This window comes from Sphingomonas rosea, assembly GCF_039538065.1.
GTDB classification, from domain to species: domain Bacteria; phylum Pseudomonadota; class Alphaproteobacteria; order Sphingomonadales; family Sphingomonadaceae; genus Sphingomicrobium; species Sphingomicrobium rosea.
In genome coordinates this window covers 56444-110136 of sequence record NZ_BAABBR010000001.1, presented here as the reverse complement: position 1 = coordinate 110136, position 53693 = coordinate 56444, and the positions used below count along the sequence as shown (strand labels likewise).

59 protein-coding genes, 3 tRNA genes and 1 pseudogene (2 of these 63 running past the window's edge) are annotated in these 53693 nt (G+C 68.5%); 29 read left to right on the top strand and 34 right to left on the bottom strand.

Features of this window, described 5'->3' with window-relative positions; all coding sequences use genetic code 11:
- Window positions 1–864 carry the 3' portion of a glutamate synthase subunit beta gene (locus tag ABD693_RS00590; RefSeq protein ID WP_344695010.1) on the top strand. Its footprint begins 531 nt before the window's first position, so only the last 864 of its 1395 coding nucleotides appear in the window; its start codon lies off the left edge, out of view; it ends in the stop codon at window positions 862–864.
- 8 nt (window positions 865–872) lie between these two features.
- On the opposite strand, the gene ABD693_RS00585 is transcribed toward ABD693_RS00590, so the two are convergent.
- The 5 genes from ABD693_RS00585 to ABD693_RS00565 all read right to left on the bottom strand — a co-directional run bounded on the left by ABD693_RS00585 (window position 873) and on the right by ABD693_RS00565 (window position 4782).
- Window positions 873–948: transfer RNA gene (locus tag ABD693_RS00585), tRNA-Thr, on the bottom strand.
- Window positions 949–966: 18 nt separating this feature from the next.
- Entirely contained in the window at window positions 967–1812 is an 846-nt protein-coding gene (locus ABD693_RS00580) for a hypothetical protein (RefSeq protein ID WP_344695008.1), read from the bottom strand.
- Window positions 1809–2147 carry a hypothetical protein gene (locus ABD693_RS00575; protein ID WP_344695007.1) on the bottom strand — a complete coding sequence of 113 codons (339 nt, stop codon included), beginning with the start codon at window positions 2145–2147 and terminating at the stop codon, window positions 1809–1811. The genes ABD693_RS00580 and ABD693_RS00575 overlap by 4 nt, the downstream gene beginning before the upstream one ends.
- Window positions 2144–3463 (bottom strand): mechanosensitive ion channel, encoded by a 1320-nt coding sequence (locus ABD693_RS00570; protein WP_344695006.1) that lies wholly within the window; start codon window positions 3461–3463, stop codon window positions 2144–2146. Before ABD693_RS00570 ends, ABD693_RS00575 begins: the two co-directional genes overlap by 4 nt.
- On the bottom strand, window positions 3463–4782 hold the full coding sequence (locus ABD693_RS00565) for a replication-associated recombination protein A (RefSeq protein WP_344695005.1): 1320 nt from the start codon (window positions 4780–4782) through the stop codon (window positions 3463–3465). The genes ABD693_RS00570 and ABD693_RS00565 overlap by 1 nt, the downstream gene beginning before the upstream one ends.
- A gap of 100 nt (window positions 4783–4882) precedes the next feature.
- Here ABD693_RS00565 and ABD693_RS00560 point away from each other — a divergent pair, with 100 nt between their 5' ends.
- Complete coding sequence (locus ABD693_RS00560) at window positions 4883–5539, top strand: PadR family transcriptional regulator (protein WP_344695004.1); 657 nt, start codon at window positions 4883–4885, stop codon at window positions 5537–5539.
- Window positions 5540–5542: 3 nt separating this feature from the next.
- Here ABD693_RS00560 and ABD693_RS00555 read toward each other — a convergent pair whose 3' ends face one another.
- Window positions 5543–6709 (bottom strand): glycosyltransferase family 4 protein, encoded by a 1167-nt coding sequence (locus ABD693_RS00555; protein WP_344695003.1) that lies wholly within the window; start codon window positions 6707–6709, stop codon window positions 5543–5545.
- A 124-nt stretch (window positions 6710–6833) separates the two neighbouring features.
- Here ABD693_RS00555 and ABD693_RS00550 point away from each other — a divergent pair, with 124 nt between their 5' ends.
- Genes ABD693_RS00550 through ABD693_RS00540 form a run of 3 tightly spaced genes read left to right on the top strand, consistent with a single transcriptional unit; the run spans window position 6834 to window position 8242 of the window.
- On the top strand, window positions 6834–7328 hold the full coding sequence (locus tag ABD693_RS00550; RefSeq protein WP_344695002.1) for a DNA-deoxyinosine glycosylase: 495 nt from the start codon (window positions 6834–6836) through the stop codon (window positions 7326–7328).
- A 32-nt stretch (window positions 7329–7360) separates the two neighbouring features.
- The gene (locus ABD693_RS00545; protein ID WP_344695001.1) at window positions 7361–7663 is read left to right on the top strand and encodes a hypothetical protein; all 303 of its coding nucleotides are present in this window, start codon (window positions 7361–7363) and stop codon (window positions 7661–7663) included.
- Between the two features lie 48 nt (window positions 7664–7711).
- Entirely contained in the window at window positions 7712–8242 is a 531-nt protein-coding gene (locus tag ABD693_RS00540; RefSeq protein ID WP_344695000.1) for a sterol desaturase family protein, read from the top strand.
- Here the strand turns inward: ABD693_RS00540 and ABD693_RS00535 are convergent.
- The 3 genes from ABD693_RS00535 to crtY are packed head-to-tail and all read right to left on the bottom strand — an operon-like array spanning window position 8193 to window position 11727.
- Complete coding sequence (locus ABD693_RS00535) at window positions 8193–9131, bottom strand: phytoene/squalene synthase family protein (protein WP_344694999.1); 939 nt, start codon at window positions 9129–9131, stop codon at window positions 8193–8195. The two genes, ABD693_RS00540 and ABD693_RS00535, sit on opposite strands and share 50 nt — an antisense overlap.
- Window positions 9128–10591 carry a phytoene desaturase gene (locus ABD693_RS00530; protein ID WP_344694998.1) on the bottom strand — a complete coding sequence of 488 codons (1464 nt, stop codon included), beginning with the start codon at window positions 10589–10591 and terminating at the stop codon, window positions 9128–9130. Before ABD693_RS00530 ends, ABD693_RS00535 begins: the two co-directional genes overlap by 4 nt.
- Window positions 10588–11727 (bottom strand): lycopene beta-cyclase CrtY, encoded by a 1140-nt coding sequence (gene crtY, locus ABD693_RS00525; RefSeq protein ID WP_344694996.1) that lies wholly within the window; start codon window positions 11725–11727, stop codon window positions 10588–10590. The genes ABD693_RS00530 and crtY overlap by 4 nt, the downstream gene beginning before the upstream one ends.
- Before the next feature lie 92 nt (window positions 11728–11819).
- On the opposite strand from crtY, the gene ABD693_RS00520 reads away from it, so the two are divergent.
- The gene (locus tag ABD693_RS00520; RefSeq protein WP_344694995.1) at window positions 11820–12263 is read left to right on the top strand and encodes a DUF2141 domain-containing protein; all 444 of its coding nucleotides are present in this window, start codon (window positions 11820–11822) and stop codon (window positions 12261–12263) included.
- Here the strand turns inward: ABD693_RS00520 and ABD693_RS00515 are convergent.
- The 4 genes from ABD693_RS00515 to ABD693_RS00500 form a co-directional block, all read right to left on the bottom strand.
- The gene (locus ABD693_RS00515; RefSeq protein WP_344694994.1) at window positions 12260–14320 is read right to left on the bottom strand and encodes a TonB-dependent receptor plug domain-containing protein; all 2061 of its coding nucleotides are present in this window, start codon (window positions 14318–14320) and stop codon (window positions 12260–12262) included. The genes ABD693_RS00520 and ABD693_RS00515 overlap by 4 nt on opposite strands.
- Before the next feature lie 38 nt (window positions 14321–14358).
- Entirely contained in the window at window positions 14359–15303 is a 945-nt protein-coding gene (locus ABD693_RS00510; RefSeq protein ID WP_344694993.1) for a hypothetical protein, read from the bottom strand.
- Window positions 15304–15398: 95 nt separating this feature from the next.
- Complete coding sequence (locus ABD693_RS00505) at window positions 15399–17186, bottom strand: M56 family metallopeptidase (RefSeq protein ID WP_344694992.1); 1788 nt, start codon at window positions 17184–17186, stop codon at window positions 15399–15401.
- Window position 17187: 1 nt separating this feature from the next.
- Complete coding sequence (locus ABD693_RS00500) at window positions 17188–17565, bottom strand: BlaI/MecI/CopY family transcriptional regulator (protein WP_344694991.1); 378 nt, start codon at window positions 17563–17565, stop codon at window positions 17188–17190.
- A 208-nt stretch (window positions 17566–17773) separates the two neighbouring features.
- Between ABD693_RS00500 and ABD693_RS00495 the strand changes: the two genes are divergently transcribed.
- Window positions 17774–19060: a lipopolysaccharide biosynthesis protein gene (locus ABD693_RS00495; RefSeq protein WP_344694990.1), complete on the top strand. Its 1287-nt coding sequence runs from the start codon at window positions 17774–17776 to the stop codon at window positions 19058–19060.
- 61 nt (window positions 19061–19121) lie between these two features.
- Here ABD693_RS00495 and ABD693_RS00490 read toward each other — a convergent pair whose 3' ends face one another.
- The 4 genes from ABD693_RS00490 to secB all read right to left on the bottom strand — a co-directional run bounded on the left by ABD693_RS00490 (window position 19122) and on the right by secB (window position 23086).
- Window positions 19122–19829: a DUF4136 domain-containing protein gene (locus ABD693_RS00490; RefSeq protein ID WP_344694989.1), complete on the bottom strand. Its 708-nt coding sequence runs from the start codon at window positions 19827–19829 to the stop codon at window positions 19122–19124.
- An 84-nt stretch (window positions 19830–19913) separates the two neighbouring features.
- Complete coding sequence (gene trpS / locus ABD693_RS00485) at window positions 19914–20930, bottom strand: tryptophan--tRNA ligase (protein ID WP_344694988.1); 1017 nt, start codon at window positions 20928–20930, stop codon at window positions 19914–19916.
- The gene (murJ, locus tag ABD693_RS00480) at window positions 20930–22489 is read right to left on the bottom strand and encodes a murein biosynthesis integral membrane protein MurJ (protein ID WP_344694987.1); all 1560 of its coding nucleotides are present in this window, start codon (window positions 22487–22489) and stop codon (window positions 20930–20932) included. The genes trpS and murJ overlap by 1 nt, the downstream gene beginning before the upstream one ends.
- 81 nt (window positions 22490–22570) lie before the next feature.
- Window positions 22571–23086 (bottom strand): protein-export chaperone SecB, encoded by a 516-nt coding sequence (gene secB, locus ABD693_RS00475; protein ID WP_344694986.1) that lies wholly within the window; start codon window positions 23084–23086, stop codon window positions 22571–22573.
- A 201-nt stretch (window positions 23087–23287) separates the two neighbouring features.
- On the opposite strand from secB, the gene ABD693_RS00470 reads away from it, so the two are divergent.
- The 4 genes from ABD693_RS00470 to ABD693_RS00455 are packed head-to-tail and all read left to right on the top strand — an operon-like array spanning window position 23288 to window position 27420.
- Entirely contained in the window at window positions 23288–23938 is a 651-nt protein-coding gene (locus ABD693_RS00470) for a Tim44/TimA family putative adaptor protein (RefSeq protein WP_344694985.1), read from the top strand.
- A complete protein-coding gene (mltA, locus tag ABD693_RS00465; protein WP_425567286.1) occupies window positions 23935–25161 on the top strand; it encodes a murein transglycosylase A in 1227 nt (408 codons plus the stop codon). The genes ABD693_RS00470 and mltA overlap by 4 nt, the downstream gene beginning before the upstream one ends.
- A complete protein-coding gene (locus ABD693_RS00460) occupies window positions 25142–25684 on the top strand; it encodes a Smr/MutS family protein (RefSeq protein WP_344694983.1) in 543 nt (180 codons plus the stop codon). Before mltA ends, ABD693_RS00460 begins: the two co-directional genes overlap by 20 nt.
- A gap of 53 nt (window positions 25685–25737) precedes the next feature.
- Window positions 25738–27420 (top strand): putative bifunctional diguanylate cyclase/phosphodiesterase, encoded by a 1683-nt coding sequence (locus ABD693_RS00455; RefSeq protein ID WP_344694982.1) that lies wholly within the window; start codon window positions 25738–25740, stop codon window positions 27418–27420.
- On the opposite strand, the gene dapE is transcribed toward ABD693_RS00455, so the two are convergent.
- Window positions 27417–28547 carry a succinyl-diaminopimelate desuccinylase gene (gene dapE / locus ABD693_RS00450; protein ID WP_344694981.1) on the bottom strand — a complete coding sequence of 377 codons (1131 nt, stop codon included), beginning with the start codon at window positions 28545–28547 and terminating at the stop codon, window positions 27417–27419. The two genes, ABD693_RS00455 and dapE, sit on opposite strands and share 4 nt — an antisense overlap.
- A 28-nt stretch (window positions 28548–28575) precedes the next feature.
- Here dapE and ABD693_RS00445 point away from each other — a divergent pair, with 28 nt between their 5' ends.
- Window positions 28576–29016, top strand: coding sequence for a cupin domain-containing protein (locus tag ABD693_RS00445; RefSeq protein ID WP_344694980.1), 441 nt, complete (start codon window positions 28576–28578; stop codon window positions 29014–29016).
- Here ABD693_RS00445 and ABD693_RS00440 read toward each other — a convergent pair.
- The 8 genes and pseudogenes from ABD693_RS00440 to ABD693_RS00405 form a co-directional block, all read right to left on the bottom strand.
- Window positions 29013–29372, bottom strand: coding sequence for a hypothetical protein (locus ABD693_RS00440; RefSeq protein ID WP_344694979.1), 360 nt, complete (start codon window positions 29370–29372; stop codon window positions 29013–29015). The genes ABD693_RS00445 and ABD693_RS00440 overlap by 4 nt on opposite strands.
- A gap of 21 nt (window positions 29373–29393) precedes the next feature.
- A complete protein-coding gene (locus ABD693_RS00435) occupies window positions 29394–30065 on the bottom strand; it encodes a glutathione S-transferase family protein (protein WP_344694978.1) in 672 nt (223 codons plus the stop codon).
- A gap of 43 nt (window positions 30066–30108) precedes the next feature.
- Window positions 30109–30759, bottom strand: a complete 651-nt coding sequence (gene yihA / locus ABD693_RS00430) for a ribosome biogenesis GTP-binding protein YihA/YsxC (protein ID WP_344694976.1) — start codon at window positions 30757–30759, stop codon at window positions 30109–30111.
- The gene (gene yidC / locus ABD693_RS00425) at window positions 30756–32492 is read right to left on the bottom strand and encodes a membrane protein insertase YidC (RefSeq protein ID WP_344694975.1); all 1737 of its coding nucleotides are present in this window, start codon (window positions 32490–32492) and stop codon (window positions 30756–30758) included. The genes yihA and yidC overlap by 4 nt, the downstream gene beginning before the upstream one ends.
- 16 nt (window positions 32493–32508) lie before the next feature.
- Window positions 32509–32721 (bottom strand): membrane protein insertion efficiency factor YidD, encoded by a 213-nt coding sequence (yidD, locus tag ABD693_RS00420; protein ID WP_344694974.1) that lies wholly within the window; start codon window positions 32719–32721, stop codon window positions 32509–32511.
- Window positions 32718–33029: pseudogene (gene rnpA, locus ABD693_RS00415) on the bottom strand (ribonuclease P protein component); the annotation flags it as partial. The pseudogene rnpA and the gene yidD, both read right to left, overlap by 4 nt.
- An 11-nt stretch (window positions 33030–33040) precedes the next feature.
- On the bottom strand, window positions 33041–33175 hold the full coding sequence (gene rpmH, locus ABD693_RS00410; protein WP_029942004.1) for a 50S ribosomal protein L34: 135 nt from the start codon (window positions 33173–33175) through the stop codon (window positions 33041–33043).
- A gap of 93 nt (window positions 33176–33268) precedes the next feature.
- Window positions 33269–33694 (bottom strand): hypothetical protein, encoded by a 426-nt coding sequence (locus ABD693_RS00405; protein ID WP_344694973.1) that lies wholly within the window; start codon window positions 33692–33694, stop codon window positions 33269–33271.
- 135 nt (window positions 33695–33829) lie between these two features.
- On the opposite strand from ABD693_RS00405, the gene ABD693_RS00400 reads away from it, so the two are divergent.
- From ABD693_RS00400 to ABD693_RS00390, 3 genes are all read left to right on the top strand, one after another.
- Entirely contained in the window at window positions 33830–35338 is a 1509-nt protein-coding gene (locus ABD693_RS00400) for a YifB family Mg chelatase-like AAA ATPase (protein ID WP_344694972.1), read from the top strand.
- 84 nt (window positions 35339–35422) lie between these two features.
- Window positions 35423–35851: a DUF805 domain-containing protein gene (locus tag ABD693_RS00395; protein WP_344694971.1), complete on the top strand. Its 429-nt coding sequence runs from the start codon at window positions 35423–35425 to the stop codon at window positions 35849–35851.
- Window positions 35852–35907: 56 nt separating this feature from the next.
- A tRNA-Leu gene (locus ABD693_RS00390) sits at window positions 35908–35991 on the top strand.
- A 7-nt stretch (window positions 35992–35998) separates the two neighbouring features.
- On the opposite strand, the gene ABD693_RS00385 is transcribed toward ABD693_RS00390, so the two are convergent.
- Window positions 35999–36895 carry an MBL fold metallo-hydrolase gene (locus ABD693_RS00385; RefSeq protein ID WP_344694970.1) on the bottom strand — a complete coding sequence of 299 codons (897 nt, stop codon included), beginning with the start codon at window positions 36893–36895 and terminating at the stop codon, window positions 35999–36001.
- Between the two features lie 72 nt (window positions 36896–36967).
- Between ABD693_RS00385 and ABD693_RS00380 the strand changes: the two genes are divergently transcribed.
- The 3 genes from ABD693_RS00380 to ABD693_RS00370 all read left to right on the top strand — a co-directional run bounded on the left by ABD693_RS00380 (window position 36968) and on the right by ABD693_RS00370 (window position 38693).
- Window positions 36968–37303, top strand: a complete 336-nt coding sequence (locus ABD693_RS00380; protein WP_344694969.1) for an Mpo1-like protein — start codon at window positions 36968–36970, stop codon at window positions 37301–37303.
- Window positions 37304–37330: 27 nt separating this feature from the next.
- Entirely contained in the window at window positions 37331–38557 is a 1227-nt protein-coding gene (locus ABD693_RS00375) for an AI-2E family transporter (RefSeq protein WP_344694968.1), read from the top strand.
- Window positions 38558–38616: 59 nt separating this feature from the next.
- Window positions 38617–38693: transfer RNA gene (locus ABD693_RS00370), tRNA-Asp, on the top strand.
- A 67-nt stretch (window positions 38694–38760) separates the two neighbouring features.
- Here the strand turns inward: ABD693_RS00370 and ABD693_RS00365 are convergent.
- The 5 genes from ABD693_RS00365 to ABD693_RS00345 form a co-directional block, all read right to left on the bottom strand.
- Window positions 38761–39903, bottom strand: coding sequence for a cell wall hydrolase (locus ABD693_RS00365; RefSeq protein ID WP_344694967.1), 1143 nt, complete (start codon window positions 39901–39903; stop codon window positions 38761–38763).
- A 46-nt stretch (window positions 39904–39949) separates the two neighbouring features.
- Window positions 39950–40189, bottom strand: coding sequence for a DUF2842 domain-containing protein (locus ABD693_RS00360; RefSeq protein WP_344694966.1), 240 nt, complete (start codon window positions 40187–40189; stop codon window positions 39950–39952).
- A complete protein-coding gene (locus tag ABD693_RS00355; protein ID WP_344694965.1) occupies window positions 40186–40773 on the bottom strand; it encodes a 5-formyltetrahydrofolate cyclo-ligase in 588 nt (195 codons plus the stop codon). Before ABD693_RS00355 ends, ABD693_RS00360 begins: the two co-directional genes overlap by 4 nt.
- A gap of 154 nt (window positions 40774–40927) precedes the next feature.
- Window positions 40928–41251, bottom strand: a complete 324-nt coding sequence (locus ABD693_RS00350; RefSeq protein ID WP_344694964.1) for a cell division protein ZapA — start codon at window positions 41249–41251, stop codon at window positions 40928–40930.
- Between the two features lie 5 nt (window positions 41252–41256).
- On the bottom strand, window positions 41257–41430 hold the full coding sequence (locus ABD693_RS00345) for a hypothetical protein (protein ID WP_344694963.1): 174 nt from the start codon (window positions 41428–41430) through the stop codon (window positions 41257–41259).
- 136 nt (window positions 41431–41566) lie between these two features.
- Between ABD693_RS00345 and tkt the strand changes: the two genes are divergently transcribed.
- The 4 genes from tkt to ABD693_RS00325 all read left to right on the top strand — a co-directional run bounded on the left by tkt (window position 41567) and on the right by ABD693_RS00325 (window position 46811).
- Window positions 41567–43531, top strand: a complete 1965-nt coding sequence (gene tkt / locus ABD693_RS00340; protein ID WP_344694962.1) for a transketolase — start codon at window positions 41567–41569, stop codon at window positions 43529–43531.
- Window positions 43528–44535 (top strand): type I glyceraldehyde-3-phosphate dehydrogenase, encoded by a 1008-nt coding sequence (gene gap / locus ABD693_RS00335; RefSeq protein WP_344694961.1) that lies wholly within the window; start codon window positions 43528–43530, stop codon window positions 44533–44535. Before tkt ends, gap begins: the two co-directional genes overlap by 4 nt.
- A gap of 113 nt (window positions 44536–44648) precedes the next feature.
- The gene (locus ABD693_RS00330) at window positions 44649–45851 is read left to right on the top strand and encodes a phosphoglycerate kinase (protein WP_344694960.1); all 1203 of its coding nucleotides are present in this window, start codon (window positions 44649–44651) and stop codon (window positions 45849–45851) included.
- Window positions 45852–45923: 72 nt separating this feature from the next.
- Entirely contained in the window at window positions 45924–46811 is an 888-nt protein-coding gene (locus ABD693_RS00325; protein WP_344694958.1) for a fructose bisphosphate aldolase, read from the top strand.
- On the opposite strand, the gene ABD693_RS00320 is transcribed toward ABD693_RS00325, so the two are convergent.
- The gene (locus ABD693_RS00320) at window positions 46808–47851 is read right to left on the bottom strand and encodes a winged helix-turn-helix domain-containing protein (RefSeq protein ID WP_344694956.1); all 1044 of its coding nucleotides are present in this window, start codon (window positions 47849–47851) and stop codon (window positions 46808–46810) included. The two genes, ABD693_RS00325 and ABD693_RS00320, sit on opposite strands and share 4 nt — an antisense overlap.
- 85 nt (window positions 47852–47936) lie before the next feature.
- Here ABD693_RS00320 and ABD693_RS00315 point away from each other — a divergent pair, with 85 nt between their 5' ends.
- Together ABD693_RS00315 and thiE are read left to right on the top strand one after the other, a co-directional pair.
- On the top strand, window positions 47937–48461 hold the full coding sequence (locus ABD693_RS00315; protein WP_344694955.1) for a hypothetical protein: 525 nt from the start codon (window positions 47937–47939) through the stop codon (window positions 48459–48461).
- An 8-nt stretch (window positions 48462–48469) separates the two neighbouring features.
- Window positions 48470–49150 (top strand): thiamine phosphate synthase, encoded by a 681-nt coding sequence (gene thiE, locus ABD693_RS00310; RefSeq protein ID WP_344694954.1) that lies wholly within the window; start codon window positions 48470–48472, stop codon window positions 49148–49150.
- On the opposite strand, the gene ABD693_RS00305 is transcribed toward thiE, so the two are convergent.
- On the bottom strand, window positions 49116–49793 hold the full coding sequence (locus ABD693_RS00305) for an HAD family hydrolase (RefSeq protein ID WP_344694953.1): 678 nt from the start codon (window positions 49791–49793) through the stop codon (window positions 49116–49118). The two genes, thiE and ABD693_RS00305, sit on opposite strands and share 35 nt — an antisense overlap.
- Window positions 49794–49887: 94 nt before the next feature.
- Between ABD693_RS00305 and ABD693_RS00300 the strand changes: the two genes are divergently transcribed.
- The 5 genes from ABD693_RS00300 to ndhC form a co-directional block, all read left to right on the top strand.
- A complete protein-coding gene (locus ABD693_RS00300) occupies window positions 49888–51015 on the top strand; it encodes a L,D-transpeptidase family protein (RefSeq protein WP_344694952.1) in 1128 nt (375 codons plus the stop codon).
- A gap of 10 nt (window positions 51016–51025) precedes the next feature.
- Complete coding sequence (locus ABD693_RS00295; RefSeq protein WP_344694951.1) at window positions 51026–51688, top strand: M23 family metallopeptidase; 663 nt, start codon at window positions 51026–51028, stop codon at window positions 51686–51688.
- 112 nt (window positions 51689–51800) lie between these two features.
- A complete protein-coding gene (efp, locus tag ABD693_RS00290; RefSeq protein ID WP_344694950.1) occupies window positions 51801–52364 on the top strand; it encodes an elongation factor P in 564 nt (187 codons plus the stop codon).
- Window positions 52365–52476: 112 nt separating this feature from the next.
- Window positions 52477–53292 (top strand): inositol monophosphatase family protein, encoded by an 816-nt coding sequence (locus ABD693_RS00285; RefSeq protein ID WP_344694949.1) that lies wholly within the window; start codon window positions 52477–52479, stop codon window positions 53290–53292.
- 89 nt (window positions 53293–53381) lie between these two features.
- On the top strand, window positions 53382–53693 hold the 5' portion of the coding sequence (gene ndhC, locus ABD693_RS00280) for an NADH-quinone oxidoreductase subunit A (protein ID WP_344694948.1). The gene runs 66 nt beyond the window's last position; only the first 312 of its 378 coding nucleotides appear in the window; its start codon is at window positions 53382–53384; the stop codon falls past the right edge of the window.

Sequence of the window (53693 nt, the reverse complement as noted above, 5' to 3'; positions counted from 1 at the left end):
ATCGGCGGACTGCTGCGCTACGGCATTCCCGACTTCAAGCTGGCGAAGTCGATCATCGACCGCCGGGTCGCGCAGATAGAGCGCGAGGGCGTCCTCTTCCGGACCAATTTCGAGGTCGGGGTGGACGTCTCGCTCGACCGGATGCTCGACGATTACGAGATGGTGGTGATCGCCGCCGGCGCCGAGCAGCCGCGCGACCTCGCCATTCCCGGCCGCGAGCTGGGCGGCGTGCATTTCGCGATGGACTATCTGGCACAGGCCAACCGGCGGGTGGCGGGCGATGCCGAGGCGGCCGCGCCGATCAGCGCGACGGGCAAGCATGTCGTCGTCATCGGTGGCGGCGACACGGGCTCGGACTGCATCGGGACCGCCAACCGGCAGGGCGCGGCCTCGGTCACCCAGCTCGAGATCATGCCCGAGCCGCCGGCGCGCGAGGACAAGGCGCTGACCTGGCCGCACTGGCCGCTGCGGCTCCGGACCTCGAGCAGCCAGGAAGAAGGCTGCGCGCGCGATTTCGCGGTGGTCACCGAGGGTTTCGAGGGCGACGGCAAGGTCGAGCGGCTGCGCTGCTTGCGGGTGCGGTGGGACGAGGGGCGGATGGCGCCGGTCGAGGGAAGCAGCTTCACCATCCCCGCCGACCTCGTCTTCCTGGCGATGGGCTTCACCGGCACGGCGTTCCCGGCCGCGGCAGCGGGCCTCGACCAGGCCGGCGCTGCGATCCGGGCGGACACGGCAAGCTTCGCGACCAGCCGCCCGCGGGTGTTCGCCTGCGGTGACGCGCGGCGTGGCCAGAGCCTCGTCGTCTGGGCGATCCGCGAGGGTCGCGACTGCGCTGCCGCAGTCCATGCGGCGCTGACGGCCTGACGGGGTGGTGGTGCCGGTTGCAGGAATCGAACCCGCGACCTTCGGTTTACAAAACCGCTGCTCTACCAGCTGAGCTAAACCGGCGCTGTGGCGCCCCTTGGCCTAGACGATGCCGAAGGTCCAGCCCTCGGTGCGTGCGAGGGTCGGAGTGAGGCCCGGCGGCGCAAAGGCATGGGGCTGCCGCGCATGGACGCGCATCCCCGCTGCGGTGACCAGCGCGTCGGTCTGGTGATCGTCGGGCTCGAAGCGGAGCCGCGCGGGCGGGCTGCCGAGGCCGGCGAGCGCCGCGTTGAGGTCGGCGCGGGTGCGCAGCTTGGTGCCGGACAGGCCGGCGTTGCGCAGGTAGATGCGCGTATAGATCTCGACCACCGCACTGCCGCCGGGCGTGAGCGGGTCCATCGGCCAGATCGGGACCTTGCCGTCGATCTGGTGGAGGAGGCGCATCCCCGCGAAGCTCGCCTTGGCGACCTGCGCGGCGCCGATCGCGTCATAGGCGCTCGCGGTCTTGCGGCCGCCGGCTTCGTTCAGGCGGTGGTCGCATTGGCGGAAGCGGACGAAGTCGGCCTTCACCCCGTCGGCGATGCCAAAATAGAAATGCGGGCGGTGGACCGTCTCGAGGAAGCTCGCCGCGCCGAGGTCTTCGTCGGGCGCCTTGCGGTCGACATAGGCCCAGAAGGCGCGGGCGGTGTCGGGGATGCCGGTCTCGCCCGGAAGGTAGGCGCCGCGCTCTGCAAAGGGCGGGGCGAAGGAAAAGTCGAAGCCGAAGAGAGTGGGCTCGCGCGCGGCCTCGGCGACGAGCCAGTCGGCGACTTCGGTCCGGCTCCAGACATGGCCCGGGCGCACGAGCCTGGGTGCGCCGTCGAGCCCACAGGCAGCGAGCGCGATGCCCTTATGCTTGCGGCCCTTGGCGCCCGACCAGTCGATCGCGACGAAGCGGGTGAAGCTCACTTCGTCTTGCGGCGGGGCTTGCCGGCGGCGAGTTCGATCGCGCGGTCGATCCACTCGCCGACGCCCTCTGCGGGCCCGTAGCGGACGAGCAGGGCGGGATAGCCCTGATAATGCGGCGTCTCCCAGAAGCGCGCGGGATCGAGGTCGAGCAGCATCGCCTTCTGGTCGGCGTCGATGTGGAGGACGAAGCTGTCGGGCTCGCGGGACGGCGTGACGACCGGGCGACCGCTCGCCTCGGCCATCACCGCCGGGCCGCCATAGTATCGGCCCTCGACGGCGCCGGTACGGGCGGCGGCAAAAGCGTTGACCGCCGCCCAGTCGCCAAGCTCGCTCACACCAGGGTCGGGCCGTCGTTGGTCGGCTTTTCCCTGGTGCCCTCGAGCCGCGGCGGGCGCGGGGGCACCGGCTTGATCGGCGTGCCCACGATGCGGTCGGCATAATGGCCGAGGATGCGACCCGCGGCTTCGCGTCCGCCAAGCCCGAAGGCGAGTGCGGCGGCGATGGCGGCCGACCCGAGGATCAGCCCGAACGCCATGTAGACGATCACGTCGGCCAACCCCATGAAGGTGAGGCCGATGGCGGTGAACAACGCGATGATGGCGTAGCGGACGATGGTCTGCGCGAACCCGCCCTCGCCGGTCGAGGAGCCGACGAGGTTGGCGAGGATCCGGGCGAGGAAGATGCCCGCGACGATGATCAGCGTTCCGAAAATGACCTTCGAGCCGAGCTCGGTGATCTGGACGAGGAAGATCGCGACGGTGTCGCCGCCGAGCTGGTGCGCGGCCTCGATCCCGGCGCCGAGCATGATGGCGATGAAGGCGATGTTGCCGACCACCCGGCTCGGCTGGGTGCGGAGCGGCATGATCCCGGTCGAGCGCAGCGCGTCGTCGAAGCCCATCGGCGGGAGCACCGCCTCGATGATGGTCTTGAGGAACTTGGCGGCGACGAAGGCGATGCCGAGCCACAAGGCGGCGGTCAGCAGGCGCGGGATCGCGGCGCTGATCTCGTCGAGCATGGTGATAGCCGGGCCGCTGATCGCCTCGATGCCCAGGACCTGGAGGGCGGCGATCGAGACCGGGATGATGATCAGGGCGAAGGCGAGGATTCCGGCAGCCCGGGCGAGGGTCGCGCGGCTGGCACCCGGGGCGGCGCCCGGCGGCACCGCTTCGGGATCGCCGCGATAGGTCGGCGGATGATCGCCAAGCCCGGCGCGGGCCATCAGGCCGTCGATGTTGGCGGCGGTGAAGAGCGTTTCGATCAGGCGGCGGACGATGCGCGCGAGGATGAGGCCGATGAAGAAGATCAGGCCGGCGCCGATCAGCTTGGGCAGGAAGGCGAAGATTTCCTGCGTCAGCGTGTTCACCGGGGCGAGGATCTGCCCGATCTGCAGGAAGTTGAGCGCGGCCATGATGCCGACCAGCCAGACGATCAGCTTGGCGACCGTGCCGATCTGGTGGCCGACGGTCTCATGGCTGTTGCCGGGCGAATGCTTCTGCAGCGCCGGCGACTTGGAGATGGCCTTGGCCAGCGCCCATTTGACCGCGCGCGCCACGATCCAGGTCGCGACGAGGATCGCCAGCGCGATCAGGATGCGCGGACCCCATTCGATCGCCTGGGCGCGCCAGGTCTCGGTGGTGGACGGTGGATACATCAGCTTCCCTCCTGCTGTCTTTGACGCTGCTCGTCCCACCAGGCGAGCCGTTCGGCAAGCCGCTTTTCGAATCCGCGATCGGTGGGGCGATAGTAAGTTTCGGGCGCCATCTCCTCGGGCCAGTAGCTGGCCCCGGAAAAGGCGTCGGGCGCGTCATGGTCGTATTGATAGCCCTTGCCGTAGCCGAGGTCGCGCATGAGCCGGGTGGGCGCGCCGAGGATATGCTTGGGCGGGGACAGCGAGCCGTGGGCCTTAGCGCTCTTCCACGCCTCTTTCTGAGCGGTGTAGAGCGCGTTCGATTTGGGGGCGGTGGCGAGGTAGAGGCAGGCCTGGACGATCGCCAGTTCGCCCTCGGGCGAGCCGAGGAAATCGTAGGTGTCCTTGGCGGCCATGCACTGGACCAGCGCCTGCGGGTCGGCGAGGCCGATGTCCTCGACCGCGGCACGGGTCAGGCGGCGAAGGAGATAGAGCGGCTCTTCGCCCGCGGTGAGCATGCGCCCGAGATAGTAGAGCGCGGCCTGCGGGTCCGAGCCGCGGATCGATTTGTGGAGGGCGGAGATGAGGCCGTAATGGCCCTCGCGGTCCTTGTCGTAGACGGGCAGGCGGCGCTGGATGAGATCGCGCAGCGCCGCGGTGTCGAGCGGCGTCTCGATGCCCGCCGCGAACAGCATCTCGGCCTGGTTGAGGAGGAAGCGGCCGTCGCCATCGGCAGTGGTGACGAGCGCGGCGCGGGCGTCGTCGGTCAGCGGCAGCGCGCGGCCCTCGACCTCCTCGGCGCGGGCAAGAAGGGTGGTGAGCGCGGCCTCGTCGAGCCGGTGGAGGACGAGCACCTGCGCTCGAGAGAGGAGCGCGGCGTTGAGCTCGAAGCTCGGGTTCTCGGTGGTCGCGCCGACGAGGGTCACCGCGCCGCTTTCGACATAGGGCAGGAAGCCGTCCTGCTGACTGCGGTTGAAGCGGTGGATCTCGTCCACGAACAGCAGGGTGCGCTGGCCGGTGCGGGCGTGGACCTCGGCCTCGGCGAACACCTTCTTCAGGTCCGCGACCCCGCTGAACACCGCCGAGATGGCGACGAAGCGATAGCCGACCGCGCCGGCGAGGAGGCGGGCGATGCTGGTCTTGCCGGTGCCGGGCGGGCCCCAGAGGATCAGGCTCGACAGGCGGCCGGCAGCGACCATCCGCCCGATCGCGCCCTCGGGGCCGGTGAGATGCTCCTGCCCGATGATCTCCGACAGGTCGGTCGGGCGGAGCTGTTCGGCGAGGGGAACGGCCGCGGCCGGCGGCTCGCCCGACCCGGCGCCAGTGTCGAAGAGGTCCGCCATCGCGGCGCTTCTAGGCAAGCGCCCGAAGACACGCCAGCCACTCTTGTATCCGTCCTATCGAAGATATATCTTGCAATAACTAAGATAGGAGAATGCAGTGATGGGTTGGCACAATATGCGGCATGGCGGGCGTGAGCATTGGACGCGCACGATGGCGGCGATGGGCCGTGGCGGCTGGGGCAGGGGCTTCGGTCCCGACGGCCCGTTCGGCCCTGAGGGTCCGTTTGGCCCCAATGGCCCCTTCGGTCCCGACGGTCCCTTCGGGCGCGGCGGCGGCGGTCGCGGCGGGCGGCGCGGACGGATGTTCGGGTCGGGCGAGCTTCGCCTCGTCCTGCTCAAGCTGATCGCCGACGAGCCGCGCCACGGCTACGACCTCATCCGCGCGATCGAGGAGCTGACCCATGGCGATTATGCGCCGAGCCCCGGGGTCATCTATCCGACCTTGAGCCTGCTGTCGGACGAGGGCCTGATCGAGGAGCAGCCGGGCGAGGGCGCGCGCAAGCGCTTCGCGGCGACCGCCGCGGGACGGGCGCAGCTCGAGGAGAATGGCGAGGACGTCGAGCGCCTGTTCGAACGGCTCGAGGAAACGGGCTCGCACCGCCGCGAGCGGAACCGGCCGGAGCTTCACCGCGCGGTGAAGAACCTCATGAGCGCCTGGAACAACCGGGTGAAGCGCGACGGCTGGAGCGAGGAATTGCTCGAGCAGATCGTCGACATCATCGACGAGGCCGCCAAGAAGATCGAACGGCTGAAGTAAGGCTCAGCCCTTGATGCGGGTCAGACGCTCGCGCCGCTCGATGGCGCGGGCGTAGGTCCGCAGCACCGAGGCGTTGATCACGTCCCAGTCCTGCGTCTTGGCATAATCGAGGCCCGCCTCGCCGTGCCGGGCGCGGAGCGCGGGATCGGCCGCATAAGCGGTGATCGCATCGGCGAACGAGCCGATGTCGCCGGGATCGCACAGGGTTCCGGTCTCGCCGTCGCGGACGAGATTGGTCGCGCCGGTCGCCTCGGCCGCGACCACCGGCAGGGCGCAGGCCATGGCCTCGAGCGTGACGTTGCCGAAGGCCTCGGTGATCGAGGGATTGAGGAACAGGTCGGCGCTGGCGAGCGCGCGGGCGAGGTCGGGGCCTTCCTGGTGGCCGACGAAGACGCCGGCTGGGAGGGCCTTTTCGAACCACGGGCGGGCCGGGCCCTCGCCGATCACGAGCACCTTGTGGCGAAGCCCGCGCTCGCGCAGCGCGTCATGCACCGCGGCGAAGACGTCGAGCCCCTTTTCCATCACGATCCGGCCGAGGAAGGCGATGACCAGTTCGTCGTCGGCGATGCCGAGGCTTCGGCGCCATTCCATGTCGCGGCGCTCGGGGTTGAACTGCTGGCGGTCGACCCCGCGCGACCAAATGGCGATGTTGCGGTTCATCCGCTGTGCGCGAAGCACCGAGGCGGTCGATTCGGCCGGCACGAGCAAGGCGTCGCAGCGCAGGTACAGGCGGCGGATGATGCCGCGGACGACGGGCTCGAAGGCCTCGAGGTGATAATAAGCCAGGTAGGTCTCGAACCGCGTGTGCACCGAGGCCACCGCGGGGATGTTGCGCTTCCGCGCCCAGGTCACCGCCCGGTGCGAGCTGATGTCGGGGCTCGCGATGTGGACGATGTTGGGGTTGAACGCCTCGAGGTCGCGGCGGATGGCGCCCGGAAGCCCGAGCGGAAAGCGGTATTCGTCGCGGCCGGGGACGTGGACCGAGGGCAGGGAGACGAGGTCGCCCGTCGGCGGAAAGGCCGGATGCTCGACCGTCGGCGAGTAGACGCGCACGTGTACGCCCTGGCGCAGAAGGAAGCCGACCAGGCGGTTGAGTGCCTGGTTCGCGCCATCGCGCACGTAATTGTAATTGCCCGATACGAGGGCAATGCGGAGATCCTCCGGAGCCATGGCGGGGGCCTTAGCCGCGCCGGCGGGCGTTCGTCCAATCGCGGCGGCTCGAGCGGGCGAGGAGAAGGGGCAGAAGACCGAGGATGGCGAAGCGGAAAAGACGGGGCATGGGGCCGGGCATAGCATGAATGGGACGCGGAAGCTCGGCCTGGCACCGGTCGCGCGGGCGGACGCGCGGCTGCTGTTGCTGGGCAGCCTGCCGGGCGAGGCATCGCTCAAGGCCGAGCGCTATTATGCGCATCCGCAGAACCAGTTCTGGCGGCTCTTGGGCGAGGTGATTGGCGAGCCGCTGGCGGCGCTCGACCATGACGCGCGACTGGAGACGCTGCTCGATCGGAGGATCGCCTTGTGGGACGTGGTCCATGCGGCGCGGCGCGAGGGAAGCCTCGACCAGCGCATGGCCAAGATCGAGGTGCGCGACCTCGCCGGGTTCGTCGCGGGCCTGCCCGGCCTTCGTGCGATCGGGTTCAACGGAGCGACCGCGGCGAAGCTCGGCCGGAAGAAGCTCGGCGCCACTCACCTCGCCCTCGTGAACCTGCCATCGTCGAGCCCCGCGCACACCACGGCCTTCGGCGACAAGCTCAGCCGCTGGCGCGCGCTCGCCCCCTTTCTCGATTGACGGGGCCGGGCGGCTTATCTTTAAGCGAGGACATGACCGACGAGCCGATCGACGCGCCGACCGAGGAAGGCGAAGAAGACCGCACCCAATTGTCGATGGTCGACGAGGCGCTGGTCGCGGGTACTATCGCCAACACCAACGGCCTCCTCGTGATCCTCGCCAAGCTGGTCGCGCGCGGCGTGTTCGACGCCTCGGACTTGAAGGCCTTTTCGGAAAGCTATTCGAAGCCGCTCGACCATGAGGGCATGCGCGAGAACGAACTGGTGAGCCAGATGCAGGACCAGATGGAAAGCACGCTCGCCGAACTGATGAAGTTCCTGAGCGAAGGGCGGTAGGCCGACAGGGCAGGTGACGCTGCGCCCGCGCCCGCCTATATCGACCCCATGTCCCTGATCGGCGGCCTTTTCCTGTTCGCGGCGACCGTTCTTGTCATGGAAGCCTTCGCTTATGGGCTGCACCGCTTCGTGATGCATTCGCGGTTTGGGTGGAACTGGCACCAGAGCCATCACCGCGAGCGCGACGGCTGGTTCGAGAAGAACGATCTTTACGCGGTCGTCTTCGCGCTTCCGTCGGTAGCGCTCATCTATGCCGGGCTGCATGGGCTGGCGGGGGACTGGGCGACGTGGGTCGGCGCCGGCGTCGCCTTCTACGGTGTCATCTACTTCGGATTCCACGACGTCATCGTGCACGGCCGCCTGCCGCACCGGATCGTCCCGCGCTCGCGCTATTTCAAGCGGATCGTCCAGGCGCACAAGCTGCACCATGCGGTCGAGAGCCGCGACGGGGCGGTTAGCTTCGGCTTTCTTTATGCGCCGCCGGTCGAGGCGGTGAAGCGCAGCCTCGCGGCCAGCCGGGGCAAGACGATCAGGGCCGCGAAGGGCGCGTCCACAGCCCGGTCCGAGGAACGGGCCTGACCGGCCACAGCGTTTCCCAGAAGGCTTCCATCACCAGCGCGGCCTTTTCGGCCTTGGACGTCGTGATCCGATCGTCCCAGGCGCGCGTGCCCAAGGCGGCGGCGCGGGTCGCGATCTCGCCGTAGATTCCGCTCGCCGACAGGACTGCCCAGCGGCTTCGGAAGGGGAGCCGCGCCGCACCGACACGGGCCGAGCGGCGATAGTCGGCGGCCATGTCGGCGAGACGGCGACCGATACGGGCCAGCGCCGGGCGGTGGCGCGGGTCGGCGAGATCGGCATCGTCGAGGCCCTCGGCGGCGAGCCATTCGGTCGGCAGATAGACCCGCCCGACCTTGGCGTCGTCGACGATGTCACGGGCGATGTTGGCGAGCTGGAAGGCGATCCCGAGGTCGGCTGCCCGGTTGAGCGTGTCCTCGTCCTCGGGCGGCACGCCCATGACATGCGCCATCATTACGCCGACCGCGCCCGCGACCTGGTAGCAATAAGAGAGGAGGTCGTCGGTCGTCTGCGGCCGCCAGCCGGCGGCGTCGCGCTCGAAGCCGGCGAGGTGATCGTCGGCAACCGCTTCGGGGATGGCGCATTCACCGGCGACGATACGCAGCGCTTCGAACGGGACGAGACCGGTCGGACGATCGGCGAAGGCGTCGGCGGTTCGTGCTTTCAGGAAGGCGATGCGGCCCGTTGGATCGTCCACCCGCTCGGCGTCATGGCCGAGCGTCTGCCCGTCGGTCACGTCGTCGCAGGCGCGGCACCAGCTGTAGAGCAGCCAGCTGCGCTCGCGCGTGGTCAGGTCGAACAGCTGGCTGGCGAAACGGAAGCTCTTGGAGCCGACAGAAATGCTTTCGAGCGCCGCCTGAACCAGCCGCGCCCGTTCGTCGGCCGCACTCACGCCAGCATCAGTCCCGCGGTTGCCTCCGCGCTTCCGACCACGCCCGGAATGCCCGCGCCCGGATGGGTGCCGGCGCCGACGAAATAGAGGTTCTTCAGCTTGTCGTCGCGATTGTGGGTGCGGAACCAGGCCGACTGCCACAGCACGGGCTCGAGGCTGAAGGCCGAGCCGAGATGCGCGGCAAGATCGGTGCTGAAGTTCGCCGGGGTGTAGTGGAAGATGGTCCGGATGCGTTCCCGCACGTCGGGGATCATCCGCTCGGCGATCGTATCGAGGATGACCTCCTGATATTTCGGTCCCTCGACCGCCCAGTCGACGTCGGCGCGTGCGGCATTGGGGACGGGCGCGAGCGCGTAGAAGGTCGAGCAGCCCGGCGGCGCCATCGACGGATCGGTGACGGTCGGGTGGTGGATGTAGAGCGCCGGGTCGGTCGCGAGCTTGCCGGTCTTGTAGATGTCGTTGACGAGCCCGCCGTAGCGCGGCCCGAACAGGATCGTGTGGTGGGCGATGTCGAAGGTGCCCTCGAGCCCGAAGTGGAGCACGAACAGGCCGGGCGAGAAGCGCTTGCGCTTCAAGGCACGCACCTGCTGCTGGCCGCGGTCGGAGCCTTCGATCAGCCCGTAGCTGTGGACGACGTCGCCGTTGGAGGCGACCGCGTCGGCCGTTGCGCTCCAGCCCGAAGCGGTGCGGACGCCGGTCACGCGGTCGTTCTCGGCCAGAATCGCGGTCACCGGATCGCCGAGGCGGATGGTGCCGCCGATCCGCTTGAACTGACGAACCATGCCGGCGATCAGCTTGTTGGTGCCGCCCTTGGCGAACCACACGCCGCCGTCGCGCTCGAGCTTGTGGATCAGCGCGTAGATCGACGAGGTGGTCATCGGATTGCCGCCGACCAGCAGCGTATGGAACGACAGCGCCTGTCGGAGGTGCTCGTCCTTCACGTAGCTCGACACGATCGAATAGACCGACCGCCAGGCCTGATATTTGGCGAGCGCGGGCGCGGCCTTGAGCATGTCGCCAAGGCTCTCGAAGGCCTTGGTGCCGAGCTTGACATAGCCTTCCTCGAACACGCCCTTGCTGTAGGCGAGGAAGCGCTGATAGCCGGCCCAGTCGCCGGGGCTCATCGCATCCATCGACGCCTTCAATTGGGCGTCGTCATTGGTGTAGTCGAACACCGTCCCGTCGGGCCAGGAGAGCCGGTAGAAGGGCTTGACCGGCACGAGTTCGACATCCTCGGCAATGTCGTGGCCCGACAGCTTCCACAGCCGCTCGAGGCAGTCGGGATCGGTGATGACCGTCGGCCCCGCGTCGAACACGTGGCCGTCCTTCTCCCAGACATAGGCACGGCCGCCGGGCCGATCGCGTGCCTCGACAATCGTGGTCTGCACCCCCGCCGACTGGAGACGAATGGCGAGGGCGAGGCCGCCGAAACCGGCACCGATGACGATTGCAGTCTTCACAAACTATCCTTCAGAACCTTGAGCGCCCGGAAGAAGGGCACAGGCGGCTTGCCCGCGAGGACACGCGCCTTGTCGAAGCCATTGCTTTCGCCAGCGTAGAAGCGCCCGATCAAGGGGCCGGAAAGGCGGTAGAAGCGCTCCAGAACCTTGTATCTGGCGCCGGGCTCTGCCGCATGGAAGAGGAGGGCGGTCAAAAGGCGGTAGAAGGCGCCGCTCTTCCAGTGGCGCTTGCCGCGCGCCCGGGTGGCGACACCGAGCCCGGCGTCCAGCGGGGCCCTGTCGGCGAGCCAGACGGCGAAGCGGACCGCATCGGGGAGCGAATAGCTGGTCAGCGGGTGGAAGAAGCCGCCGCGCGCGCCGGCCCTGGCGACGGGGTCGGATGACGGCCAGAGCCTGTCGAAATCGCCGCCGGTGACGACGGGGAGCGAGCCATGTTCCTCGCGCTTTCGCGCCGCGATCTGCCAGCCCTGCGAAGCGGCATAGTCGCCGATCCGGTCGCGCAGCAGGTCGGGATCGATGGCGGGCGTGTCGCTGTAATAGGTGTCCTCAACGAACAGCTCGGTGGCTGAGAAGGGCAGGCAGTAGACGAAGCGATAGCCGTCATGCTGGTCGACGGTCGCGTCCATGACGATCGGGCGCGTGAGGCCATGGCCCTGGGGAATGGACAGGAGCTGGCCGAGGAATTTCTGCCAGCCGAGGTCGAGTCCTTCGGCCTTGCCGCCGCGCGCATCGAGCACCGCGCCGGCCTGCACCGTCTCGCCGTCCTCCAGCGTGACGCCCGTGGGGGTGAGCGCGCGGGCCTCACCGCGGAGGATCTCATCGGGGCCGAGCGCGGCGCGGACAGCTTGGTCGAGCGCCTCGCTTTCGATGGTCTGGTAGACGTCGGGAAGGTCGCGGCGGTGCGCGGGAAAGCGGACTTCGTAGCCCGTCCAGCGGTGCCCGATCAGCGGATCGGTCAGCCATCGGTCGGCGGACGCGACATCGCCCTTGAAGAAGGACCAGAGGTGGTTGCCGCCGATCGTTTCGCCCGGCTCGATCAGAAGGAGGCGGAGGTCGGGGCGGCGGTGGCGCACGGCAAGGGCGCACAGGCCGCCGGCCAACCCTCCTCCCACGATCACCAGGTCAGCCCGCCGCATCGCGTCAGGCTGTAGCGGGACGAGGCCACGCTGGCGACCCCGCCCGTGGTCCGTTAAGCTTGGAGCAGGGAGCTTGGGGGCAAAGGGCGCAAATGAGCCGAATTTCGAAGTTGTTGGGCGCGCTTGCGCTCGTCGTCGCCATGCCTGCCGCCGCGGCGCCGGCCGGGAACGATCTGCGGGTGGAACTGACCGGGATCCGCTCGGCCAAGGGCGTGGTGCACCTGTGCCTGTCGGGCGATCCTTCGCGCTACCTCGACTGCAAGGGCGACAAGGGCGCGCTGTGGCGGACAGTCCCCGCAGGCCAGGCGGGCCGGTTCGACCTCGGCGCGGTCAAGCCCGGCACCTATGCGCTGCTCGTCGTCCATGACGAGAACAACAACGGGAAGCTCGACATGACCCTCGGCATCCCGCGCGAGGGCTTCGGCTTTTCGAACAATCCCGCGCTGCGGCCACGAGCACCGAAGTGGGACGAGATCCGCTTCACCGTGCCGGCCACGGCCTCGGTGCAGCGGATCCGGGTCCGCTACGTCCTTTAGAAGCTTCCCTGGACCGAGAGCATGAAGATCGGTCCGATGAGCTGGTTGTTCTGCTGCCGGAAGAGCAGCGGCGAGACGTTGCGCCGCCCGGCGTAGACGAGCCGGTCGTTGCGATGCCGCGCGTTGGAGAGGTTCACGACGGTTGCGCGGACCTTGAGCCCGGCGACGTCCTTGTTTTCGACGAACCATTCGTCGAACCACGGGCCTTCCCAGCCGTGGCCGATCTCGTTGAGATAATAGTCCCTGGCGCTGACATTATGGTTGGCGCTGACCCCCCAGGCCCATTTGCTGCCCGGGATGTCGTGGCGCAACCCGACGTTGATCCCGAGCTTCTGGCTGCCGCTGATCGGTCGGAGGTCGCCGGTCAGCGGATCGCGCACGCGGGTGCGCTGGACGAACAGGCCGGTGTCGAGCTTGGCGCCCTTGAAGCCCATCGGGTCGAGGGTGAAGGTGCTGGTCCATTCGAACCCGGTCTCGCTCGCGCGCGGGAGGTTGCCGACGCCGTCGCCATCCTCGCCGATCGGAATGATGTCGATGATGTCGGTGATCCAGTGACGGAAGGCACGAAGCCGCGTCTGGCCCCATGGCCCGAGCTTGCGGCCCACTTCGAGCTCGGCTTCCCAGCTCTGCGGGGGCACGAGGTCGGGGTTGCCGCTGTTCTGGCGGTCCTCGGCGAGCCGCGGCTGCGAGAGGAAGTCGTAGAAGCTGATCTGGCCGACCTTGCGATTGAATTTGAGGCTGACATCCCACGGCGCGCTCGGCCGCCAGCCCAGCGTCAGGCTGCCCTTGGGGCGGAAGAATTTGCGGGCGGGGAGGTTGCCGTCGACCCGCTTGAGCTTCGAGATCTCGCCGCCGCCGACGAGCTGAACGTCGAGCTTGGGCGAGAGCGCGCGGCTGAAGGTCAGGAGCGATTCGTAGCGGCGCTCCTGGACGATCCCCGAGCCGCCGGGAAACTCCTGCTCGACGAAGTTGCCGGCGGGGTCGAGCAGCGACAGGCGGCCACGCTGGTCGAGCCGGTTGTCGGCGCGCTCGAGCGAGAGCTGGAAACTGTTGCGGCCGATCTTCCAGTCATATTCGGCGCGGCCGATCGTCTCGGAAATGCGGGCGAGGCGAAAGAAGCGCACGCCCTCGTCGGGTCGGCCGCTGTCGAAGCGCGTGGTCTGGACGGTGTCGGTGGGTTCGTGGTCGAACTTGTGAACTCCGATCACCTTGAGGCGGCCCGGCCCGAGCGCGAAGCTGTAATCGGCATTGGCGTCGAACACGCTGCCGTTGCTCTGCCGCTGCTTGGTGAAGCGGGTGCGATTGTCGCCGTCGGCACGGACCCGGCGGTCGGTGATGTCGGAATGGGTCCAGTAGGGCGTGTAGGCGAGGGTGACGTTGCCCTCGGACGACCCCCAGCCATCGATCTTGGTGGTGGCGGCGAAGCGGGGGAGCTCGGACAGCGCCCGGAAGCGTTCGCTGCGGCGCTCGATGACGTTGCCGGCACCGTCGGTGATCGTGATCGGCCCGCCGAAGGCGCCGCGCCCGCCCTGCGTCTGCACCGACAGCTTGTAGTCGAAGGGTCCGGCCTTGTCGGACCAGCTCGCCGAGCCGTTGATGATCCGCGGATAGGCGTAATGCGCGCGGATCTGCGGCTTCCATTCGAACTGGCCCTGGCCCTTCTTCTCGGCTTTGAGGACGACATTGGCGACCTGGCCCGAGAGGCCCGCGATCCCGAGGCGGGCGGCGTCGACCAGCTCGATCCGCTCGACGCTGGCGGCATTGGTGCGCTGGAGTTCGTCGATCGCGCCGCCCGACTTGTTGGCGACGCGCTGGCCGTTGATGAGGACGTTCTCGGTCGCCTGGCCGAGCCCGCGGCCGCCATCCTCGCTGCGGATGGTGAAGCCCGGAAGCTGATTGAGCATGTCGAGCGCGGTACGCGGGGCGAAGCGGGCGAAATCGGCCGGCGTGTAGACGATCGCGCCCGTGTCGGTCGCGGACGGCGGGACCGCGCGGGCGAGCGTCGGGGTAAGGATCGCCCCGGCAAGGAGTGCGGAACGGAACAAGGCACGCGACATGAAGGGCACTCCGGAGGGGTGTCTGGGGGAAAGGGACATCAGGGAAGAAGGCCGGCGACCTTCATCGCCACGAGGTCGTCGGACGACCAGCTGAGGCGCTTGCCCTGCGCAGCGCGAAGCTCACCCGGAGTCACGCCGAGCGCCTTGCACTGGACCAGCTGGTCGATGCTGAGGCGCGGCAAGCCGGCCGGCTGCATCGAGCGGATGTAGTCGGCGGTGACACCGAGCGCGCGCAGCTGGACGATGTCCTCGGCGGAGATGTCGGGATAGCCGGCATTCCGGAGCGAGCGGGCATAGGCGGGCGAGATGTCGAGCGCCTTGAACTGGACGATCTCTTCGCCGGTCAGCTGCGCGAAGCCGAAGCGACGCAGTTCGTCGACATAGGCGGGTGTGACGTCGAGCGCCTTGAAGGCGATGAGATGGCTGAGGTCCTTGGGCCGATAGCCGTGCGCGGCGAGGTCACCGATATAGGCCGGGCTGACACCGACCGCGGCCATGCCCATCAGGTCGTCGAGCGTCGGGGTCGGGTAGCGCGCCGCGGCGAGCGCTTTGACCAGCGCGCGCGTGGCGCCGGTCATGGTCAGCGCGAAGGCCTCGCGCTCGTCCGGACGCTCGATGCCGCGCGCGGCGAGCAGGTTGGCGAAGGCGGGGTCGGCGGTGAACTTGCAGCCGCCCTCGGCATGGTCGCCGCGCGACGTGCCGGCGCAGTCGATGCGCCCGGCCTCGCGGACCACGGCGAAGCGGACGGGCTGGCCGGCGGTGGCGCGGAGCCGGGCCTGGTCGAAGCCCTTGATCTCGGCCCAGCGGAAGTCGCCGTCCATCCGGTCGCGGTCACCCGCCGAGCGCAGCGACAGCCGCGGCGCGCCCGACTGGTCGGCGGCGATGCGGAAGGTGAGGGCACCGACCTCGGCCGCGAAACCGGTGGTGCTGAGCGTGGCGCAGCCAAGCAGGACGGACAGACACAGGGCAAGCGGACGGTTCATGGCGAACTCCTCGGGAAAGCAGGTGCGGCGGGCAGACCTCGCCCGTTCGCTGCGGCGCAGCGTTGGGCAGGCATCAGGCGGAACGGGTGAGGCGGTTAGTTGCCGGGCTCGTCCGGCTCGTCGGGCTCCGGTGCCTCGGGCGGTTCGGGCGTCTTCGGCGCGCGCGGCGGCTTATGGCCCCACCGCAGCGCTTCGGCGGCAAAGCCGTTGGCGCGGAGCGTGACGATCCGGTCGGGGGTGAGGTTGGTCTGTCCCGATGCGCGAAGCTGGCGGACATAGGCGCCGGTGACTCCGAGGGCGCGCATCGCGGTCAGGTCCTCGAGCCCGACGTTGCGGATGCCGGCGGATGCCAGGTCGGCGACATAGGCGGGCGAGACCCCCACCGCGCGGGCGCCGGCGAGGTCGTCGACGTCGCGCACGCTGTAGCCGGCGCGGCGCATCTCGGCGAGCCATTGCGGGCTGACCCCGACAGCCTTGAGCGCCAGCATGTCGTCGTCGGCGATCGTGACGCCCGGCACCGCGGCGCGGATCTCGGCGGCATATTGGGCGGTGACGCCGAGCGCGCGATTGGCGACGGCCTGGTCGACGGCGCGGTCGAGTTCGGCCTGCTTCGGCGACCGCGGGGTGCGCGGCGCGCGGGGCGGGAGGGGGCCGCCGTAGGCGACTTCGGGCGGCTCGGGGGCTTCGGCCGCTGCCAATTCCTGCGCGATCTGCGTCTTGAGTTGGCGTTCGAGGTCGGCGGAGGGCGCGGCCTTGCCGGTGATGGCGGCGCTGACGTTGGCGGCGACCGCCTGGCTGGTGATCGCGGCGGCGCCGGCCACCGAACGGGCGACCACGGCCGGAAGCGACTGCTGCGGGGCCGGGGCGCTCACGGCATAGCGCTGGTCAGCGGCGGTGCCTTGCGCGGGTGACAGGGTGAGCGCGGCGAGCGGCGCGGCGGTGCCGACGACGCCCAGCGCGATCCCGGCGGCAAAGCCGCGCGCGGCCGGCGTGCGGGGAAGGCTGCCGTCGAGGACCCGGCGAACCCGGCGCGACAGGCTGCTTTTCGAGGGGGCGACCCCATGCGCGCCGATCAACAGGCCACGGCATTCGTGGCGGGCGACCCCGACGAGTAGCTGGGCATAATCGGGACCGGCGACGTCGGCGGCCAGAACGGCGTCGTCGGCGGTCTCTTCGCGCAGCTGGTGCGCTTCGCGGGCGAGGATCCAGACGAGCGGATTGAACCAGTGGATGGCGCTGACCGCGCGGGCGAGCAGCAGCTTGGCCCAGTCCATGCCGCGGACGTGGGCGAGCTCGTGGGCGATGATCGCCTCGGCCTCGCCCTTCGCCTCGAGCGCTTCCTCGTTGAGGAGGATGACCGGGCTCATGACACCCCAGCTGATCGGCGACTTGAGGTCCTTGCTGGTGAGCAGCGCGGTGCCGTGCTTGAAGTCCATCCGGTGCTGCGCCTGGGCCAGCGCGGTGAGCCAGGTGGGCTCGAGCAGCACCGACGAGCGGGCGCGGAGGGTCAGCAGGCGCAAGACCGCAAGGAAGGTGATCGCGAGCAGGACCGCGACCGGCAGGCCGTAGGCGAGCGGCCACAGGTCGGTGAGCGCGAAGCTTTCCGCCGGGGTGAGCGGCGCGGGCGACGTCGCCATCACCGCCGCGGTCTCGGCGATCGTGGGAGCGGTGACGGTCCCGGCGGCCGGCGCCGTGAACGTCTGGTGGACGACGAGTTGCGGCAGGAACATCGAGCCGATCGGCAGCAGCAGCAGCGCCAGCAGGCCGAAATGGGCCACCATGGAGCGTTCGGAGGCGGAGCGGTGGCGAAGAAGGTGGAGGAGGCCGAGCGTCACTCCGGCGATCAGCAGCGATTTCAGCGCAAAGGCGATCAGCTGTTCCATGTCAGTTCCCCTTCGCCTTGCGGGCTTCCGCGATCATCTTCTCGAGCGCGTCGAGCTCGTTGGTGTCGATCCGGTCGGACATGCCGAGGAGGGCACTGGCGGCGCTGGTCGGCGAGCCGTTGAAGAAGACCCGGACGACTTCGCTCAGTGCCGACTTGCGTGCGGTCTCCTCGCGCACGGTCGGGCTGTAGAGGAAGCCGCGGTCGCTGTCGGCGCGGGTGACGAAGCCCTTGTCCTCGAGCCGCTTGAGCATCGTCCGGACCGCCGAGCCGCTGACCTGGCTGGGCAAAGCTTCGGTCACGTCGGCGGCCGTCATCGCACCCTGCTGGTAGAGGATGTCGACGATCTGGCGTTCCTTGGGCGGCAGGCGATTGAGCACGAAAGGGCTCCCATGTGCTACATTTGTAACGTGGTGATGCTACAATTGTAGCTAGGGGTCAATGGACCGCGGACCGCCGTTCGTCGATTGATCGAATGACGAATGGCGGTGACACGCAAAAGCGCTTCCTCTTTCCGCAGGCGGCTCCTTGCGCTTAAGGGGGCGGAATGAGCGATGGCGTGCCCAAGCCTGTGGCCGGAGAGCCGGCGTGAGCGCACGTCTCAAGCGGATCGGCGCCAACGCCAGCTGGCTGCTCCTCGCGCGCGGCCTGCAGGCGGTGCTGAGCATCGCCTATCTCGCCCTGGTGACACGCACGCTCGGAGTCGCGGATTTCGGGCGGTTCGGCCTCGTCATCGCCATTTCGGGCGGGATCGCGGGAATTGTCGGCTTCCAGACCTGGCAGCTGGTGGTGCGCTACGGGACCGAACGGCGCGAACGGAGCGACGAGGACGGGGTCGGCCATGTGGTCGGTTTCGCCGCCGCGCTCGACGTGGTCGCGGCGGTGCTGGGGACGCTCGCGGCGGTGGCCGCGGTGCTGCTGCTCGGCCCGACGCTGTCGCTTCCGCCCGACCTCAGCTGGCCCGCGATCGGCTTCTGTTTCGCGCAATTGATCGCGGTTCGCTCGACCCCGACCGGCATCCTGCGGCTCGAGCGGCGGTTCAAGACGGCGGCCGCGGTCGATTCGGTCGTCCCGATCGTCCGCTTTTTCGGTTCGGGCATCGCGGCGCTGCTGATGCCGACGATCACCGGCTTCCTGATCGCCTGGGCGGCGGGGGAAGTGATCTGCGCGATCGCCTACTGGCGCGCGGCCTTGGCCACCCAGAGAATGACGCTGCGTCCGGCGGCGCTACGGCAGCTCGCCCGCGACGAGCCGAGCATCCTTCGCTTCGCCTTCCTGACCAACGTCTCGCAAACGCTCGGCATGACCAGCAAGCAGGTGACGCTGATTGTGGTCGGGGCCTTTGCCGGCCCCGCGGCGGCGGGGATCTACCGGCTCGCGGCGCAGCTCGCGCAGTCGCTGGTCAAGCTCACGCAGACGGTGTCGCGCGCGGCCTATGCCGAGCTGGTCGAGGCGTTCAACCGGGGGAGCGACCGCAAGCTGCTGCTCGAACTGACCGGGATTGCAGCGGTCGGCGCGCTGCTGATGGCGGGGATCGCCGCCTTGTTCGGCGAGCAGATCATCCACCTGATCGCCGGCAAGCAGTTCGAGGCGGCCTATGTGCCGATCATCATCCTCGTCTGCGCGGCGGGCTTCGACCTTGTCGGATTCGCCTTCGAACCCGCGCTGAGCGCGCGCGGCGAGGTCGGGGTGGCGGTTCGGGTGCTGCTGATCACCGCGATCGTGCAGGTCCTGCTGCTGCTCGTCCTGCTTCCCCGCTTCGGGGTCATCGGCGGCGCCTGGGCCGCTCTTATCGGAAGCGCAATCACGATGGTGCTGACCGGGTGGCGGGCGTTGCGCGGGACGCCCAAGCCGCAAGTCGAACGGACGGCCTAAGGAAAAGCCCGCCCGGACCAAGGTCCGGACGGGCTTTTGTCAATCGGCGTGGGCGAGGGGCTCAGCCCTTCTTCTGCGCCGGCACCGTGATCTTCACCGTTTCGCCGTCGCGCCCCGGGAAGCCGGTGAACATCGCCTGGATCAGGTTCGGAACCAGCACCTGCGTGTTGTCGGTGGTGGAACGCGCCTGCGCCCGGCCGTCGAACAGCTGCTGGTTGTCGGCGCGGCGACGGATGTCGAGATCCAGCTCCGACTTGTACTCGGTATACTGGCGAACGTCCGGACCGCCGTACCAGAAGGGGTCGTCCCACCCGAAGAAGAACGGCGAGCGGTAGGCGCCATAATAGCCGAAGCGGCTGTAATAGGGCCGGCCATAATAGCCGCCGAAGAACGGGTCGTAGCGACCGTAGAGGCTGCGGTAGAAGGGATCGTAACCGCGCGGCCCGAAATTATCGACGACGACGCGCTCGGTGCCCTTGTCGACGTTGTAACCGAGCTGGACGATCATGGTCGCCGCCTGCGGGCTCGGCGCGACGGCATAGCCCTGCGCCTGCATCTGCTGGCTGACAAGCGCGGCGTAGCGGCTCCATTCGAGCCCGCCGCCACGCGCCAGGCCTTCGCCCGGTACGACGTAGAAGCTCTGGCCCTGCGGAGCCGGCATCGCCTGGAAGCGGGTGACCTTGGCAGGAAGGCCCATGGCACAGCCCGACAGGCCGACCGACGCGACACCGATCAGCGCGGCGGCGGCAATCTTCTTGAGGAACATCATGTGGAGCAAACCCTCGACTCGGGAATATTCCCGGTAAACGAGTGGCTTATAACATGTTTCCGGTTGAACCGTCGATGAAGCGGCCTAGCGGCGGGACAGGCCGACCGCGCGCTTGGCGGCGAGCAGGGTCGGCGCGGCGAGCGCGATGGCCTGTTCCGCGCCCTCGTCGAGGATCCGGTCGAGCGCCGGCGTGTCGCGCTCGAGCTCCTGGTAGCGCGCGCGGATCGGGCTGATCAGCGCGACGAGCGCTTCGGCGAGTACCGGCTTGAACGCGCCGAAGCCTTGCCCTTCGAACCGGGCGAGGATCGCGGTTTCGCTCTCGCCCGTGACGGCGGCGAGGATGCCGACGAGGTTGCGCGCCTCGGGCCGTTCCTTGAGCAATTCGGGATCGCCGGGGAGGGGCTCGGGATCGGTCCGGGCCTTGCGGATCTTGGCGGCGATCTCGTCGTCGCTGTCGCCGAGATTGACGCGGCTCATGTCCGACGGATCGGACTTGCTCATCTTGTTGCTGCCATCGCGCAGGGACATGACCCGCGCCGCGACCCCGCCGCCGACGAACGGCTCGGGCACGGTGAAGGTCTCGGTGCCGGTGTCCTGGTTGAACTTGATCGCGATGTCGCGGGTCAGCTCGATATGCTGCTTCTGGTCCTCGCCGACCGGCACATGGCTCGGCTGGTAGAGGAGGATGTCGGCGGCCTGGAGGACGGGATAGTCGAACAGGGCGACGCTCGCCCCTTCCTTGTTCTTGCCCGACTTGTCCTTCCACTGGGTCATCCGGCTAAGCCAGCCCATCCGCGCGGTGCCGTTCAGGATCCAGCACAGCTCGGCATGCGCCGGCACGTCGCTCTGCGCGAACAGGGTCGAGCGCTTCGGGTCGATCCCGCTGGCGATCAGCGCGGCCGCCATGGCGCGAACCTGCGTCCGGCGGGCCTCGGCCGGGATGTGATCCGACAGGCTGTGGAGGTCGGCGAGGAAGAAGGTGCAGGGCGCCTCGTCCTGCATCCGGACCCAGCGCAGGATCGCGCCCAGCAGGTTCCCGAGGTGGAGGTTGCCGGTCGGCTGGATGCCCGACAGGACGCGGGTGACGGGGGTGGTGCTCATCAGCCGGCGTCCGCCACGGGCTTCTTGCGGCGCAGGAGCGTGCGGAACGCCTCCTTGTCGACGCCGCCGAGCACCCAGACCAGCGGGAAGTAGACCGCGAGGCCGCTACCGATCAGCGCGCCGAGGCCGAGGATGCGGTGGCCGAAGCCGCCGGTGAACCAGTCGCCGATGACCAGTCGCACCCCGTAGATCGCCGCGACCATCACGCCGCCAGCGAGGAACTGACGCAGGATCCGGGTCATGAGCCAGCCGGGCATGCGGAAATGGCCGCGGCGGTGAAGGATCACGTAGAGGATGGCGCAGTTGAGCCAGCTGGTGAAGGCGACCACCGCCGACAGGCCGGCAATCCCGAAGACCGGGATGAGCGCGAAGTTCAGGACGACGTTGGCGACCAGGACCAGCGCCGCGATCTTGACCGGCGTTCCGGTGTCCTGGCGCGAATAGAAGCCCGGCGTGAGCACCTTGACCAGAACGTAGGCGGGAAGCCCGAGCACGATGATCGCCAGCACCTGCGCGGTGATGGCGGTATCCTCGGCGCTGAAGCGCCCGCCCTGGAACAAGGCGCCGACCAGCGGCCCGGCGGCAGCGCATAGCGCCAGCGCGGCGGGGAGGCAGAGCAGCATGGCGAGTTCGGCGGCCTGCGCCTGGATGGTCGCGGCCTTGTCGGGTTCGCCTGCACCGACGTGGCGGCTGATCTGCGGGAGGATGGCAGTGCCGAGCGCGGCGCCGATGACGCCCAGCGGAAGCTGGTTCAGACGGTCGGCGAAATTGAAATAGCTCGGCGCGCCGGTGCCGAGGCGGGTGAGGAAGAAGGTGTCGATGAAGGCGCTGATCTGGTAGACGCCGGCGCCCAGCGTCGCGGGGATGACCACGCGGACGAACTGCCGGACGCCCGGGGTCATGCGCGGGCGGCGAAGGCGCAGGCTGATGCCCGCCCGCTTGGTCGCGATCAGCAGCAGGGCAAGCTGGATGACGCCGCCGACGGTGACCGCGACCGCGAGCGCGGTGGCGCTCGGCTTGCCGCCGTCGGGAACGACCAGAAGCGCCAGCATCATCATCAGGTTGAGGAGCGCCGGCGCGAAGGCGGCCGCGGTGAAGCGCGTCAGACTGTTGAGGATGCCCGAGAAGAGCGAGACCAGGCTGATCAGCAGGAGATAGGGGAAGGTGATCCGCGTCAGGAAGGTGGTGAATTCGAGCTTGTCGCCGACATAGCCCGACAGCGCCGCGACGAACGGCCCCATGATCACCTGGAACACCAGCGTGAAGATGATCAGCGTCGGCAGGAAGACCGCCAGCACTTCCTCGGAGAATTTGCGGGCTTCTTCCGCGCCGTTCTCGCCATGGAGACGCTGCGAGAAGAGCGGCACGAATCCGGCCGAGAAGGCGCCTTCGCCGAACAGCCGGCGGAAGGTGTTGGGAAGCCGGAAGGCGACCACGAACGCGTCGGTGGCGTTGCTCGCGCCGAGGATGCGCGAAGTCAGCATCTCGCGGCCGAAGCCGAGGATGCGGCTGACCATCGTCAGGCCGCCGATCGTGCCGGTCGATTTGAGGAGATTCATCGGCTTGTTCTTCCCCTCGCCGGGCCCCGTCCGGCTCGCTGGTCCGACTCCCCGGGCTGCCCCGGGGAGCGGCTCGTCTGCTTACTGAACGGTCGGCTCACCGGCGGGCTGCTCGCCGCCCTCGGCCTGCGCGGCCTGCTCGATCTGCGCCATGTAGATGGCGGCGAAGTCGATGGGATCGAGCATCAGCGGCGGGAAGCCGGCGTCCTGGACGGACGAGGCGACGACCTGGCGCGCGAACGGGAAGAGGAGGCGCGGGGCCTCGACCAGCAGGAACGGCGCGAGCTGCTCCTCGGGCAGGTTGCGCAGGCCGAAGATGCCGGCGTAGCTGAGGTCCAAGACGAAGTGCACGCCCTGCGCCGAGCGGGCTGAGGCGTCGATCTTGAGCACCACTTCGTGGACGTCGTCGGCGACCTTGTTCACGGCGATGTTGAACTGGACGTCGAGCTGCGGCTGCTCGTTCCACTGGAACACCTGCGGCGAGGACGGATTCTCGACCGACAGGTCCTTCACATATTGCGCCAGCGCGGCAACCTGGGGAGCGTCGCTATTGTCGTCGGAACCGTTGGCGCCGGCGATGAGAGGATCGGAAGCCATGAATTTCGCCCTTAACTCTGCTACAAGGAAGACTCAGGTAGGGTTCAGCCCGCCCGGTCATGTTGGCGCGGGCGACTAGCAGTCGGGTTGAACCGGTGCAATGGCGCGGGCAGGTCTTTCGGCGAGGGTTTGAAGCCGAGGCACCAGCGCCTATGTTAAGCGTTGTCGATCCTAATCCTGGGCAGTTGAGAAAGCGGTTCATTGGTTTCCATCATCATCCTCGCGCTGGTTGCCCTGTTCATCGGCCTCAGGCTGTACAATGTCCTGGGCGAACGCACCGGGCATGAGCAGAAGCTGTCGCTGAAGCCCGCCGATGCCGACACGCCGCCCGCGCCGCGCGCCGCGGTGACGACGCCCGGCCAGCCGGCCGCGGCCGAGCCGCTCGACACCGCTTATCTCCCGACCGCCGGGCCCGGCGTCCGCGCGCTGCTCGCGGCCGATCCCGGCTTCGACGTCGCGCGCTTCCTCGAGGGTGCGCAGGGTGCCTATCGCATGGTGCTCGAGGCCTTCTGGGCCGGGCGTCTCGACGATGTCCGCACCTTCCTCGATCCCGAGATCGCCGCCGCTTTCGACGAGGCAATCGCCGACCGCGCGAGCGCCGGCCAGACGCTCGACAACCGCCTGATCGCGATCGAGCAGGCCGTCATCGCCGCCGCGCACCTGTCGGGTAAGGTCGCCACCGTGACCGTCCGCTTCGAGGCCGACATCGCGGCCGTGACGCGCGACGGCGATGGCAATGTCGTTGCCGGCTCGCTCAGCGACGCGGTCCAGACCCGCGATCGCTGGACCTTCCGCCGCGATCTCGCCTCGCGCGATCCCAACTGGATCCTGATCGAAACCGACGACGAATAGTGCGCTTCTCCTCGTCCGGGCTGGCCGCGCTGCTCGCCCTCTCGCTCGCCGCCTGCGTCAGTCGCCCGGTCCCGCAACCCGCGCCCTTGCCGACGCCGGCCCCGGTGCCGACCACTCCGCCGGCCCCGCCGCCGCCCAAGCGCGCGATCGAGGCGGGGGCGTTCCTCGCGGCGCCGCGGACGCTGACCGACGAGCAGGCGATCCGCGGGCTCGAGGCGTTCAAGCTTTCCTGTCCGGCGCTGATCCGGCGGAGCGACGGCTCGGGCCTGACGCTCGCCGCCGATTGGCAGCCCCTCTGCGCCGAGGCCACGAGCCTTCTCCCGACGCAGGCCCGCAGCTTCTTCGAGCAGCGCTTCGACTGGGTGCAGGTCGCTGACGGCAAGGCCTTTGCGACGGGTTACTACGAGCCTGAGCTTGCCGGGTCGCGGACGCCGCTGCCGGGTTACGTCCCCATCTATCGCACGCCGACCGACCTCGTCCGCTGCACCAAGGCCGACGGCACGACCGGTCGTGGACGGGTCGACGAGACCGGCGCCTGCGTCCTCTACTACAGCCGTCCCGAGATCGAAGATGGCGCGCTGGCCAACAAGGGGCTCGAGCTCGCTTGGGCGGCCGATCCGATCGAACTGTTCTTCCTCCAGATCCAGGGCTCGGGCCGGCTCCGCCAGCCCGACGGGACCGAGATGCGGATCGGCTATGCCGAGCAGAACGGCCGGGAATATAAGGCCATCGGGCGGATCATGCGCGAGCGCGGGATCCTCCAGCCGGGCGGCACGAGCATGCAGGACATCGTCGCCTGGCTGCGCGCCAACCCCGAGGCGGGGCGGCTGATCATGCGCGAGAATCTGTCCTACGTTTTCTTCCGCGAGTTGACCGGTCCCGGGCCATTGGGCGCCATGAACGTGCCCGTCACCGGCCGCGCGACCGTCGCTGCCGATCCGCTGTTCGTGCCGCTGGGCGCACCCGTCTTCCTCACGACCGACCGGGTGGAAGCACAGGGCCTGTGGGTGGCGCAGGATACCGGCGGGGCGATCAAGGGCTCGAACCGCTTCGACACCTTCTGGGGTCACGGCGCCGAGGCGACCCGGATCGCGGGCGGCATGGCCGCCAAGGGAAGCGCGCTCCTGCTGCTCCCGCGCGGAAGCCTCGCCGCCGCCAAGGCCCGCGCGGCGCTTGCCGCGACCGCCGTTCCCCAGCCGACCGTTGCGCAGCCTCAGCCCTGAGGAAGCGGCGCTGTGGGCGCGGGTAGCCGCGACCATCACGCCGCTCGAACGCGACCGGCCGATGCCCGCGCCCGCGCAGGCCCTCGCGCCCGCGCCGCCGCCGCTTCCCGAGCCTAGGCCCAAGCTCCCCAAGGGCCGCGTCCCGCCGCCGCGCCCGGTCACTGCCGCGCCCGTCCGCCGCGCGACCATTCACGGCAATCTCGACGGCCATTGGGAAAAGCGGCTCAAGAGCGGCAACATTGCGGTCGATCGCACGGTCGACCTTCACGGACATAATCTCGACGCGGCCTGGGAATCGATCGATCGCGCGCTCGAGCGGGCCGTGGCGAGCGGCGAACGCGTGCTCCTGCTCGTCACCGGCCACCATCGCCCGGGCGAGCCCCCGATCCAGCGCGGCCGCATCCGCGCGGCGGTCCACGACTGGCTTGCGGTCTCGCGCCATGCCGAGCGGATCGCGGCCGTCCGAAGCGCGCACCGGCGCCACGGCGGGGGCGGGAGCCTCTACCTCATCCTCCGCCGCTAACGGCCGGATCGGCTCTACACGGCTTTTTAACTCCACCCCTTTAACCATCGCCGATGATGAGAGTCGGCACGGCCCAGAAGATCAGCAACATCCTCCTCTCCGGCCTCGCCGGCGTGGCCTCGTTCGTCTTCTCGCTCTACGCCTTCGTCACCGTCACCCAGCTGCCCCAGCAGATCGCCGCCGCCGTCATCGCGGGCGCCTTCTGCCTGGTCGTCTGCTACGTCGCCTCCGAGCGCCCCAACACCGAGGGTGCACGCGCGCTGGCGTCGCTGCGCGATCGCCTGTTGGCGGTCGAGGAGGGGGATCTTACCAGCCCCGCGCCCGAGATCGTCCAGCGCGCGATGCCCAAGGTCGCCGCGGCGGTCGACAGCCTGTTCGCCGAGGTCCGCAACTCGATCGACAACGCCCATGCGCTGGGCATGTACGATCCGGTCACGAGCCTCCCCAATCGCCTCAACTTCCGGGCTGAGGCCGAGCGCCTGCTGGCGAGCGCGAGCGGCAAGAGCAGCGTGATGCTGTTCCTCGATCTCGACCGGTTCAAGGCGGTGAACGACAATTTCGGCCATGCCCGCGGTGACCAGCTGCTGGTGATGGTGGCCAACCGCCTGCGCGTGTTGATCAACGGCGAGGCGGCGCAGGCCTCCTCACGGCCGCTCCTGGCGCGGCTCGCGGGCGATGAATTCACGCTCTTCTTCCCCGATGTTGCCAGCGAAACCGAGGCCGAGCGCCTTGCGCGCCGGATCGTGCTCGCCATTGGCGAACCCTTCGAGCTCCAGGGTCACAGCGTCGACATCGGCGCATCGGTGGGGGTTGCGCTCGGACCCAAGCATGGCCGTTCGGTCGAGGAGCTGATGAAGGCGGCCGACGTCGCCATGTATCGCGCCAAGGGGCGTGGCGGGAACCAGCATTGCCTGTTCAGCGACGCGCTCGCCGAAGAGCATCGGCATCGCCTCGAAACGGAGAAGGCGCTGGTCGACGCGGTCCAGCGCGGGGAATTCGTGGTCGCGCTGCAGCCGCAGCTGAGCCTCATCAGCGGCGCGGTCACCGGGGCGGAAGCGCTGCTGCGCTGGAACCACCCGACGCGCGGGCTGATTCCCCCGGCCGACTTCATCACCATCGCCGAGCAGACCGGGGTCATCAACGACATCGGCGACTGGGTCATGGCCGAGGTCGCCGCGATGCTGGCGAGCTGGGCCGAGACGGGCGACGGCCTTGGCCGGGTCGCCTTCAACGTCTCGCCGCGCCAGCTCGAGCGGCAGGATTTCTTCGCGCGCCTGCGGCAGATCTTCGCCGACGCCAACGTGCCGCTCAGCCGGGTCGAACTCGAATTCACCGAGACCGCGGCGATGGAATGCCCGCAGCCGGTGCTGGCCGAGATCGCCGCGCTGCGGCGTGACGGGGCAAGCATCGCGATCGACGATTTCGGCACGGGCTATTCGAACCTTGCCCGGCTGCGGCAACTGCCGATCGACCGGGTCAAGCTCGACCAGTCGTTCATCCACGACATCGTCAGCTCCGAGCAGGCCCGCAACGTGGTGCAGGCGGTGATCCAGCTCGTCCGCGGGGTCGAGTGCGAGCTCGTCGCCGAAGCGGTCGAGACCGTCGCGCAGGCCGACATCCTGCGGGCGATGGGGTGCGAGACCATTCAGGGCTTCGTCTTTGCCGAGCCCATGCTCGAGACCGAATTCCTCAGCTGGACCGCCCACGCGAGCAGCGAGGGCCGGAGCGCGGCCTAGGCCTCGAGCCCGCCTGCGAAGACACGCCGGTATATGCGCGCCAGTGCCCGGATATCCTCGATGCCAGCGCTTTCGCCCACCTTGTGCATGGTGGCGTTGGGAAGGCCGAAATCGACGACCGGGCAGAGCTGGATCAGGAAACGCCCGTCCGAGGTGCCGCCGCCAGTCGAAAGCTCGGGCGAAATCCCGCACTCGGCCTCGATCGCCCCGGTGACCAGATCATAGAGCTTGCCTGCCGGCGTGAGGAACGCCTCGCCCGAGATACGCGACCGGACTTCGCAGCCGGGATCGATGTCGCGGGCGGTGCGGGTGACGAGCGCGATCAGGTCGTCGCCCCGCTGCAGGTTGTTGAAGCGGATGTTGAACTGCGCGGTGGCTTCGCCCGGGATGAGGTTGCTCGCGTTGGTCGGGGTTCCCACCGCAGTGAATTCGAGGTTGGAAGGCGGGAAGGCCGCGCTGCCGTCGTCGAGGTGAAGCGCGCTCAGCGCCGCCACGATGCGGGCGAGGCGGGGGACGGGATTATCGGCCTTGTGCGGATAGGCGACGTGGCCCTGCGTGCCCGTGACGGTCAGCCAGAAATTGACCGAGCCGCGCCGGCCGATCTTCACCGTGTCGCCGAGGCGGGTCTCGCTTGTCGGTTCGCCGATCAGGATCATGTCGGGGCGGATCGCGCGCTCGTTCAGCCAGTCGATGATCCGCGGCGTGCCGTAGGTCGCATAGCCTTCCTCGTCGCCGGTGATCAGGAAGGAGAGGGTGCCGCCCTGCTGATCGAGTTCCGCGGCGGCCGCGGCGGCGGCGGCGATCGCGCTTTTCATGTCGTTGGCGCCGCGGCCGATCAGTCGCCCGTCCTCGATCCGCGCTTCGAAGGCGCTTCCCGTCCAGCCCTCGCCTGCCGGAACGACGTCGAGATGACCGGCAAATCCGACATGCGGTCCGGGTCCGCGCTCGCGGATCGCGACCATGTTCTCGGTCGGGCCGTCGGGTGCTTCGCCCATCGTGAAGCGGTGCACGGTGAAGCCGATTGAACGCAGCGCGTCATCAAGCACGTCGAACACGGCCCCGCTGGCGGGAGTGACCGAGGGGACCGAAATCAGCTTGGCGGCGAGGTCGACGGGGTCGATAGACATGGGGCACGCGCTAGCACGGGGAAGGGAAATGCCGAAAGTCGATCTCGCCAGCATCGAGGCCAGCAACCGGACGGGCTATCCGCCTCCGCATTCGGAAAAAGTCGAGGGCCGCTGGTACCAGCGCCTCGGGCCGGCCACGGGGCTGACCGAATGGGGCGCGAGCCATGTCACCCTCGAACCCGGCGCCTGGTCGAGCCAGCGCCACTGGCACGAGGGGGAAGACGAAATGGTGATCATGCTGGAGGGCGAAGCCTTGCTGGTCGAAGAGGATGGCGAGACCGTCCTCCGGCCGGGCGACATGGCGACCTGGGCCAAGGGCGTCGCCAACGCCCATCACCTGATCAACCGCAGCGACAAGCCTTGCCGCTTCGTCGCGATTGGACGCGAGGGCGACGGCGACTGCCATTATCCCGATATCGGCATGCACCTGGACGGAAAGACCGGCGCCTATAGCCTCGGCGAGGATTAGCCGAGCAGCGCCCTGCTGAGGTCGGTGAAGCCGAGCGGCACGAGGCCGCAGCGGCCGGCCGACTTGGCCACCGTCAGCGGGATCTTGGGATCGCGGATCTCGCTCGAGATGATGAGCAGGTCGTCGATCGTGATCGCCTTGGGATTGGGATCGCGCGCCCGATAGGCCTTCGCCGCTCGGCTGAGTTCGAGCAGTTGCGAGAGCGACAGCTCGGACTGTAGATATCCGCCGACACAATCGGCGCGGGCGCGCTCCAGCCCATAGCCGGCCAGCGTGTCGCTGATCCGCTCCTGGGGTGAGGCACAGGCCGTCAAGGTCGCGCAGATCGAGGCAGCGACAACAAAAGAAAAACGCATGCCCTCCCGACGTTCGAGGAGTCAGGCGGTTCCTTGTCCGCCCTCATATTGTTCGATCACCCACGGCTCGTCCTGCGCGGCGTCGATCCACTCGGCGACATGGGGGTGGCGAAGGACGTCCGACATATATTGGCGCGCGAAGGGCGGGACGGGAATCGAATAGGTCAGGAAGCGGGTGACGACGGGGGCATACATGATGTCCGCCGCGCTCCATGCCCCGAACAGGAAGGGACCGCCCGAGCCGTGCCGCGCGCGGGCCTGCGCCCACAGGACGAGGATCCGGTTGATGTCGGCAATGGTCTCGCGCGACAGGTTGGGCGTCGGCACGTCGCGGCGCACGTTCATCGGGCATTCGCGGCGCAGGGCAGCGAAGCTCGAATGCATTTCGGCGGCCATCGACCGGGCCATGGCGCGGGCGCCGAGATCCTCGGGCCAGAACAGCTCGCGTCTCGTGAGGTCGGCGCAATATTCGATGATCGCGAGGCTGTCCCAGACAACGAGGTCGTCATGCCACAGGAGGGGAACCTTGCCCGAGGATGGAGCGAACTCGTCGCCTTCGCGGCGCTCGTCCCAGCCGCCGTCATAAAGCGGCACGACCAGTTCCTCGAACTCGAGGCCGGAGGTCTTGAGCGCGAGCCAGCCGCGCATCGACCAGGAGGAATAGGCCTTGTTGCCGAGGATCAGTTTGAGCATCGGCCCTCCTTCGCGGCTGGAAGGCCCGGGCGCAAGCTCGGGCTTAGCTAAGCGCGTCTTCCAGCACCGCCGCGCGAACTTCGGCGATGCCCATGCCCTTTTCGCTCGAGGTGGCGATGAGCTGGGGGAAAGCGGCGGGATGCTTGCGCGCTTCGGCCTCGGTCGCGGCGGTCACCGCTGCCAGCTCGCTCGCCTTGATCTTGTCGGCCTTGGTCAGGACGAGCCGGTAACCGACCGCCGCGGCGTCGAGCATTTCCATGATCTCGCGATCGACGTCCTTCACCCCGTGGCGGCTGTCGATCAGGACGATGGCGCGCTTCAGCACCTGCCGTCCGCGCAGATAGTCGTTCACGAGGAAGCGCCAGCGCTTGACCATGTCGCGCGGCGCCTCGGCAAAGCCGTAGCCCGGCATGTCGACGAGCCGCAGCGCCAGCGGATTGCCGACGTCGAAGAAGTTCAGTTCCTGCGTGCGACCCGGCGTGTTCGACGTCCGCGCCAGCTTGTTGCGCCCGGTGATCGCATTGAGCAGCGAGCTCTTGCCGACGTTCGAACGGCCGGCGAAGGCGATCTCGGGCGCGTCGGCGCCGGGCAGGAATTCCAGCCCCGGAGCCGACTTCAGGAATTCGACGGGGCCGGCGAACAGGCGACGCGCCCGTTCGACCAGCTCCGCGCGGTCCGCGATCTCGTCCGTCATGTCTTCACCGTCGACAGGCCGGCCTTGGCCGCGAGCTTGTCCGCATCATACTTGGAATAGAGATACTTCTGCTGCGCGATGCCGAGCAGGTTCGAGACCACCCAGTAAAGCTGCAGGCCCGCGGCGAAGCTCGCCATGGTGAACATCAGGATCCACGGCATGAACGAGAAGATCTGCTTCTGGATGTCGTCCATCGGTGCCGGGTTGAGGCGGAACTGGAGCCACATGGTGATGCCGAGAAGGATCGGCAGCACGCCGAGGTGAAGCAGGCCCGGCGGGTCGAACGGCAGCAGGCCGAACAGGTTGACCGGGGTCAGCGGATCGGGCGCAGACAGGTCCTTGATCCACAGGATGAAGGGCTGGTGGCGCATTTCGACGCTGACGGTCAGCACCTTGTAGAGCGCGTAGAAGACCGGGATCTGGAGGAAGATCGGAAGGCAGCCGGCGGCCGGGTTGATCTTCTCGCGCTTGTAGAGCTCGAGCAGCTCCTGCTGCATCCGGGTCTTGTCGTCCTTGTGACGCTCCTGCAGCTCCTTGATCTTGGGCTGCACCGCCCGCATCGCGGCCATGCCGCGGAACTGGCGGTCAAACACCGGATACATGAGGCCGCGGACGATGAAGGTCAGCGCGATGATCGCGAAGCCGAAGTTGCCGAGCGTGTGGAACAGCCACACCAGGAGCGCGAAGATCGGGCGCATGAACCATTCGAACCAGCCCCAGTCGATCGACTTGGAGATGCGCGGCAGCGCGCCCGACGCCTCGTAGGTGTCGAGCCACTTCTTCTCCTTGGCACCGGCGAAGAGGTGGGTGGTGTCGCTCAGCGCCTTGCCCGGCGGCAGGATCTGGTTCTCGAGCGCGTAATCGGCCTGGTAGCTGGTGCCGGCGCCGCGGCGGAAGCTGGCGGCGATCGTGCCATTGCCGGCCGGGGCGAGCGCGGTGAGCCAATATTTGTCGGTGAAGCCGAGCCAGCCGCCATTGCCGCTGAAGCTCTTCGAGCGCTCCTCGTCGAGCGTCTTGTAGTTGATGCCGTAATCGGCCTTGCCGTCGATGACGCTCATCGGACCGAAATGGTGGGTCCAGCCGTCGGCCTTGGCGTCGGGGCCCGCGTCGGCGCGGCTGAGGAGCGCGTACGGCCGGATCGCGACCGGACCGGCGCCCGCGTTCGAGACCTTCTGGGTAACGGTGAAGAGATAGCCGTCGTCGACCGCGACCAGGAGCTCGAAGCGCTGGCCGGTGGGATTGGTCCACGACAAGGTGACCGGCTTGCCCGGGGTCAGGGTCGGGGCGCTGGCGGTCCAGACGGTGTTGGCGTCGGGCACGGCGACGCCCTGACCGGTCCAGCCGAAGCTCGCGAAATAGGCGCCGGGGGCACCGGCCGGGCTGAGCAGGCGGGCCGGGGGCGAATCCTTGGCGACGCTCTGGGTCTGGCGGACCATCGACAGGTCGTCGAAGCGCGCGCCCTTGAGGTTGAGCGAGCCGGTGAGGCTCGGGGTCGAGACCCGCACGCGCGGCACGCTTCCGATCGCCTGCGCGCGGCTCATGGTCGGCGCGGCGGGTGCAGCCGGCGCATTCGCGGTGGTCGTGGACGACGCAGGCGCTCCGGGCGTCGCGGGCGCGGTCGCGGCGGGCTTCTTGGGCTGCGGGAAGAAGCGCTCGGACAGCACGCCCCAGCCGAACAGCACGAGGGCCGACAGGACGATCGCGAGGATCATGTTGCGCGTGTCGTTGTTCACTTGAGTTCGATCCTCGTCAGGGTACCGGGTCAGGGCCCTGGCCGCCCCAGGGATGGCAGCGGCCGATTCTCTTCAATGCGAGCCAGCTCCCGCGAAGCGCCCCATAGCGGCGCCAGGCGGTGATTGCATAGGCGGAACAGCTGGGCTGGAAGCGGCAGGAGGGCGGCAGGATCGCGCTCGGACCCAATTGCCACCCGCGAGCGAGCAGGATGAGGAGCCTGGCGATCATGCCGCAACCTTGCGCAGCGCCTTGGCGAGGTCCGCGCGGAGGAGGGCGAAATCGCGCTCGATCCCGCCTTGGCGTCCGATCAGGATGTGATCGGCCCCGGCCGTGCCGCCTTCGGGTAGCATCTCGGCCGCCAGCGCGCGCAGCCGCCGTTTCATGCGGTTACGGACGACGGCGTTGCCGATCTTCTTGGTGACCGTGAAGCCGACCCGCTTCTGTGCCGAGTCGTCGCCGCGCGGGCGGACCAGCAGGACGAAGCCGGGCATGGCCGCTCGCCGGCCGCCATTGGCAGCCAGAAAGTCGGCACGCTTGCTTAGGGTGACTAGGCGCTGAGCTTCTTGCGGCCGCGGGCGCGGCGCGCCGCCAGCACCTTGCGACCGCCCACCGTCGCCGAGCGCGAACGGAAGCCGTGACGCCGCTTGCGGACGAGGTTGCTGGGCTGGAAAGTGCGCTTCATCGCTCATTGCCTTGAGAGTTGGAATAAAAAGGGCCGCCCCATCGAGGGCAGCCGCCGTTCTTGCGGGGCCGATACTCAAGGCAGGCTGGCAAGTCAATGCTGGGGTGGCGTCGAGGCACGCGCGCTGGCGGCCGGTCCGTGATCGACGGGAGAGAGTTCCATCCCGGCGCCGGGGAGCGGATCGTCGATCCGCGGCGCTTCGCCCGGTGGCGGCGATTCGGCCCGTTCGCGCTCCTTGCGGATGGCCTCGCGCCGCTTGGCGCTGGCGCGGCGGAGTCCCCAGTCGGCCCAGCCGCCGGCGCGGGGCTGCCAGCGCTTGAACCGGACATAATGCTTCTTCGCCCACAGGCTCGAGCGCAGGATGAGCGTGAGGCCGGCGGCAAAGACGAAGATGCCGCCCGGACCGGGCAGCGCGCTGACCAGCGGCGTCACCAGGATCAGGAGCACGCCGGTGGCGAACACCACGCCCTGGAACAGGCGCGTGTCGCGGATGGCTTGAAAGCGTTGCCGCAGCGTCATGGGCGGTGATGTAGGAAGCTAAGACGGTCGGGCCAAGGGCCGCTTGTGCGTTGGCCGGGCTTGCCATAGTCTTCGCCCTGCCGAGCTAGGGGGACAATTGTTCGTCGCATTGCTGGTGCCGGGGACGCGCGACTGATGGTCGCGATCGTCAGCACCGTCGCCTATCTCGGCCTCGAGGCACGCGCGGTCGAGGTGCAGGTCCAGCTGGCGACCGGGATCCCGCGCTTCGTCATCGTCGGCCTGCCCGACAAGGCGGTCGCCGAGAGTCGCGAGCGGGTTCGCGCCGCACTTTCCGCCATCGGGCTCGCGTTGCCGCCCAAGGTCATCACCATCAACCTCTCGCCGGCCGACCTCCCGAAGGAGGGCAGCCATTTCGACCTGCCGATCGCGCTCGGGCTGCTGGCGGCGGTCGGCGCGGTCGATGCCGAGATGCTGTCGCATTACGTGGTGGTGGGTGAACTGAGCCTCGACGGCCGGATCGCCGGATCGCCGGGCGTGCTGCTCGCCGCGCTTCACGCCGCGCAGGAGGACAAGGGACTGATCTGTCCCGCCGCCCAAGGCGCCGAAGCGGCCTGGGCGGGGGAAGTCGAGGTGCTCGCCGCACCCGACCTGCTGGCGCTGTTCGCACACCTCAAGGGCACGACGCTCCTGCCCGCGCCGCCGCCGGGCGAGGCGGAGCCGGCGGCGGGCGGTCCGGACCTCGTCCAGGTCAAGGGACAGGAAGTCGCCAAGCGCGCGCTCGAGATCGCCGCCGCCGGTGGCCACAACCTGCTGATGAGCGGGCCGCCGGGCGCGGGCAAGTCGCTGCTCGCCTCGTGCCTGCCCGGAATCCTCCCGCCGCTGAGCCCCGCCGAAGCACTCGAAGTGTCGATGGTCGCGTCGGTCGCGGGCACGATGGAAGGCGGGCAGATGAAGCGCCGACGTCCGTTCCGGGCGCCGCACCACAGCGCCTCGATGCCGGCGCTGGTCGGCGGCGGCCTCAAGGTGCGGCCGGGCGAGATCAGCCTCGCGCATCTCGGCGTCCTGTTTCTCGACGAATTGCCCGAGTTCCAGCGCGCGGTGCTCGACAGCCTCCGTCAGCCCCTCGAGACCGGGACGGTCAGCGTCGCCCGGGCGAACAGCCACCTGACCTTTCCGGCGCGGGTCCAGCTGATCGCGGCGATGAACCCGTGCCGCTGCGGGCACCTCGGCGATGCGGCGCTCGCCTGCACCCGCGCGCCGCGCTGCGCCGCCGACTATCAGGCGCGGGTGTCAGGTCCGCTGCTCGACCGGATCGACCTTCATGTCGAGGTGGCCGGGGTCAGCGCTGCCGACCTGTCGCTACCGCCGCCATCGGAAGGAAGCACCGTGGTGGCCGAGCGCGTCGCACGGGCGCGGAGCGTCCAGACCGCGCGCTACAATGGCCACGGGCCGAGGACCAATGCCGAGGCCGATGGCGACATCCTCGACGCCGTCGCCACGCCCGACGAGCCGGGCCGAAAGCTCCTCGCCGACGCGTCGGCCGCGATGCGCCTGTCCGCGCGCGGCTACCACCGCGTGTTGCGAGTCGCCCGCACCATCGCCGACCTCGCCGGGGCGGAGACGGTCGGGCGAATCCATATCGCCGAGGCCCTCAGCTACCGTCGCGTCGCGCCGCGTGCCTGACCGGGCACGACTAACGCGGCGGGAACGCAACGCGAAATTAACGGATCGGCCGCAATCTTCCGCGCAACGTAAAAGGGGACCGTCATGGGTGCGTTCGAATCGATCGGGCATAGCTTTCGTCACTATGCCGACTTCAAGGGCCGGGCCTCGCGCTCGGAATTCTGGATCTTCCTCGGCTTCATGCTCCTCCTGAGCATGGTGGGCGGGCTGTTCGGCCTGCGCTTCGGCGGGATCATCGGGCTGGTCCTGCTGGTGCCCTCGATGTCGGTTGCGGTGCGCCGCCTCCACGACGTCAATTGCTCGGGCAAGGAAATGCTGATCCCGATCGTCATGATGTTCGCGGCGGGTTGGCTCGCGGCCTTTCCGGGTCTGCTCCCGCAGATGGTCCGCCTCGGCGTCATCGGCACTGCGCTGATCTTCTTTGCCGCGCTGCTGCGTCACTGGGTCAAGGAAGGCAGCAAGGTCCCCAACCGCTGGGGTCCGAGCCCGACCGCTTTCTCCTTCGCCCGCTGAGCCGACAGGGTCTCGCCCCCGGCGCGAAACCGCGCTAGGGGCGAGCCGCATTCCACGCGGGCGTGGCGGAATGGTAGACGCAGCGGACTCAAAATCCGCCGGAGCAATCCTTGTCGGTTCGAGTCCGACCGCCCGTACCAGCCAAGCTCAACGAAGCGCCGGCTGCCAGGCATAGCCCGGCCGGCTGCGCACCACCCGGCCGATTCCCGGATAGGGGAAATGCGGCGCGAAGATCAGCGTGCCGGTGCCCGCGATCCGCGCGAGCTCGGTGATCCGGGTTCGCTCTCCCAGCATCTTGTTGCCGTCGTAGCCGATCGTCCACTCGGGATGGCCGAGCGAGATCACCGAGCTGTGCGCGGTATCCCCGATGTCGAGCAGGCTCTGGCGGCCCGAGGTGATCCGGTAGCCGCTGTGGCCCGGCGTGTGGCCGCGCAGCGGGACCGCGACGATCCCCGGCAGCACCGCGGCGCCGGGCGCGAAGGTCCGCACCCGCGCGGAAATGGCGCCGGCGATCTCCTTGGATGCGTCCTGCGTTCGGACATAGGCCCATTCGGGCGCCGACATCCGGACCGTGGCGCGCGGGAAGGCGCGGCGACCGGACGCATCGACCAGCCCGCCGATATGGTCGCCATGACCGTGGGTGATGAGGATGTCGGTGACGTCGCCGGGGCGGACGCCGGCCCGGGCGAGGCTCGCCATCAGCTGGCCGCCCTTCTTCGGGTCATTGCCCGTGTCGATCAGCACCACGCGCCCCGGGATGCCGCGCACGAGCAGGCCGCCGACGTTGAGCGGAATGGTGTCGGTCGGCTGGCCCTTGGTGCGGAGGAAAGCGGCGACGGCGGCCGGCCCCACGTCCTTACCGAACACCGAACCGTCATTAGGCACCGGATTGGCGCCGTCGCGGACCGGGGTCACGCGCAGCGCGCCGAGCCGCACGTCCTGCGCGGCGGGGGCGACGGGGGCGGGGGTCTGGGCGAAGGCGGCGGCGCCGGCGGCAGCGGCGAGGACGAGCGACAAAGCGAGGGTGAAGGGGGCAACGCGCATGGGGAAGTTTCTCCGGACGGGCAGGTGAAGAGGTCGATTGAGCAGACGAGCAAGCGGCGCTAGCGTTCCACCATGGCTGAGCGGATCCCCGATTACCGCGACTTCTGGCTGCACTATCTGCGCGAGCATTCCGCCCGCCGAACGCGGGCCATCCATTATGTCGGCACCGCGCTGGTCCTCGCGGCCGCGGCGGCGCTGGTCGTGACGGGCAATGGCTGGTGGGCGCTCGCGATGCCGGTCGGCGGTTACGGCTTTGCCTGGTTCGCGCATTTCTTCGTCGAGAAGAATCGCCCCGCCACCTTCACCCACCCCTGGTGGAGCCTGCTCAGCGACTTCCGCATGTTCTTCCTCGCGGTGAGCGGCCGGCTCGGGCCCCATCTTGTCCGGGCCGGGGTGGACGCTGGTTAAGCGGCGGTTCGCCAGATAGAAGGTCGCATGGACGCACCCGCCACCCGCCCTGAACAGCCCCACGACGATGCGGCGGCGCTTGCCGAGCACGTCACGATCAAGCGGGACCGCCTCCTCGCGTCGCTGACCCTCATTGCGGGCATCGGCCTCGTCTTCGCGCTTCCCTTCGCCTTGCGCGGCGGGGCGGAATTCTTCCTTCCGGTCACCGCTGCGATCGTCATCGCCATCGCGCTGGTGCCGCTGCTCGAATGGTTCGAGCGGCGCGGCCTGCCGTCGGCGCTCTCGGCCTTCGCCTGCGTGCTGATCTTCATTGCGGTGGCGACCTTCGCCATCCTCTCGATCGTGATCCCCGCGATCGACTGGGTCGCGCTGCTTCCGCAGCGGATCGGGCGCGTCCAGGAAGCGCTCGCGCCCGCGCTCAAACTGTACGAGAAATTCCAGGGCTTCATCGACCGGATCGTGCGTCAGTTGCCGAGCCCGCAGGGCGGCAAGGGCGGCACGGTGCAGCTCGAGACGCCGAACAGCATGCTCGACCTGCTGACCAACTCGGCCCCGCATGCGCTGATCCAGATGTTCTTCGCGCTGCTCCTGATCTTCTTCTTCCTCTCGGGCTGGACCGCGATGCGCAAGCAGACGATCACCAGCCGCGGCAGCTTCGAGGGCGCGCTGACGACCGCGCGCGTCATCCAGCAGATGGTCACCGCGACCTCGACCTATCTGGGCACCATCACGCTCATCAACGTGACGCTGGGCGCGATCGTGGCGCTGATCGTGTGGACGCTGGGCATGGATTCGCCGCTGATGTGGGGCGGCATCGTCGCGGTGCTGAACTACATCCCCTATCTTGGTCCCATCGCCTCGGCGGTCCTGCTGGCGCTCGGCGGGATGATCAGTTTCGGCGGCGCCGAGGCATGGAAGGCGATCCTGCCGCCGCTCATCTTCATCGGCATGCACATGGTCGAGGCCAATGCCATCACGCCGCTGGTCGTGGGCAAGAGGGTGAAGATCAACCCGATCCTCATCCTCATCTCGCTGAGCTTCTGGGCGTGGATCTGGGGCACCACCGGCGCGCTGCTCGCCATCCCGCTGCTGATCATCTTCAAGACCGTCTTCGCGGCCGCGGGAACGCCGGATATCGCGGGTTTCCTGTTCGAGCACGGCACGCTCACCCATGCCGGCGAAGAGGACGAGGAAGAGGAAGCCAAGGCAGCCCCGCCGCTATCTGCCGCGCGGCAAGATCGACAATTGCCGTGATCAGGTGATTTCCTGATTGACGTGGGGAAGCCCGCCGCCTAGTTGGCCGCCCACACCACGCGGGTGTAGCTCAGTTGGTTAGAGCGCCGGCCTGTCACGCCGGAGGTCGCGGGTTCGAGCCCCGTCACTCGCGCCATTTCCCCATCGTTGGAAATCGGCGCACCGCGCCCCGCTGCGGGCGCGCTCGCGCGTGCTGTTTGTCTTTAGTTGCTGGACGCGGCGGCGGGCGCCGGAGCCGGGGCCGGATCGGCCGGCTTCTTGCCAAGCGGCGTCTGGCTGGCCGCCTCGGTGTCGGCCCCCGTGAGGCCCCACTTCAGGCTCGACGAGGCTGAGCCGATCATGTTCTTCTCCGCCGCCTGCGCGGCCTCGCGCGTCATCTGGTCGTGGCGCGGCGCATTGATGCGCATCGCGACACGGCCCTTGCCGTCGGGACCGATCTCGGCCTCGACCAGCTTGGCGAGCTCGGGCGGAAGCTCCTGGCGCGCCTGGGCGACGAGGGCAGGGGTGTCCTCGGTCTCGGGCTTCATCGCCGCGAACCGCGCCTCGGCGGCCAGCGCGGCCATCTTGAGGCCCTTGGGATCGGGCTCCTTGCGCGCCCACTTCTGGCTGAAGGCATTGGGCTGTCCCCAGCCGCCCGGCCAGCGATAGAAGATGTGCGCGCCGAGCACGGCGTTCTTGACCAGAGTCGGCGCCCAGTAAGGCAGCACGTAGTTGGCGTGATAATGGGTCGCATTGCCGACCTCGGCCGCGACATGGCCCTTCAGGGCCTCGTCGGCGAGCCGCTTGGCGCGGTCCCAGTAGCTGCGCATCGGCGCGCTCGCGAGCGAGCCGTCGCAGGTGAAGCTGAACTGGCAGCCGGTCGGACGCTCGGCACCCTGATAGACGACGCCGCAGATGGTCGCCGGATAGGCCGGGTGGCGGACCCGGTTGAGGACGACCTGCGCGACCGCGCGCTGGCCTTCCTCGGGTTCGCGGGCCGCTTCGTAATAGATCGCCTGCGCGAGGCATTCCTCGGCGCGGGCGTAGGTCTTGGCGTCGGTCTTGAGGACAAAGGGCGCGGCGGCGGGATTGGGACCGCCGCTGAGCGGCACCGCCGCATTGAGGCGCTGCGCTTCGTCGGGCGCGACCTGGCGCACCGCGAACGGGGTCATCTGCTGGACGGCGGTGACCGGCGTCGCCGCCTCCTGCTGGCGCACGCTCGCCGTCTCGTGGGGGACGGCGGCGGCGGCGATCGAGGCCAAGGCGGCGCCGGCGAGCAGCAGCCCGCCGACCGCTTCGCGCGGGTGCGCGCGCAGCAGGTCACGGGCCGATCGGGCCGCGGTCGGCCGGGCTGGGGGAAGCGCCAAAGAAGTCATGCTGAGCTGTGTCAGATAGCTAAATCAGCGCGATTTTTCAAGGTTGGGGCGGGTCCGCGCGCCAGCGCCCGGTCTCGCTCCAGCGAAGAATCGGCTTCAGCGGGAGGATCCAGACGACCCCCGCCACGATGTAGAACGGCAGCTGCAGCAGCGCCGGCCAGCGACCCACGAAGTCCGACAGCGAGGCGATGAAGATCGCCCAGACGATGATCACCCCGATGATCATGAAGACGCCCGCCGTGGGGCGCGGGCGGGGCGGCTGTTCGTCGGTGGTCACGTGGAAAACTCCGTCAGGCCCGAAGGCGCGGCAAAGGCGTGCAAGGGCTGGTCCCAGGGGTCGGCGGCAAATGTGTCGGCAAGGAGCTGGAAGTCCCAGCCGATCCCGACGAGCGTCGCCTGGCCGCGAAGCCCCTCGAGCGCACGGTCGTAATGCCCCTGTCCCATGCCGATGCGATTGCCCAGCAAATCGCAGGCGATCAGCGGCACGAGAACGAGGTCGGGCGCCAGCGGGGGTGAGTCGATCGGCGGCTGGAGCAGCCCCCAGGGACCGGCCGCGGTGGCGTCGCCCTCATGAAAGGTCATCCGGCTGTCGCGCGCGGCAAAGGCCGGGAGCACCGTGGTCTTGCCCATCGCACGGGCCATCTCGAGCGCCGGCAGCGGGCTCAATTCTTCCTTCATCGGCTGGTAGGCAGCGACCACCTTGGCGGCGAAGAGCAATGGTTCGAGGATCCGCGCCACCTCGCCTTCGAGTGCGATTCGAAGCGAAGGCGCGAGGCTCGCGGCATAGTCCTTGCGCCGGGCGCGCATCGCGGCCCGCAGCGCTTTCTTGTCGGCGGAGGAAGGAAGTGACGGGACCGTCATGAGGTCGTTGCTCTGTAATCCACTGACGCCGGTAACGTCAGGTGGGGACCATATGTGCCGGACCAGGGTCCAACCAGGGACAGCCCCCAAGGATCGGGAATAGCCTCAGGGATTTCTGAAAGCTCGTGCCAGACAGTACCCGTCACCGCCTTATCTAGGCGTTTGCGACTTCATTCTCAAGGTTGCCGGCAAGCCGCTCGAGCCGTTCGGCGAGCGCGTCGACCCGGCGCACCACCTGCGGATCGGGCAAGGGCGGGGGCGCGGTGGCCGAAGCGCCCTTCTTCTCGATCAGCTGGTCGGCCAGCAGGAGCGAAGCGAACAGGAGCTGGCGGCCCTCGGACAGCGCGCCCAGTCCGGCCAGCGCCTCGCGGCTCTTGGCGTCGACCAGCTCGGCGGCGTGGCTCAGATTCTGCTCCTCGCCGTCGCGGCAGGCGACGCGATAGTGGCGACCGGCAATGGTGATGTCGACTTCGGCCATATGCTTCAGGCCTCGACCTTGCTGATGATGGTGTCGAGTTCCGCGATCGCCGCACGCACCTTGGCGCGAAGCCGCTCCTCGCCGTCGCTCGGCTTTTTCATCTGCTCGGCCACGCGTTCGACGCGAGCGAGCGCGCGCTCGGCGCGGGTCAGCGCCACTTCCAGTGCCTCATGTGTCATAAGTCCGACCTATGCCTCTTCATCGCCGCTCACAAGCGGTGCGGAGGTTGACGCTCAACGGCTCACCGACCAAAGGGGCCGCACTGTCGGGGCCGCCGATTCCGGTGCGGCGCCGAAACCAAAAAGCGGAGCTCCGATGCAGCCGACCCAGCGCCGTCTCGCCAATGCCATTCGGGCACTGGCCATGGACGCGGTTGAGGCCGCCAACTCCGGCCATCCCGGCATGCCGATGGGCATGGCCGATGCCGCGACGGCCCTCTTCACCAAGGTAATGAAATACGATCCGGCCGATCCCAAGTGGCCCGACCGCGACCGCTTCGTCCTGTCGGCCGGCCACGGGTCGATGCTGATCTACGCGCTGCTCCACCTCACGGGTTACGCGCATCCGACGCTCGACGAGATCAAGCGCTTCCGGCAGCTCGGCTCCCCTTGCGCCGGCCACCCCGAGAATTTCGAGCTTGCCGGAGTCGAGACCACCACCGGCCCGCTCGGCCAAGGCCTCGCCACCGCGGTCGGCATGGCGATCGCCGAGCGTCACCTCAACGCCATCTACGGCGACGAGCTGGTCGACCACCGCACCTATGTGATCGCGGGCGACGGCTGCCTAATGGAAGGCATCAATCACGAGGCCGTCGGGCTTGCCGGCCACCTCAAGCTCGGCCGGCTGATCGTCCTGTGGGACGACAACAAGATCACCATCGACGGGTCGACCGACCTGTCGCGCTCCGAGGACGTGATGGCGCGCCACGCGGCCAGCGGATGGCACACGCTCGAGTGCGACGGCCTCGACGCGGGCAAAGTCGCGCAGGCGCTCGAGAAGGCCAATGCCGACCCGCGCCCGAGCCTCATCCGCTGCAAGACGATCATCGGCTACGGCGCGCCCAACAAGCAGGGCACATCGGCGACCCACGGGGCGGCGCTCGGCAAGGCCGAGGTCGAAGCCGCGCGCAAGGAGCTCGGGCTCGATCCGCAGGAATTCACCATCCCCGCCGACGTCCGCGAGGCCTGGGCCAAGGCCGGCCAGCGCTGCGCCGGCGAACGGGCGGCGTGGGAAGCGCGTCTCGCCAAGAGCGGCAAGGCCGACGAGTTCAAGCGCCGCATGGCGGGCGAGGTCGACGAGCGCTGGCTTGCGCCCTACCTCGACGAGCTGCTTAAGAGCCCGCCCACCGTCGCCACCCGCAAGGCGTCGGAAATGGCGCTTGAGGTGATCAACACCGCCGTGCCCGCCACCATCGGTGGCTCGGCCGACCTCACCGGCTCGAACAACACCAAGACCAAGTCGACCGGCCCGCTGACGGCCGAAGATTATGCCGGGCGCTACGTCTATTACGGCATCCGCGAATTCGGCATGGCCGCGGCGATGAACGGCATGGCGCTCCACGGCGGCGTCATCCCCTATGGCGGCACCTTCCTCGTCTTCTCCGACTATTGCCGCGCCGCGATGCGCCTGTCGGCCCTGCAGAATGCGCGGGTCATCTATGTCATGACCCACGATTCGATCGGGCTCGGCGAGGATGGCCCGACCCACCAGCCGGTCGAGCACATCATGAGCCTCCGGATGATCCCGAACCTCGAGGTCTGGCGTCCGGCCGACGCGATCGAGACCGCCGAGGCCTGGGCCGACGCGCTGAAGCATGACGGTCCGAGCGTGCTCTGCCTGTCGCGCCAGAATTTGAAGCCGGTCCGCACCGTGGCGGCGGCCGAGAACCTCAGCGCGCGCGGCGGCTATGTCGTCCGCGAGGCTGCAGACCCCAAGGTCATCCTCATCGCCACCGGCTCCGAGCTCGAGATCGCGCTCGACGTCGCCGACCGGCTCGAGGTTCCGGCCCGCGTCGTCAGCCTGCCCAACTGGCGCCGGTTCGAGGCGCAGGACGAGGCCTATCGCGAAGCCATCCTGCCCAACGTCGGCCCCGACCAGGTCCTTCGCGTCTCGATCGAGGCGGGAACGACCTTCGGCTGGGAGCGTCTGACGATGGTCAACGGCCTTCGCTTCGGTCTCGACGGCTTCGGCGCCAGCGCGCCCGCACCCGACCTTTACCGCCACTTCGGCCTCACGGCCGACGCCATCACCGCCAAGATCACGGAGGCTCTCCAAGCATGACCAAAGTCGCCATCAACGGGTTCGGCCGCATCGGCCGCCTCGTCGCCCGCGCCATCCTCGAGCGTCCCGATTGCGGGCTCGAGCTCGTCGCGATCAACGACCTGTCCGACGCCAAGGCCAATGCCTGGCTGTTCAGCCGCGACAGCGTGCACGGGAAGTTCCCGGGCGAGGTGAAGGCCGAGGGCAACGACATCGTAATCAACGGCAAGCGCATCGCGGTCACCGCCGAGCGCGATCCGGCCAACCTCCCGCACAAGGACCATGGGGTCGAGCTGGCGCTCGAGTGCACCGGTTTCTTCGCCGACAAGGCGGGCGGCGAGAAGCACCTCCAGGCGGGGGCCAAGCGCGTCCTCATCTCGGCTCCGGCCAAGGGCGCCGACCTGACCGTCGTCTATGGCGTCAACCACGACAAGCTGACCGCCGAGCATCGGGTCGTTTCGAACGCGAGCTGCACCACCAACTGCCTCGCGCCGGTGGCCAAGGTCCTCAACGACGCGATCGGCATCGAGCGCGGGCTGATGACCACCATCCACGCCTACACCAACGATCAGAAGATCCTCGATCAGATCCACTCGGACATGCGCCGCGCGCGTGCCGCGGGCATGAGCATGATCCCGACCACCACCGGCGCCGCCCGTGCCGTCGGCGAGGTGCTGCCCGAACTGAAGGGCAAGCTCGACGGGTCGGCCGTGCGCGTGCCGACGCCGAACGTGTCGATGGTCGACCTGACCTTCACCCCGTCGCGCGACACCACGCTCGACGAGGTGAACGGCGTCCTCAAGGCTGCCTCGGAAAGCGGACCGCTCAAGGGCATCCTCGCCTACACCGACGAGCCGCTGGTCTCGATCGACCTCAACCATAATCCGGCAAGCTCGACCGTCGACAGCCTCGAGACCGCGGTTCTCGAAGGCAAGCTGGTCCGCGTGGTCAGCTGGTATGACAACGAGTGGGGCTTCTCGAACCGCATGGTCGACACCGCTGCCGCCATGGCCAAGCTGGGGTAAGCGCAAGCAAGGGTGTTCGTTCGCCCTGAGCGAAGTCGAAGGGCGGCGGACCGGCCCTTCGACTTCGCGCTTCGCGCTTCCGCTCAGGACCAACGAGATTGAGGATTGCTAACTTGCCGAACTTCAAGACCCTCGACGACCTCCCCTCGGACCTCACCGGCAAGCGCGTCCTCGTCCGCGTCGACCTCAATGTGCCGATGCAGGACGGGGCGGTGTCGGATGCGACCCGGCTCCAGGCCGCGCTGCCGACCGTGCTCGAACTGTCGGACCGCGGCGCGATCGTGCTGCTGCTCAGCCATTTCGGCCGGCCCAAGGGGCAGAACCGTCCCGACATGTCGACCGCCCTGCTGGTCAAGCCGCTGACCGACCTCACCGGCCGCTCGGTCCGCTTCGTCGAGGATTGCCAGGGCGAGCAGGCGGCGCGGGCGATTACGACCATGACGCCGGGGGCGATCGGGGTGCTCGAGAACACCCGCTTCCACGCGGGCGAGGAAAAGAACGATCGCGCGCTCAGCCAGGGAATTGCGGCGCTCGGCGACTTTTACGTCAACGACGCTTTTTCCGCCGCGCATCGGGCGCACAGCTCGACCGAGGGCGTCGCACACCTGCTCCCCGCCTTCGCCGGCCGGGCGATGGAAAAGGAATTGAAGGCGCTCGAAGCGGCGCTCGGCAACCCCGAGCGGCCGGTCGCGGCCGTGGTCGGCGGGGCCAAGGTCTCGACCAAGCTCACCGTGCTCCACAACCTCGTCGGCAAGGTCGACCACCTGATCATCGGCGGCGGCATGGCCAACACCTTCCTCGCCGCGCGCGGGGTCGCTGTCGGCAAGAGCTTGTGCGAGCATGACCTGACCGGCGAGGCCGAGGCGATCCTCGAGGCCGCCGACAAGGCCAATTGCACCGTCCACCTTCCCTATGACGTGGTCGTGGCCAAGGAATTCGCGGCCAATCCGCCGTCGATGCGCACCTGCAACGTCCACGAAGTCGCCGCTGACGAGATGATCCTCGACATCGGTCCTTCGGCGGTCGAGGCGCTCGGCGACGCGCTCAAGACCTGCCGCACGCTCGTCTGGAACGGTCCCCTGGGTGCCTTCGAGACCGAGCCGTTCGACGCCGCGACGGTGGCGCTTGCACGGACCGCGGCCGCGCTGACTCAGGACGGCAGCCTCGTCTCGGTCGCGGGCGGCGGCGATACGGTCGCCGCGCTCAACCATGCCGGGGTCGCGGCCGACTTCACCTTCGTCTCGACCGCCGGCGGTGCCTTCCTCGAGTGGATGGAAGGCCGCACCCTCCCCGGAGTCGCCGCGCTTCAGCGCTAGGTCGGTTGCCTCGGCCAAGACCGCTCGTTAGAGCCCGCCCGCATACGTATGCAGCAGGTTCAAGGGAGCGTCATGAATAGCCAGGAAATGCGGGACAAGATCGCGGCGGGCCAAGGGTTTATCGCCGCGCTCGACCAGTCGGGCGGGTCGACCCCCAAGGCGCTCAAGGGCTATGGCATCGAGGAAGACGCCTACGGCTCCGAGGAGGAGATGTTCGGCCTCATCCACGACATGCGCAGCCGGATCATCACCTCGCCCTGCTTCTCGGGCGACAAGGTCATCGGCGCGATCCTGTTCGAGCGGACCATGGATGGCGACGTCGACGGCAAACCGACCCCGCAGGCGCTGATCGAGCGCGGGATCGTGCCCTTCATCAAGATCGACAAGGGTCTCGAGGACGAGGCCAATGGCGTCCAGCTGATGAAGCCGATCCCCGGCCTCGACGATCTCCTTGCCCGCGCCAAGGGTCTGGGCGTGTTCGGGACCAAGGAGCGTTCGGTCATCAACCTCGCCAACGAGGCCGGCATCGCCGCGGTCGTCGGCCAACAGTTCGAGGTCGCCGCGCAGGTGCTTCGCCACGGCCTGATGCCGATCATCGAGCCGGAGGTGAACATCAAGAGCGCCGAGCGCGCCGACTGCGACCGCATCCTGCGCGACGAGATCCTCCGCCACCTCGATCGGCTCGCCGAGGGCACGCAGGTCATGCTCAAGCTGTCGATCCCGAGCGAGGCCGGCCTGTTCCAGCCGCTGGTCGATCACCCGAAGGTGCTGCGCGTCGTGGCGTTGTCGGGCGGGTTCAGCCGCGAGGACGCCTGCGCCGAGCTGGCGAAGAACAAGGGCATGATCGCAAGCTTCAGCCGCGCTTTGCTGTCGGACCTGCGCCACGGGCAGTCGGACGAGGAGTTCGACAAGACCCTCGGCGGCGCCATCGACGAGATCCACGCCGCTTCGATCGCTTAAGCCGCCGGGCGCCCTCGCAGCGCGAGGGTCATGGCAAGCGTCAGTGCCGCGACGAAGGTAGCCCCTTCGATCGCGGCACTTGCGTATCGAGCAAGCGGCGGAAGCCCGGCGAGGAGCGGGGCCAGCGGGGAGGCGGGCTGGGTCGCTGCGAGGACGCCGAGGCTTCCGGCCATCATCTGCCCGTCCGCCGCGGTGATGAGGAGGCCCGCGATGGCGCCGAAGCAGGCGGCCATGGCGGTAATGGCGACAAGGCCGGCGGCGGCCATGCGCTGGGCCGACCAGAAGGCCGCGCCGGCGATCGCGCCGACCAGCAATCCTTCGCTCCCGCCGGTGATCGCCACCGGGCGGCTTCCGATCAGCAGCGAAAAGGCATCGAGGCCGATCAGGCGGCCGAGCGTGCCGACCACCAGCCCGCCGAGCGCACCGCCGACCATCGTCGGGAAGAGTCGGCGGGCGTCGATCCGCCGGCCGACCGCAACACCAAGGCCGACACCCAGCCCGCCGATCGTCCCGATCAGGAGGCAGAGACAGGTCATCACCAGCACCACCGAGATCGCACCGACCCCCGGCGGCGGGTCGTTCGCCGCTAGCAATCCGTAGCCCAGGCCACCAACGAGACCGGCCGCCGCGCCGCCCACGAGACCGGCGCCGGTCAGCAGCAACAGCGAGCGCACGCCAGGCCGGGCCCCGACCGCATCGCCTGTGATCCGCGCGGGTTCGCCGACCCCGGCCACGAACCGGTAGCCGTGCTTCGGGACCGTCTCGATGAAGCGCGGCCGCCCGGCCTCGTCGCCGAGCGCCTTGCGGAGCGACCGGATGCATTGGGTGAGCGCCTCGTCGGTGACCGGCACCCCGCGCCACACCTCGGCCATGAAGCGGTCCTTGGTGACGAGCTGGCCCGGATGCCGGGCGAGCAGCAGCAGCGCGTCGAGATAGCGGCCGCTCAAGTCGACCGGCGCTTCGCCGCGCAGCAGCCGGCGTTCGCGCGGGTCAAGGACGAACGGTCCGAAGCTGATCCGCGCATTGCTCACGTCGCTCACAAACTCCTCACCTGCTCCTCATGCCATTCAGCAGAAGCGGCGGCACTTGGACAGGCACCATCGACCAACGACAGGATGCCGCATCATGACCGACTTCGCTTCTCGGCCGCCACGCTTCGCCTTGCATCCATTGCGGCTGCTCGGCTGGGGCGCGTTGGCGCTATTGCTGGCACTGCCCGCCATCCTGCGCTTTCCCTGGAGCGGCGGAGATTTCGTTATCATGGGCGTGATGCTGGCAAGCGTTGGCCTCGGTATCGAGTTCCTGTCGCGCCGTTCGGGCAATGGACTCGTCCTCCTCGGCTCGATCCTCGGGGTCCTGACCACCTTCCTGACGGTGTGGGTCAATCTTGCGGTCGGAATGATCGCGAGCGAGGACAATCCCTACAACCAGCTCTTTCTGCTGCCGATCGCGATCTTCATCGGCGGATGCTTCGTGACGCGGTTACGGGCCAGCCAAATGACCGGGATACTCCTGCTCGCCGGCGCCGCCCAATTCTTCCTCGGTCTCGGCGGTCTCGGCACCGATCAGCGCGGCGCGATCTTCTCGATGGGTTTCGCCCTGTTCTGGCTCTTCGGCGCAGCACTGTTCCGCGCGGGGTCGAGCCGCTAGGAGGCGGCATGGACGAGGAACCCGAGCTTTCGATCAATGGCTTCGCCGAGCGCTTCGAGCTGCAGGGGAGGGGCGACGCGCTGCTCTATCTCATCAGCCCGCAGGAGGTCGGCGGCGATTTTCCCGACCGCCTTCGGGCGGCGCTCGGCGGCGGCCCGGTCGCGGCCTTCCAGCTGCGCGTGAAGGGGGTCGACCAGCATGCGCTGGCCAAGCTCGCCGAGCCGCTCCAGCGCATCTGCGCCGATCATGAGGTCGCCTTCATCGTCAATGACGACATGAGCCTTGCCAAGCGGATCGGGGCCGACGGGGTGCACCTTGGCCAGGAAGATGGCGATCCGCGCGAGGCACGCGCACTGCTCGGACCCAATGCCCAGATCGGCGTCACCTGCCACGACAGCCGCCATCTCGCGATGGAAGCGGGCGAGGCGGGAGCGGACTATGTCGCGTTCGGTGCCTTCTATCCGACGCTGACCAAGCCGGTGAAGCACGTCCCCGAGCCCGAGATCCTCGGCTGGTGGGCTACGCTGTTCGAAATTCCTTCGGTCGCGATCGGCGGGATCACGCCCGACAATGGCGGGGCGCTGGTCAAGGCCGGGGCGGATTTCCTCGCGGTGAGCGGCGCGGTCTGGAACGCCGCCGATCCCGCTGCGATGGTCAGTGCCTTCCAGCCGCTCCTGAAGCGGGGTTGAGCGGACTTTGATCGAAACCCTCGAGGATCGCCGCGACATTGTCGTAAATGGCGATCGCGCCGCCGAGCGCCGCATCGGGGAATAGCCCCGAGCGGACCGCCACGGTCCTGATCCCGGCTTTCTTGGCGGCGGCGATGTCGAAGGGCGTGTCGCCGACCACCAGCGCCTCTTGGGGCTCGACCCCGGCTTTCGCGAGTGCCGCCTCGAAGATGTCGGGACAGGGCTTGGAATGGCCGACGTCGGCGGCGCCGGTCCAGCCGTCGACCAGGTGCCGTGCGTCGAGCACCTCGAGCTGCCGGTCGAGCGTCTCCCGGTTCGCCGAGGTGGCGAGCATGACCTCGAGGCCCGCCTCGCGGCATCGCTCGAGCAGCGCCTTGGCACCGGCAAAGGGCTGGAGGCGATGGGCGTAATGGCGCTGGAACAATGCGCTTTGCGCCTGGCTCAGTTCCTCGACATCGCGGTCGGTCGCGTCGGGCAGGAGCGCCCGGACGAAATTGTCGCCGCCTTGCCCGACCTGGTCGTGCAGCGTCTGCAGCCGGAAATCATGACCCGCGCCGTGGAGCGCCTCGGCCCAGGCGAGCACGTGATATTCGTTGCTGTCGACGAGCGTGCCGTCGATGTCGAAGAGGATTGCCTTGAGCATCCGGCCTCAACGACAGGCGCTCGCGCCGGTGCCAAGGAAAGAAGCGGGGTTTCGCTCGTTACGGAGCCAAGTCAATTTCCCCGCGAGGTGCGTTTTGCCCAATTTCCGTGTTGCTGCCGCCGTTGCCGGCCTCCTCTCCACGCTGGCGCTCGGCGCGACCGCTTATGGCCAGGCGCCCGCGCCGGCCGCTGCCGAGCCCGCCGAAGCGGCGTGGGTGCCGCCGGGTCGTCCGGGCTCGCCGATCGATTCGACCATCTTCCACGCGCAGGTGCTGCTCGATGCCGCCGGCTTCCCGAGCGGAGTCATCGACGGCAAGAAGGGCATGGTCTTCGAGCAGGCGCTTCGCGGCTTCCAGCAGAGCCGCGGCCTGCAGATGAACGGACAGCTCGACGGCCCGACGCGGGCGGCCCTGCTCCAGCAGAACCGGCCGTCGGTGAAGGTCCTCGAACTCACCGCGACCGACGTCGGCGGCCCGTTCGTCTATCCCTTCCCGAAGGAGCCCAAGGACCAGGCCAAGCTCAAGGGCATGGACTATCGCAACATGCTCGAGAAACTGGCCGAGCGGTTCCACACCACGCCCGACACGATCGTCGCCCTGAACGGGCCAGACAAGCTGATCGGCGCGGGACAGAAGCTGCTCTTGCCGAACATCCTCCCGGCTTCGCGCGACTATGCGGGCGCGATCGACGACAAGCAGTCGGGTCTCCTCAGCCTCTACAACGTCGACGCCGCGCAGCCGCAGGGCAATTTCATCGTCGTCGACAAGAGCGAGGGCGTGCTCCGGGTCTATCAGGGGGAGGTGCCGGAAGGCGCCTACAGCACCGAGAAGAAGCGCGGCGCGCCGCCCAAGCTCGACGACAATCCCGGCAAGCTCGTCGCGCAGTTCCCGGTCACCATGGGCTCGACCCACGATCCGCTCCCGCTCGGCAAGTGGAAGGTCCCGACCTTCGCCTTCGATCCGCCGTTCCACTATCAGCCCGACCTGTTTTGGGACGCCAAGGACAAGTCGGCGCCCGACCAGATGCTGCCGCCGGGCCCCAATGGCCCGGTCGGGGTCGCCTGGCTCGACCTCACCAAGGAGCATTACGGCATCCACGGCACTCCGGCCCCGGAGACCATCGGCCGCGCCGAAAGCCACGGCTGCATCCGCATGGCGAACTGGGATGTCATCCGCCTGTCGCGGATGATGAAGCCCGGCTTTACGGCGATCTTCCAGGCCTGAGCCCGCTCGCATGAAGAAGAAGGGGCGCAAGTTCAGCATCTTCGGCAATGCCATCGTCCTCGCCATCTTGGTGGCGGGGGGATGGCTGCTGTGGAGCAATGTGACGCGCTCGGCCGACCCGCCTTCGGGGGCCGAGGCGATCCTGTCCGACTCGGCCAAGCGGGTCGGGGTCGATCGCGCCAGGGGCGCACCGCGAAAGGCAGTGGCCCGCGGCGGCGAGCCCTTGCTGATCGCGCCCTCGGGTCTTGCGATCCCGGTCATCGGGATCGAGACGAAGGCGCTGACCGACACCTATACCCAGAGCCGGGCAGGGGGCGCCCGGGTCCACAATGCGATCGACATCATGGCCCCGCGCGGAACCCCCGTCGTTGCGGCGTCCGACGGCACGGTCGAGAAGCTCTATTATTCGAACGGCGGCGGCGGGATCACCGCTTATGTCCGCTCCACCGACGGGCGGTGGATGCACTATTACGCGCACCTCGACGCCTATGCGCCCTCGCTGCGCGAGGGGGCGAGAATCCGCCGCGGCGACCCGATCGGCCTCGTCGGCTCGACCGGCAATGCCAGTCCGGACGGTCCGCATCTCCACTATGCCATCTACCGAATGAACCCAGGCGAGCGCTGGTGGCAGGGGACGCCCGTCAATCCCTATCCGCTGCTGAGCGGGAAGTGAGCGGCGGGCCGGTAACTTGATGCCCGGGCCGAACGCGGCTAGGGCGCGACACCGTTGGCCGGGTCCGCCCGGCTGAGCTCTTTCAACCTGTAGAAGCGGTAGGCAGCGATCCATGAAGATCAGCGGCGTGGACATTCGTCCCGGCAACATCATCGAGTACGAAGGCGGCATCTGGCGTGCGGTGAAGATCCAGCACACCCAGCCCGGCAAGGGCGGTGCCTACATGCAGGTTGAGCTGAAGAACCTGCGCGACGGTCGCAAGAACAACGTCCGCTTCCGTTCGGCCGAGACGGTCGAGCGCGTCCGCCTCGACACCAAGGACTTCCAGTTCCTCTACCCCGAGGGCGACATGCTCGTCTTCATGGACAAGGAAACCTACGACCAGGTCAGCCTTCCGCGCGACCTGCTCGGCGACGCCGCCGCCTTCCTCCAGGACGGCATGGATGTGGTGATGGAGCTCTACGACGAGGAAGCCATTTCGGTGCAGCTTCCCGACACCATCGAGGCGACGATCGTCGAGGCCGATGCCGTCGTGAAGGGGCAGACCGCCTCGTCGAGCTACAAGCCCGCCGTTCTCGACAATGGCGTGCGCGTCATGGTCCCGCCGCACATCTCGAGCGGCACGAAGATCGTCGTCGACGTCTACGAACAGACCTACGTCCGCCGCGCGGACTGAGCCTTTCCCCTCCTGCTTGCGGGAGGGGCCAGGGGAGGGCCTGTTCGCGGTTCCTCCCGAGTGACAATCCCTCCCCCAGCCCCTCCCGCCAGCGGGAGGGGAGGAGAATGACATGGTTTCCCATTCCGGCCTGATCGCCGTCATGCAGAAAGCGGCCCGCCGCGCCGCCCCGCGCCTGCGCCGCGACTTCGGCGAGGTCGAGCAGTTGCAGGTCTCGAAGAAGGGCCCGGGCGACTTCGTCTCCATGGCCGACAAGCAGTCGGAGCAGACGCTCGTCGAGGAACTGCGCGCCGCGCGCCCCGACTGGGGCTTCCTGCTCGAGGAGGGCGGCTCGATCGAAGGCAATCCGGCCAAGCCGCGCTTCATCATCGATCCCCTGGACGGCACGACCAACTTCCTTCACGGCATCCCGCACTTCGCCATCTCGATCGCGGTCGAGGAAAAGAAGCCGAACGGGCAGGGCGACATCACCCACGCGGTGGTCTACCAGCCGCTGACCGACGAAACCTTCTGGGCCGAGAAGGGCCGCGGCGCCTGGCTCCACGACCGGCGCCTGCGGGTCTCGGCGCGCCGCTATCTCGACGAAAGCCTGATCGGCACCGGCATCCCGCATCTCGGCCGGTCCGACGCGGCGCAGTGGACCAAGATCTACAATGCCATCGCCCCCGAGGTCGCTGGGATCCGCCGCTTCGGTGCGGCCAGCCTCGACTTCGCCTGGGTCGCGGCCGGCCGCATGGACGGCTTCTGGGAAGACGATCTCGACGCCTGGGACAGCGCCGCGGGCATGCTGCTGGTCAAGGAAGCGGGCGGGTTCGTGTCCGACTTTCGCGGGCAGGACCGAATGACCGAGCGGCGCGAATATCTCGCGGCCAATGGCGACCTCCACAGCCGCCTCCACAAGCTCGTCGCCGGGGCGCTCCGGGCCTAGGCCCGGGCAACTTACGGACCAAGTGCCGGTTGTCTCTATAGCGCCCCTGTTCTAGAGGGCGAACAAGCCTGTTTTGACGGAGTCTCGTCGTGGCCTCAGTTGCCGCACAATATCTGCCGATTTTGCTGTTCCTGGCGGTCGCGCTCGCGCTGAGTGGCGTGTTCGTGATCGCCCCGATCATCGCATCGAAGTTCACCGGCACGGACAAGCCCTATGCCGAAAAGCTCAGCGAATATGAGTGCGGCTTCCCCGCCTTCGAGGACAGCCGCAGCCAGTTCGACGTCCGCTTCTACCTCGTCGCGATCCTGTTCATCGTGTTCGACCTCGAGGCTGCCTTCCTCTTCCCGTGGGCGGTGACGCTCAAGGAAACGGGCTGGCTCGGTTGGGGCGCGATGATGGTG

What these genes read in the sequence shown, in the direction of transcription:
- ABD693_RS00570 (WP_344695006.1), bottom strand. Translation starts at nt 3,463, where the DNA reads ATGTATCCACCGTCCACCACCGAGACCTGGCGCGCCCAGGCGATCGAA.
- ABD693_RS00565 (WP_344695005.1), bottom strand. Translation starts at nt 4,782, where the DNA reads ATGGCGGACCTCTTCGACACTGGCGCCGGGTCGGGCGAGCCGCCGGCC.
- ABD693_RS00560 (WP_344695004.1), top strand. Translation starts at nt 4,883, where the DNA reads ATGGGTTGGCACAATATGCGGCATGGCGGGCGTGAGCATTGGACGCGC.
- ABD693_RS00555 (WP_344695003.1), bottom strand. Translation starts at nt 6,709, where the DNA reads ATGGCTCCGGAGGATCTCCGCATTGCCCTCGTATCGGGCAATTACAAT.
- ABD693_RS00550 (WP_344695002.1), top strand. Translation starts at nt 6,834, where the DNA reads ATGAATGGGACGCGGAAGCTCGGCCTGGCACCGGTCGCGCGGGCGGAC.
- ABD693_RS00545 (WP_344695001.1), top strand. Translation starts at nt 7,361, where the DNA reads ATGACCGACGAGCCGATCGACGCGCCGACCGAGGAAGGCGAAGAAGAC.
- ABD693_RS00540 (WP_344695000.1), top strand. Translation starts at nt 7,712, where the DNA reads ATGTCCCTGATCGGCGGCCTTTTCCTGTTCGCGGCGACCGTTCTTGTC.
- crtY (WP_344694996.1), bottom strand. Translation starts at nt 11,727, where the DNA reads ATGCGGCGGGCTGACCTGGTGATCGTGGGAGGAGGGTTGGCCGGCGGC.
- ABD693_RS00520 (WP_344694995.1), top strand. Translation starts at nt 11,820, where the DNA reads ATGAGCCGAATTTCGAAGTTGTTGGGCGCGCTTGCGCTCGTCGTCGCC.
- ABD693_RS00515 (WP_344694994.1), bottom strand. Translation starts at nt 14,320, where the DNA reads ATGTCGCGTGCCTTGTTCCGTTCCGCACTCCTTGCCGGGGCGATCCTT.
- ABD693_RS00510 (WP_344694993.1), bottom strand. Translation starts at nt 15,303, where the DNA reads ATGAACCGTCCGCTTGCCCTGTGTCTGTCCGTCCTGCTTGGCTGCGCC.
- ABD693_RS00505 (WP_344694992.1), bottom strand. Translation starts at nt 17,186, where the DNA reads ATGGAACAGCTGATCGCCTTTGCGCTGAAATCGCTGCTGATCGCCGGA.
- ABD693_RS00490 (WP_344694989.1), bottom strand. Translation starts at nt 19,829, where the DNA reads ATGATGTTCCTCAAGAAGATTGCCGCCGCCGCGCTGATCGGTGTCGCG.
- trpS (WP_344694988.1), bottom strand. Translation starts at nt 20,930, where the DNA reads ATGAGCACCACCCCCGTCACCCGCGTCCTGTCGGGCATCCAGCCGACC.
- murJ (WP_344694987.1), bottom strand. Translation starts at nt 22,489, where the DNA reads ATGAATCTCCTCAAATCGACCGGCACGATCGGCGGCCTGACGATGGTC.
- secB (WP_344694986.1), bottom strand. Translation starts at nt 23,086, where the DNA reads ATGGCTTCCGATCCTCTCATCGCCGGCGCCAACGGTTCCGACGACAAT.
- ABD693_RS00455 (WP_344694982.1), top strand. Translation starts at nt 25,738, where the DNA reads ATGATGAGAGTCGGCACGGCCCAGAAGATCAGCAACATCCTCCTCTCC.
- dapE (WP_344694981.1), bottom strand. Translation starts at nt 28,547, where the DNA reads ATGTCTATCGACCCCGTCGACCTCGCCGCCAAGCTGATTTCGGTCCCC.
- ABD693_RS00445 (WP_344694980.1), top strand. Translation starts at nt 28,576, where the DNA reads ATGCCGAAAGTCGATCTCGCCAGCATCGAGGCCAGCAACCGGACGGGC.
- ABD693_RS00440 (WP_344694979.1), bottom strand. Translation starts at nt 29,372, where the DNA reads ATGCGTTTTTCTTTTGTTGTCGCTGCCTCGATCTGCGCGACCTTGACG.
- ABD693_RS00435 (WP_344694978.1), bottom strand. Translation starts at nt 30,065, where the DNA reads ATGCTCAAACTGATCCTCGGCAACAAGGCCTATTCCTCCTGGTCGATG.
- yihA (WP_344694976.1), bottom strand. Translation starts at nt 30,759, where the DNA reads ATGACGGACGAGATCGCGGACCGCGCGGAGCTGGTCGAACGGGCGCGT.
- yidD (WP_344694974.1), bottom strand. Translation starts at nt 32,721, where the DNA reads ATGATCGCCAGGCTCCTCATCCTGCTCGCTCGCGGGTGGCAATTGGGT.
- rpmH (WP_029942004.1), bottom strand. Translation starts at nt 33,175, where the DNA reads ATGAAGCGCACTTTCCAGCCCAGCAACCTCGTCCGCAAGCGGCGTCAC.
- ABD693_RS00405 (WP_344694973.1), bottom strand. Translation starts at nt 33,694, where the DNA reads ATGACGCTGCGGCAACGCTTTCAAGCCATCCGCGACACGCGCCTGTTC.
- ABD693_RS00400 (WP_344694972.1), top strand. Translation starts at nt 33,830, where the DNA reads ATGGTCGCGATCGTCAGCACCGTCGCCTATCTCGGCCTCGAGGCACGC.
- ABD693_RS00395 (WP_344694971.1), top strand. Translation starts at nt 35,423, where the DNA reads ATGGGTGCGTTCGAATCGATCGGGCATAGCTTTCGTCACTATGCCGAC.
- ABD693_RS00385 (WP_344694970.1), bottom strand. Translation starts at nt 36,895, where the DNA reads ATGCGCGTTGCCCCCTTCACCCTCGCTTTGTCGCTCGTCCTCGCCGCT.
- ABD693_RS00380 (WP_344694969.1), top strand. Translation starts at nt 36,968, where the DNA reads ATGGCTGAGCGGATCCCCGATTACCGCGACTTCTGGCTGCACTATCTG.
- ABD693_RS00375 (WP_344694968.1), top strand. Translation starts at nt 37,331, where the DNA reads ATGGACGCACCCGCCACCCGCCCTGAACAGCCCCACGACGATGCGGCG.
- ABD693_RS00355 (WP_344694965.1), bottom strand. Translation starts at nt 40,773, where the DNA reads ATGACGGTCCCGTCACTTCCTTCCTCCGCCGACAAGAAAGCGCTGCGG.
- ABD693_RS00350 (WP_344694964.1), bottom strand. Translation starts at nt 41,251, where the DNA reads ATGGCCGAAGTCGACATCACCATTGCCGGTCGCCACTATCGCGTCGCC.
- ABD693_RS00345 (WP_344694963.1), bottom strand. Translation starts at nt 41,430, where the DNA reads ATGACACATGAGGCACTGGAAGTGGCGCTGACCCGCGCCGAGCGCGCG.
- tkt (WP_344694962.1), top strand. Translation starts at nt 41,567, where the DNA reads ATGCAGCCGACCCAGCGCCGTCTCGCCAATGCCATTCGGGCACTGGCC.
- gap (WP_344694961.1), top strand. Translation starts at nt 43,528, where the DNA reads ATGACCAAAGTCGCCATCAACGGGTTCGGCCGCATCGGCCGCCTCGTC.
- ABD693_RS00325 (WP_344694958.1), top strand. Translation starts at nt 45,924, where the DNA reads ATGAATAGCCAGGAAATGCGGGACAAGATCGCGGCGGGCCAAGGGTTT.
- ABD693_RS00315 (WP_344694955.1), top strand. Translation starts at nt 47,937, where the DNA reads ATGACCGACTTCGCTTCTCGGCCGCCACGCTTCGCCTTGCATCCATTG.
- thiE (WP_344694954.1), top strand. Translation starts at nt 48,470, where the DNA reads ATGGACGAGGAACCCGAGCTTTCGATCAATGGCTTCGCCGAGCGCTTC.
- ABD693_RS00305 (WP_344694953.1), bottom strand. Translation starts at nt 49,793, where the DNA reads ATGCTCAAGGCAATCCTCTTCGACATCGACGGCACGCTCGTCGACAGC.
- ABD693_RS00295 (WP_344694951.1), top strand. Translation starts at nt 51,026, where the DNA reads ATGAAGAAGAAGGGGCGCAAGTTCAGCATCTTCGGCAATGCCATCGTC.
- efp (WP_344694950.1), top strand. Translation starts at nt 51,801, where the DNA reads ATGAAGATCAGCGGCGTGGACATTCGTCCCGGCAACATCATCGAGTAC.
- ABD693_RS00285 (WP_344694949.1), top strand. Translation starts at nt 52,477, where the DNA reads ATGGTTTCCCATTCCGGCCTGATCGCCGTCATGCAGAAAGCGGCCCGC.